This is a genomic window from Mesorhizobium sp. L-8-3 (assembly GCF_016756615.1).
Taxonomy (GTDB): domain Bacteria; phylum Pseudomonadota; class Alphaproteobacteria; order Rhizobiales; family Rhizobiaceae.
Genome location: NZ_AP023262.1, coordinates 7,080,599 through 7,138,269 on the forward strand (window position 1 = coordinate 7,080,599; position 57,671 = coordinate 7,138,269).

A 57,671-nucleotide genomic window follows, 5' to 3' on the forward strand; every position below is an offset into this window, starting at 1 on the left:
GATCCAGCCCAGAGATCGTCCGGCCCCGCCTGTCAAGCGCCTCAGAAAATCTGCGAAGACTATGACCATAGACAACACGGGTGCTTGGGGCCAAGCTGCTGTCACTGGTCACTTGTTCCAAGACATGCGCATCTGCCTTTGAAGGCACCGTCACTGGCCACCGGCCAGTCGCTGAATAGCCCGGCTCATGATACGCACGCAGGACGTTCAACGCCGGCCTTATATCCCTTATGTCAGTGTCTTTCGGAAAGAAGGTATTGAGGTGATCGACCAGGGATTGGTGATTTTTTAGATCAGTCGCTTGGCCACGAGCACCGAGATCATTCGCCAATCGGCGAAGCGCATTCGAGTATATTCGGAGCGTCGGCGCCCTATGGTGTTGCTGAGCCTCAGCATGGGCGATCGCCTTATCAATCACGTCCCGGTGTTCGTCGGACAAGTGGGGATAGCGGTTAGCCGGGGCACCAACAGTCGCTGAATAGCCCGGCTCATGATAGGCACGCAGGACGTTCAACGCCCTCTTCATATCATCGTTTTTCGGAAAGAAAGCATCGAGGTGATCGACCAGGGATTGGTGATTTTTTAGATCAGTCGCTTGGCCACGAGCGCCGAGATCATTTGCCAATCGGCGAAGTGCATACCTGTATTTTAGGACCGTGCTCTCGCTATATTTTTGCTGAGCCGCGGCGTGGGCGATCGCCTTATCGATAAGGTCGCGGTGTTCGTCGGACAAATGGCGATAGCCGGTGGCACGGGCGCCACTCGCGACAGGTTCGGCTCGGCGCGGCTCGGCCACGTGCTGCTCAAAGCCCGCTTGCCGCGCTTGGCCAGCATCCGGCAAGGGGCCAGGGCGGTCCAAGAAAGGGAGCATCGCGTCTGGGACGCGTTGAGTCCCATGGGAGAAGCCTTTGGGGACGGCGAATGAGACGTTTATGGAGTTCTCGATGGCAGCGGGGGGTGCCTCGGGCCTTGCGGAGGGCGCGGCCCCCGCATGCAGCCTTCCGATGTGTTCGGACCCTGTCCCTTGAACCGGTACCCCTTCCAATGGCAATTCACCCAACTGCTGCGTGGGGGGCTGCATCGGCACGCGGCCGCCTGAATTGCCGATTTCGCTCAGCGGCTGCTGAATGGCGGCGGCTTGCGGCGTATTCAGGGCCCTCTGCCTCTCCGCTGGCCGCAACAGCGCTGTGTCATGTTCATTGTTGATGATCACCCGCTCGGGTGGCAGGTGGTTGCCTTGGTCAAACGCATCCGGCCAGGGCCGGATCTGCTGTTGGCTGGCAGCCAAGACTGGCGGGGCGGCGGCCTCAACTCCGGCGTGCCCAGAGCTTGCGAAAGCGTCCGACACGCTTCTGTTAGGATCCTCCGGTCCAGCGGGCATCCCTGGGTTGCCGAACAAAGACGAGGCGGCTTGATCACCCTGCCGCTGCTGAAGCACTTCGCGGAACCCCTGTTCCAGTCGCAGAAGCTCCTCTGGATTGGTTGGCGGCTTGTCAGCTCGATTATCGAACAGCGGCCGCAAGGCCTCGGGAACCTCCGCATTGTGAACCCGCTGCAGCGCGAAGCGGAGTTTCTTGTTGCCTGGAAACAACGCCTCGGCGAGTTCGGTCCGCGAATTGTGATCCAGCCCAGAGATCGTCTGGCCCCGACTCTCGAGCTCCTCAGAAAATCTGCGAAGAAGACGACCATAGACGACACGGGTGCTTAAGGCCAACCCGCTGTCACTGCTTAATTTTTCCAGGATACGCGCATCTGCCTTTGACGGCACCGCCGCTGGCCACCAGCCAGTCGCTGCATTGCCCGGATCATGATACGCACGTAGGACGTTCAACGCCGTTTTAATGTTCTGGTCATTCGGAAAGAAAGTATCGAGGTGATCGACCAGGGATTGGTGATTTTTTAGATCAGTCGCTTGGCCACGAGCGCCGAGATCATTCGCCAATCGGCGAAGCGCATTCGAGTATATTCGCAGCGTGTCCGCGCTCTGGTTTTGCTGAGCCGCAGCGCGGTCGATCGCCTTGTCAATAACGTCCCGGTGTTCGGCGGACAGATGGGGATAGCTGGCAGCAGGGCCGCCAGCAGTCGCTGAATAGCCCGGCTCATGATACGCACGCAGGGCCTTCAAAGCGCTCTTCATATCAACGTCTTTCGGAAAGAAAGCACCGACGTGATCGACCAGGGATTTGTGATTTCTTAGATCGATTGCTTGGCCACGAGCGCTGAGATCATTCGCCAACCGGCTAAGTGCAAACGTGTATTTTCGGGCCGTGGTCTCGCTATATTTTTCCTGGGAGTGGGCGATCGCTCTATCAATAAGGTCCCGGTGTTCGTCGGACAGATGGTGATAGCGGGAAGCACGGGCGCCACTCGCAACCGGGTCGGCTCGGCGCGGCTCGGCCACGTGCTGCTCAAAGCCCGCTTGCCGCGCTTGGCCAGCATCCGGCAAGGGGCCAGGGCGGTCCAAGAAAGGGAGCATCGCGTCTGGGACGCGTTGAGTCCCATGGGAAAAGTCTTTGGGGACGGCGAACGAAACGTTTATGGAGTCCTCGATCGCAGCCGGGGGCGCCTCGGACCTTGCTGAGGGCGCGGCCACCGCATGCAGCCTTCCGATGTGTTCGGACCCTGTCCCTTGAACCGGTACCCCTTGCAATGGCAATTCACCCAACTGCTGCGTGGGGGGCTGTATCGGCACGCGGCCGCCTGAATTGCCGATTTCGCTCAGCTGCTGCTGAATGGCGACGGCTTGCGGCCTATCCACGGCCCTCTGCCTCTTCGCTGGCCGCAACGGCGCCGTCGAATGTTCATTGTTGACGATGCCCCCCTGGGGTGGCAGGTGGTTGCCCTGGTCAAGCGCATCCGGCGAGGGCCGGATCTGCTGTTGGCTGGCAGCCAAGACTGGCGGGGCGGCGGCCTCAACTCCGGCGTGCCCAGAGCCGGCCGCTGCGAAAGCGTCCGTCACGATGCTGTTGTGGTCACCCGGTCCAGCGGGCATCCCTGGGTCGCTGAAAAAAGACGAGACGGCTTGATCATCCTGCCGTCGCTGAAGCACTTCGCGGAACCCCTGTTCCAGTCGCAGAAGCTCCTCTGGATTGGCTGGCGGCTCGTCAGCTCGATCATCGAACAGCGGCCGGAGCGCCTCGGCCACTTGATCATCCTGCCGTCGCTGAAGCACTTCGCGGAACCCCTGTTCCAGTCGCAGAAGCTCCTCTGGATTGGTTGGCGACTCGTCAGCTTGATCGAACAGCCTCCGGGCCTCGGCAAGGTGCTGCTCAAAGCCCACTTGCCGGGCCTGGACCGCTTGCCCCTCTTCCAAGCCGGCGTCCTGCACCTGCGGCAAAGCTGTTACACGGGATGTAATTTTTCGCTGGTCCACACTAGCCTCGCATCAAACTGTATCGTCAAAGTCCTGCGCCAATCCGCGCAGCGGCTCATCGAGTCGAGATTCTGCGGAGAATCCCTCCTCTGCTTCCGTCAAGGGTGCCGGCTCCGGGAGGGCGCCTGTCTGCCTTGCGACTCTTCCGTGTCATATGTGGCATGTCGAGTCGATCCGGAGGATTTGGAGATGCAAATTCCCATAGCCGTTCACCTGTAGTGGAGTTTCTGATCGCCAAGGGACGGGATACGCGAGACGGGCGCTTAACCTTCAGTGTCATCTGGATGACCCATGCTAGGCGGGTTGGCTTACGACAAGCTGACGGGCACCGTAACGTTAACCGGGCATCGATCAAAATGTGGGATCTGGCGGCATGACCAGATTTTCCCGTGATTATCGTCGCCACCGATTTCCGGCGCAGGTGATTGCCCGTGCCGTTTGGCTCTATTTCCGGTTTCCGCTCAGCCTGCGGATGGTCGAGGATATGCCGGCAGCTCGTGGCGTCATCGTCTCTCGCCAGAGACCGTGCGACTTTGGGCTGAAAAATTTGGCAGACACTTTGCCAAATGATATCCGGAAGTGATCGGCCGGCAAGCTCGGCGACACATGGCATCTCGATGAAGTTGCCATCACCATCGGTGGAAAGAAACACTGGCTTTGGCGCGCCGTTGATCAGGACGGGTTTGTTCTCGACGTGTCGGTGCAAAGCCGTCGCAATGTCAAGGCGGCAAAGCGCTTGATGCGAAAGCTTCTGAAGGCCAAGGCCGTTCGCCGCGTGTGATGATCACCGACAAGCTTCGATCCTACGGTGCGGCGAAGCGGGAGATCATGCCAAGCGTCGAGCATCGCTCGCACAGGGCCCGAACAATCGGGCGGAGAACTCTCATCAACCCGGCCCGCGGCGGGAGAGGATCATGAAGCGCTTCAAGTCAGCGCGACATCTTCAGCCTTTCGTTTCCGTACACGACCCGATCGCCAACCTGTTTAACGTTCCCCGCCACGATTGTCGCTTTTACTTCCCGATTTCAAACGTCGAAATGTCATGTGTTGTTTAGGTTTAGACGCTACGAAGGGCACGATTCTTCGCTAACGATTTCACTGCTGCTCAATTTTGCCAAACCTATTGCACAACCGAAAACCGGCTACCGCCGCGTCATACTCCGATGAAGCATGGTTGGCCGCACGCAACTGCGTAACGGCAGCCGGTTCCTGTACGAGTACGACCTCAACTTCCCTTGGGAGCACGAGGTCCGGCTAGAGCAGCGCCGGCCTGTCAAACCCGGAGCTCACTATCCGGCGTGTACGGGCGGCGACGGCAACTGTCCGCCTGAGGATTGTGGTGGACCGGAAGCCTGGATGTGGCAGAGGGACGAGGCGCTCGGGCCTGACCTCCATGAGGATCTCGCCACAGCATTGCAATTCATCACGGAAATCGGCGACACCCGGTCCCTTGCGGTCCTCGATGATCCGGACCGCGCTTGGGAATTACAGGAATTGCTGTTTCGGATCAAAGGCCGAGCTACACTTGTATGGGGCGATGATTGTCAAGCCAGCTCCTACTTCATTTCGACCATCTCCTAGTTCGGCCGATTGGCGACCATCTCCTCGTCCCGACCTATTTCGCTCTGGCTGCCGCGCGCAGTGACGGTCAAGGCTGGGGCCGCAGGCCCGATCGCGCAGCTACCGGGATTGACCACCGGCTACGGCCCCAGCCACCAGGCGACGGAAGACATCGCGATTTTCCGCGGCATGCCGAACCTGACGATCATCGATCCATGCGACGCGCTCGACATCGAACAGGCCACGGAGGCGATCGCGGACTACAAGGGGCCGGTCTACATGCGGCTGTTGCGGGGCAAGGTCCCCGTCGTGCTCGACGAATATGATTACACATTCCAGATCGGCAAGGCGCGGCTGCTGCGCGACGGTGCGGATGTGCTGTTCATTTCCAGCGGGCTGATGACCATGCGCGTGCTGGAGGCCGCGAAGGCGCTTGAAGCGAACCGCATCGACTGCGCGGTGCTGCACGTGCCGACCATCAAGCCGCTCGATACGGACGCAATCCTTGCCGCCGCGCGCCGGGCTGGACGGATGGTGGTCGTTGCGGAGAACCACACGATGATCGGCGGGTTGGGCGAAGGTGTCGCTGGCCTGCTGATGCGCGAGGGCGTGACCCCTGTCTTCCGCCAGATCGCACTGCCCGACGAATTTCTCGACGCCGGCGCGCTACCGACACTTCACGACCGCTACGGGATCTCAACATCAGAGATCGTGCACCGCGTACGCAAGTGGGTGAAATAGATACGAGGTCCTGACGCGTAACCAGGCTTGGGGTCTGACCCTATGGTGCCAATGTGCCCCTGAAACGCGGTTTCTAGCGTGAAGGCGATCCGCGGCATGGTCAGCGCCGGGAATGCTCCCTGACGCGTCGCTCCTGCGACGCTTTCTCCGGCAAGCGATCGCGCGTCAGCCAGGCGAGCATGGCTCGTGAAGCAACGCTCCCCTCGCGCATCCCGGTCTTGTGCTCCCTTCGCATGTTCTTGGCGAGCTCGACCAATCGCAAGACAGCACGCTATGGACGGGGCCGCCCCCGCTGTAGTTCGGCGATGACAGATCGACCAAAACGTCGAGCGCGCAGGGCAGCCGAGGCAGCACTGAAGTTCCACACTGCCATTTATGCGACTGGAAACGCACAAACCGCGAACAAATGCCCGGAAATCGGTCATCGGCATTTGCGTAGTAAGGGGCTGTAACAAGGAAAAATAATTGTTTAGAATCTTGCGCTGAAGCCTAACGGAAAGTGGACCGCCGGAGCAGGTGTTCACATTCGGCCGACGCGTCGCCACGATCCGCTTGTTGTCGCGGCAGATGTATTGAAAGCTAATAGCCAACGTTAGCAAACCTGAATGCTGCTCTGTGACGCAAAATGGCACCGTTTCCGCTCGTCACCATTCGCGGCGGCGCACCGCCGGGACGAACTTGTCGTAAGTATCGAGTTCCGGTTCCGCTTCCTCGTAGGATACGGGGCGTCCGTCTTCGAGGAGAAGCAGGGACAGCGAGAAGTCGTAGTACTCGGCGAACACCGTCATCTCGCGCACGGGCTCGCGCAGCCAGACGCCGTGGGGATGTTCGATACTGCCCCGACCGTCGACCAGCAATTCAGGGCGGGATGGAAGCGCCGCCGTCGGAATCTCTATAGGACCGGCCGATGTCTTGAAATACGCGCCGCTGCGCCACGCCGCATCGCTCGACCGCGCCCACAGGATATAGCCATCGCGCGAAACAACAAGAATGGCGCGCTTGCGGGTATAGCCGAGCCAGCGCAGCACCGCCGCGATAAGCGAGACGTTGTATCGTTCCGCGCAGGCCCGGAGCAGCTCGATATCGACCTTCGCGCCTTCGGGAATTTGGCGTCGGAAATCGTCGAGGGGCATGAGGAAATTGGCGGCGAAGACGTTGGCCTGATGCTCGACCTGCCCGTATTCCGAATCCCACCGCACGATCTGCTGCTGGCCGCACTGGAAGCCTTGCGGATACGCGAGACGGTGCAGCAGGTAGTGACCAAATTCATGCGCGAGGGTGAAATTGATCCGGCCTTTGGACGCGATACCGTTGTTGTAGATGATGCCCCAGCCCTTGCGGCCGTCCTTGGCCTTATACAGCGCGCCGTCGAAAGTGGGCAGCCGGTCGCCCTGAACGCTGACGATCGGGTCCTCGGGAAATCGCTGCTTCGAATATTCCCGGGCGATCATCGGAATATCGATCGGGAACCGGTCGGCCCCAAATGCGGCATTCAGGACATGAGTGATTTCGAAGGCCCAACGTTCGGGCGAGAACGGTGCTGTCATTCATCGTCGCCGATCAGGTCGAGCATCCGCCGAATCTTGTCCTTGGTGCCCGGGTCCATTCTGCGATATTTCCGGAAGAACGCGGTGTCCGTCGCGTCCTCGACCAGAACCGAATCAGTGATGAGATAATCGGGGGTGACGTCGAGGGCGATAGCGATCTTGGCGATCTTGTCGGCCGAAGGACGAGGGGGGTCCTTGTTCTCCAATTCCCAGATGTAGCTCTTGCTGGACTCGGCCATCTCGGCCAGCTTGTCGAGGGTGTAGCCTTTTCGTTTGCGCAGGCTGCGGATTTTGTCGCCAAGCGGCGTAGCCAATATCGAACTCCTTTTGTTCCGAGTTCAGAGTAGCACTACACCAGGTGCTTGACAACGCTCATTTCCTGAGTCCATCATGTTCGGAGTAGGCGTACTCGTTCTGACCTTAGTCCAGAAGGAAACCAAATTATGGTAGGAAAGCGCGGACCTGACACACATCATGTAGTACCCCATCACGGCGGCGGCTGGGATGTCAAGCGGGGCGGCGCTGACCGCGCCTCGGGGCATTTCGACACTAAACAGGCGGCGATTGACCACGGGCGACAGGTCAGCCGCAACCAGGAAACGGAGCTGCGCATCCACAACGCGACGGGCGTATCGCCCAGAGCGACAGCCATGGCCGGGACCCGAACCCGCCCAAGGGCTGACCACCTGGCCGTGCCCGCGGGCGCGGCCCCGTCTCAACAGGCGCCCGAGGCGGCGCCGGAAAGCGAACTGCGATGAAGCACACGCCGACGATGGACCTTGCCGACCTCCCGAAAGGCATTCAGCGCAGTCGCCCCCTGCCGGACCCGGCGCTCGGCGCGCTGTGGGAATCCATCATCCTCGACGAGGATATCAAACGCCGCCTGTTGTCCCAGGCCGTGCTGAACTTCACGATGCGCGGAAAGGTGGACCGCAGCGTGATCCCGCTGCACGGCGTCATCCTGCTTGTTGGCCCGCCGGGCACCGGGAAGACATCGCTCGCCCGCGGTCTTGCGCACCGCACTGCGGAGTCTTTCGCGGGTGGCAAATTCCGCCTGCTGGAGGTGGAGCCGCACACCCTGACCAGCTCGGCGATGGGAAAGACCCAGCGCGCGGTGTCTGACCTCTTCTCTCAGGCTATCGCGGAAGCGGCGGCGACGGGCCCCACCATAGTCCTGCTCGACGAAGTCGAGACGCTCGCCGCGGACCGCTCCAAGATGAGTTTGGAAGCCAATCCGATCGATATCCACCGCGCCACCGACGCGGTCCTGGTGCAGCTCGACATCCTCGCCGAAACGCATCCCAATCTGCTGTTCGTCGCGACCAGCAACTTCCCGCAAGCGGTCGACAGTGCCTTTACCTCGCGCTGCGACCTGGTCGTCCACGTACCGCTGCCCGACCGCGAGGCTTGCGGCCGTATCCTCAAGGATTGCCTGACCGGCCTTTCGCGGACCTACCCGGCGATCGGCAAACTCGCTGCCGCGCCGCAGTTCGCGCAGTGCGCCGCCGCGTGCGTCGGTCTGGACGGGCGCTCGATCCGCAAGATGGTCGCCAACGCCATCGCGACGAGCCCGCAGACGGCGATGAACCCCGGCGAGGTCACGATCGACGACATCCTCGCGGCGGCCAAGGCCGCCAAGGCGAGCCGCGCGGCGGGAGGCAAGGACTGATGAGCACCGTCGCCAGCCGTACCTTCCAGAGCACCCCGGGCCGTGACGCCCTCGCGACCTGGAACGCCATCGTCGATCTCCTGACCAAGGGTACCGCGGGCGCCGCGCGCACCGAACTCCTCGCGGTCGGCGGCGTCGCCGCCAGCATCATCGCCGACCAGGCGCCGCGGGACGCCGCAATCACCGTCACCTGCGATGGCCCCCGGACGCGCATTTATTGCCTCTATGACGACGACGCCATCGACGGCGGTGGCGCCAACGAAAACGCCCTTGGCTACGATCCCCTGAAGGGAGACTGGCGCGTATCACTGCCGTGCGAAATCGATGACCTCGCATGGGTCCAGGCAGCGCTGAAGAAGCACAGCACCCGCATCACCGCCCGCGACCGCGAGAAAGCCGTCAAAGACACGGGCGGCGCGGAGGCCGCGGCAGCGCAGACCCTCACCCTCGATCCGAAAGGGTTCCTCGGCTCATGACCAGCGTCGCCGTCAACACCTATACGCATTCCGCGACCTACGTGGCGGACAACATCCTGAAGAGCTTCAAGGACATCGTCCGGCTCAGCGGGCTCGACCCCGGCAAGTTCGCCGCCGACTGGGAAACAAACATGCGCGCGCTGAAAACGTGGCTCGGCACCGGCGACCTGCAGTCCGTCGTCCTCGAGGTGTTCAATCCCCGGACCGGGGCGCTCATCGTCCGCTGGGATATCGACGTCGTCTACAACTGGTCCTCGGGGGACGGCAGCTTCTGGACCGACACCGACCAGCTCAAATACCACATCCGCAAAGCCGGCCTCGCGCCGTCGGACGCCAGCTACGACATCTTGCTGCACACCAAGCCGGGCCGTCCCGATGTTAGCGGGTGGGGCAAGGGTGCCTACCGGTCGACGGACGGATTCGTAAGGCACAGCCTGGGCACGACGATTGAGCACAGCGGCCTTGGCGGCAACGCGGCTTACTGGCGGAGGGCGGGCTGATGCTGACGGTCGACGAGGCTTTCCGGAAATTCAAGAGCCGCCTTGAGCTGAACGACAGGGAGCAGGCGAACGCCTCCGCGCGGCAGAACGAGGTGCGCGACTATCTCGACACGAAATTCAAGATCGAGACCAGTTTCCTCACCGGCTCCTACAAGCGCCACACCAAGACGAAGCCGCTCAAGGACATCGACATATTCTTTGTGCTGAAAGACGCCGAGCGCCATTACCGCGACAAGGCGCCTTCCGTCGTCATCCAGGATTTCTGTGACGCGCTCGTCGCTAAGTACGGCAAGGACGCCGTGCGCAAGCAGAGCCGCTCGGTCAACCTCGATTTCGGCGTGTTCGTCGACGCCGAAGACAATACCGATTACCGCATCCTCAGCGTCGACGTGGTGCCCGCCTTTGCCAAGGGCCAGGACTACGAGATTCCCGACACCGACAGCGGCACGTGGATCAAGACCAACCCGAAGATTCACGCCGAGAAGGCGACGGCCGCCCACCAGGCATTCTCGAATGAGTGGAAGGGCCTCGTCCGCATGGTGAAGTACTGGAACAACAACCCCAAGCACGGCGCCGACAAGCCGGTAAAGCCCTCCTTCCTGATCGAGGTGATGGCGCTCGAATGCCTGCATGGCGGCTGGCAGGGCCGGTTCGACAGAGAGATGCAGGCGCTGTTCGCCACGCTCGCCGACCGCATCTTCGACACCTGGCAGGACCCAGCGGGATTGGGACCGGCTATTAGCAACGGCATGGACAACGCGCGTAAACAGCGCGCCCGGGAGCTACTGACGGCGGCGAGCCGGGACGCCTCCCTCGCCATCAATCACGAGCGCCAGGGCCGCCACGGCGGCGCCCTTGCCGCGTGGCGCGCCCTCTTCGGCAAAAAGTTTCCGCTGTCATGACGGAGAGGACCGATGGCTGAAGGCATAACGGCGCGCTGGCACGGGGACAATTACCAGTCGCGCGTCTTCTGGGAGAACGCCTTCAATCTTCTCGACGACCATTCGTGCGTCGTCGAAGTCACGTTCGAGGCAAACGGCCCTAAATCGTTCGACGATGTCGTGGTGCGCTACGATCCGCCGGTGGCGCGCTCGGGGCCCGACCGGGTGAATGCCGAGTACCACCAAATCAAGTGGCACGTAGAAACCGGCGGACGGTTCGGCTACGAGGACTTTGTCAGGCCCGACTTCATAGGGGCGAAATCCTTCTCGTTGCTCCAGCGCCTCAAGGAAGCGCGCGCCAAAGTGCCGCCGGGCCAGACAGCGCATTTCTCCTTCCTGACCACCTACCGCGTCAAAGACGGCGACCCGCTTGCGGACCTTATTTCCGGCAACGACCGCACGCTGATGGTGGAAAAGTTGTTTGACGGCACAGGCTATCGCAGCCGAATGGGGAAGGTGCGCCGGCTGTGGCGCGATCATCTTGACCTGGCGGACGATAACGAACTGAAAGCCGTAATGCGGGGCTTCCGGATTATCGAGGGTCACCGCACGCTCGACGAGCTGCGTTCGGAGATCAACCTGAAGGCGCAGGTCGTGGGAGTGATGGCTTTCAGCGCCAGCGACTCCGACTTCCGTTATGACGAGCTCGCACGGCAGATGAAGGTCAGGCAGCTCAATGCCCTGACCCGCGAGACGCTCTTGCAGCTCTGCCGCGACGAAGGGCTGCTGGTCCCACGACCTGCGAAATCAGATGCGTTCCTGCCGGTGGCCATCCGCAGCTTTCTCGGGCCTGCGGCGGATATCGCCGGCGCCGCGCCTGAGAACACATTGGTTCTCACCGACGATTTCCGGAAGCGCTATCTCCAGGACAGGCGCGACTGGCAGCACGACATCAGGCCCCGCGTTGAAGAGTTCCTGCGCGCGGCGGTGAAGAAGTCCGGGCAATTGCGCCTGATCCTCGACGCCCACGCGTCGATCGCCTTCCTCGCGGGCGCTGTTCTGGACGTCAAATCAGGCGTGGAAACCGAACTGGTGCAGAAGGGGCGGGTCGGGACGCGCGTCTGGCGCGCCGATGACGGGACCGCCTCGAAGGGCGCCCGGTTCGACGTGGCGCGGCATCGTCTTGGCGAGGGCAAAGAGATCGCCGTGGCCGTCAGCATCGCGCAGCCGGCCGAGGCACAGGCCCGGCAGTATGTGTCGGCGCAGTTGCCGGGCGCAGGGCAGCTCATCACGTTCTCGATGCCGGCGGGGACGGGGCACCAGACCGTCACCGGCGGAGAGCACGCCGCCGCACTGGCGGAACAAATCTCCAATGTGTTGCGGCAAGACAAGCAAGACGACCCCGATGCGCTGGTCCATATATTCGCCGCGGTGCCGAACAGCCTGCTGTTCTATCTCGGGCAGCATCACCAGAGCGTCGCGCCCTGCGTAGTCTATGAGTTCGACTTCGATCGCCGCGGGTCCAAGACCTATCAGCCATCATTCACCGTCGATTAGCGCCTGACAGGTGTGGGCAGCACTCGTGGTCGAGAGCTTGTATCGCCGTCACGTGCCGAATGGCTCCCACACATCGAGATGGTGGTGGACGATTGTCTCTTAAACAATGCCCTAAGCTTGACCGTCCGGAACTCCGATCAACGTGCGACCCCATCATCGACTGAGACTACTAATCACCGGCCTCACCAACCTGCCAGGCATCAGCCTGGCCAGGTTGTTCCAATAGACGGTTCCCGCGGAACCGTCTGCTTCCCCGCGTGGAGGCCAAGCTCATGGATCCTACGTTTGTTTCAGCCCGACTGGAAGTGCTGCACGGCGACACAATCAGGCTGTGGCCGAGCTTCGGCAGAACGATCACAGTGAGTGGTCCAACCATGCTACGGCGAACAATAGATCCTCATGCCGATGTTCGCCCGATTGGCCGACGTTTGGAGCGAAGCCAAGTAGTAGGTCATCTGCCGAGACCGAGGACTTGGCTCAGGTTTATTGAGCTCGTCGACCAGCGCCTGGCGTTCAAGGATGTTGCCTGCCCAGATCCAGATCTCCTTCTTGTAGCGAGCTGACCTGGCAGCGTCGCGTGCCCTCATCCAGAGCTTCGATCCCGGTTTGTTGTCCCGCACGATGCGTCTGGTGATTTTTCCGCCCGCGATCGTGACGGGCTTTTTCCATTCGGCGGTCCGGTCCGGCAAGGACTCTATCCGCGTAAGGAAGGCGATGCTCGCCTGCGCTTGTCGGCCGACCGCCTGGAGCGAGTTCAGACTCATTGTGGTGTCGTCTACTTTCGCATGAACGAGCACCACTCGCGGATCGATATCGTCGATGCAAATGAAATCGCAAGTTTCTGTGCCACCGTCATCACAAACGACGACGGAAAACTGATCGAGCAAGGCCGCCATCGTCGGGTCCAACGCGCGTATCGCGTCTTGATGTTGGGTATCTGGCTTACCGTGAGCGGCAAAACCGAGCTGCGCGTAGACGCCTCCAAAAATGCTCTCTGACACCCATTCCTTGACGCTCGATTTCGCTCCACCCTTTTCAGTTTTGACACCCGCCAGCCACGGAGATCCGACCACGAACTCGAGCGGTCCTCCGGGCAAGTCCTTCGCTATTTCGTCAATCGACCGTCGAGGGTGATAAAAATGTTTCTGCGCGTAGATGAGAGATGGATCGGTAGGAATGACCCTGAAGGCCTGATCGCGTGTCAGCATGCCGGACAGCAGCTGCGGCTTCTCCTTTTGAGTAGAATCCTTCCCTATCAGGTAGGAGTCTAGACCGGGGCACTCGACGACGTAACGGCCGCGCCGCCGCAACGTCCCGGTGATCTCATATTTGAGCTTGCCCACAAAGTGATCGTCATCGAGTTGTATGGAGAACGACCCATCCGCTTCGACATCGAGACATCGGTCGGCGGAGATCAAACCCGCAGCGCGTTCCGGTTTCCAATTCGGTGGGGCGTCGGCGCCGCTTTCACCGATCAACTCGGCAAAGTCGAAAAGGACGTTCAAAGGGACCGCTTTGCCAGGGGACGGAGCCGGAACCGCTTGTGCAAATCGCTCAAACGCTTTGCTGGGTTTGTCTGCCGAATCCAATTGCGCGGATACGGACGCTATCCAACTGGCATATTCCGAGACCGGCACATATTTGCCGCCGCCATCGGACACTGCGGAGCGTTGAAGGGAGAGGTAGCGCAGAGCCGCGTTTGGGGCGCCGTCGCGACGAATAGAGGCGCGCACGGATGTGGTCGCCTGCATGCCCTGTGCGAGATCGTAGAAGCCCTCGCTGAAGTCTCGCATTCGCACGGTTGCAGCCCGGACACCCATGTCCGAAATGTCGAGACTAAGGGCCGAGGCAACGGTCACTCGAGACGTCTCGCCGGGCTTGGCCATCGGCACCAAGAGCTGCATTTTTTCCGGGGGCTCCGGTTCGAGGCCAAGCTGCTCCGGGTCTATGACGAGCCCTTCGGTGTCCATAAGGTATAATCGGTCACCGGTCGTGGACAGTGCCATTACGCCGAGGTTCCAGGTGGGCATTGCGCGCTGGGTGAGCAGCGGTGAGTTGCCCCAAAGCACGTAAGCGATCAGGCGGACGTTCGAGGGATCATCGGTGCCGTTGGGTCCAAGTATGGTGGCGTCATGACGATCTTCGAGCCCCATCGCTAGCCTTGAAGCTTCTGCGATTTCGTCGAGGGATTTTCTCCCAACGTTTCGCATCACATATGCGCGGCACGGCAGTTGGATATCGGCGAACCCGACCTGTTCGTCATCGATATCAAACCGGTCGCGGAAATCGCCCGAGATGTACTGGACAGCCGGCGAGGCAGATCGCAGCGTTTCAAAGAACTGCGTTTCCCTCCGGAGCGCATCGCTGGGATTGGCATCGAACCTTTTCTCATATGACAGGTAGCGCTCGAACCGCTCGGCAAGATCGGCACTGAATGTATCTCTTCCCATGATGAGAGCAGTCTCATCGCGCCTGCGGTCGCCATAGCGGAGAACGCGCCCAATCTGCTGTACGACGGCGCGACTGGTTGAGAACGGTTCGCTTATCGCCACCCCTCCGAATCGACTGTCATCGACCCCCTCAAGCAGCTTCCATTGATGCAGCCAAAATCGAACATCGGCAGTTTCGCCAGCTGCGAGGGCCTCTGTCACATTATGGAAACGCAGTGCTGAGGCGTTCCGCTTCTCCTTGTGATGGATGAGTACGCTTTTCTCGCCGAGTGCTAGGAGTTCGGTCCGCAGTGTGACTAGACTCTCGTGTGTGTCGCCACGCACAATGATACGGGCTCGGTCAGGTTTTTTTGGATTCGTCTCCTTGCCAACCGCCTCGGCGAAACGGATGAGCTGCTGCGAAAAGCTCTCGCCAGACGCTGCTCCAGGACTATCCGACAGGAACCTAACGCCGCGAATGAGCCGCCGCTGTTTCGCTTCATCGAACGAAAGGTTGAATGCGAAACGACCATCGATGTCGAAATAGCGGAAATCGTTCCGGTAGGGCGTGGCACTAAATAGGATCGTTGGAAGGCCAAGGCTCCGAATGCATTGGGACCAAATGAACGCCGGCTCATAATGGCTTTCGTCAACGATCACGAGATCGAAGCTGTTCAGCAGCGCGACGAGTTTCTTTCGGTCCGGTTCCTTGAGATCGTCGCTCTCCTCCGTGTCGGGCGGAACTGCGTCGGGGCCGACAGGCCTGCGACCGCTCAGGCGATGCGCGGGTCGGTCAGGCCGTAGAATCTGCTCCAGAGCGGCAAAAGTCCCGACTACGACGATTCGATCATCGGCGAGCGCTGCAAGGGTGGCAGCATCACTCGGTAGCAAGCGCCTGACGGGACCGTTTGACGCTCGCGATCCGATTGCGGGATCCCCGGCTGCGCGCTGCCGCACCTCGTTACCAGAATAGATCAGTCCAAACCGGCTCCAAAGACGCGTGTGGAGATCAATCAGCATCTGATCGACCAATGCCCTACGTGGCGTGATGACCAGCGTCCGCTTGATGTCGTCAAGAGCGCAAGCCAGCGTTGCGATTACGCCGGTCTTGCCTGTTCCAGTCGGCATCTTCACGAGAGCAGCGCCCTTGCTGTCTTTTATCGTGCGGCGAGCGGCTAAGTAGGCGAGCGAAAGGCCGACCGCACGACGCTGTGGCGCCCATAAGCCTTGGTCCGGCAAGTATGAGCCCTGGCTTACCGCAGCCGTCCAAAATGAGTGCGCGTCGAGCTGCGCGGACAAGTGCTGGAAATGCTTTTCGCCCGCTTCCGTTATTGCATTCTTGTCGAGGGAAATGCGACCGCCTTGCCGATTGATGGATGAATGGTGTCTTCCATCGTCAGTTTCGAGTAAGTCTTGCAGCTGCAATTCGCCCCCCAAAAACCAGCTATTCGAGAAACCGTATCACCACTAAAGGCCCAGGTGGAAGAGTTGTTAGCGCTGCTGATTTGAAGTGATCTCAGATTCAACTAACGATGGGATTCCGACCGGATAGAGCGGGGCAAAGAATGGGAATAAGTTTCGTCGGCACAATTATTGGACAGTGAACGGAAATCCTCATGCCACAGCCGCCGCGCAAGCGAATAGCAATGTTTCTCGATGGGACTTGGAACACAGTCGCGGACAATACGAATGTGTGGCGACTCAATGCGCTCTGTGCAAGGACGAGCGCCGATGGGTTGGAACAGGTTCTTTACTACGATCAAGGTGTTGGCACGCGGCTGGGTGAGCGGTTCCGGGGTGGAATCCTCGGCTACGGTCTCGACCGTAACATCATGTCGGCGTATCGATGGTTGGTCGAAACCTATTCCCCCGGAGACGAGATTTTTGTCTTTGGCTTCAGCCGCGGCGCCTTCACAGCACGGTCGTTGGTGGGCTTGGTTGCCCGATGTGGTTTGCTTCAGCCTGGCGCTCCACTTTCCCTTGAAGAGGTCTTTGAACGCTATCGACGGGCTTTGACCCTGCGTCCGCTGTATAGACTCGAATTTGAACAGCGCGAGCTGCGGCGGCGCGAAAAGCGTGGCGGCACCGCAATGGACGATCCGCCGATCTACCCGCTGTCGCGCGAGGAAGCCTCCCTCTTGGCCTATTGCAAGCGCGTGCCGATCAAGATGGTTGGGGTGTTTGATACGGTCGGAGCGCTGGGCGTGCCCTTCGGAACCTCGCACTGGTTTCACAACACCCATCTCTCGACGATCTACAAAAACAGCTATCAGGCACTCGGCATCGACGAGCATCGCGCTGCGTTCGCGCCGACGCTGTGGACCCACTTCACGCCGGATCCGCCCGATGCATCTGCTCGACGGTCGAAACGCAGTGCTAATATCACCGAGCAGCGCTGGTTCGTTGGTGCTCATGCCAATGTTGGCGGCGGCTATCCCGCCAACAAACTATCGCAGTTGCCGCTCGCCTGGATGGTCGAGAAAGCGGAAAGTCACGGTCTCACTTTCCGCTATCCTGTGATCGTCGACGGGGATTCTCACCGGGATCAGATCGTCGATTCGTATAGCCAGTTCATGTACGGTCTTTATTCGAAAGTGACGGACCGCCATCAGCGCATTATCGGCGCACCCCGGCGCACTGTGACGAAGGGGTACTCTGACAACGTCAACGAAAGCATAGACCCTTCCGTATTTGCCCGCTGGCGAGAGGACCGCCACTACCGGCCGCCGGGGCTCGTTGACTGGGCCGAACTTCGTAAGCTTGATCCAGCTCAGCTGACCGCAGTTACCCCCGCATGAGGTGCGGTTGGTTAGGCCGGAGTGGCTTCGGAGACCCCCGCTTTATCCAATAGAAAATTGACAAGCTGTTCGTCGAACCCTGCGTCGCGGCGCAGCTGCTGAATGGCGGTCGCACGCTCCAACAATGCTTGCCGGTTGCCGACGCTTTGGTTCGCCTTCCATGCTTCGAGCGCGGTGAAGTATGGCTCCAGAAGCGATCGGACCTCGACGAAGGCCGCCATCATCGCAGCAGTCATCGCGTGGTAAGGCGCTTCGCCATCGACAAACGTGTGGAGATTGGTTTCCGCATCCGTCAGCTGCGCTGCCATGACCGGATCGTGTGGATAGACTCGCCTATTCCGATCCGCACGAAGCACCGCCTCCATCGCTCCTTTCGTCCGCAGCGCCCATTCGCGGCGCACCCCCACCAGAGCGTCCCGCGCCAAGCCGCAAACATCGATTGTGGACCGTCCTCGACCGGCAGCCCTTTCTTCTGCCGTGAGTGCAGGCTGGAGAAATCCGTCGGCGAAGAACTGCAGGTGCAGATGGGGCTGATCCTCACAGGGGTTGAGCAGCATCGGACGCTCCAGGGCAACTGCGGCCGGCGTGGTGGCGTATGAGGTTCCAGGCAGGATCGGGAAGCGATTGGCCTTGCCCGACTTGCTCCTTACAATCTTTCCGTCCCTCGACCGATGATGCTGCTTTCGCTCGCGATTGCAGTCGATGCACGACGGTAGAAGGTTGCCCCAGCTGGCTGCAAGCCAATAGTAGCCAGGCTTTTTAAGAACGCCGTGCTCGTCGATGTACCCGCCCTTCGGACGATAGTGTTCCACTTCCATCTGCGCGAGATGCGGGTAGTTGCTCTCGCAGTATGCGCATCGTGTCCCGAACAGAGCCCGCAACGCATCTCTGACAGGCTCCTCCTTGTAAACGGAGAACGCCGGCGGCTTGGTCGGCTTTGGTGGCAGGGATTTTTCTGTGGTGCTATCCCGCCGAAGAACCAGAGCGCATGTTCGAGTTCGGTCAACCCGTTTGAACCGATCTTGTTCAGTGCCGCGCACGCCGCCACGGCTTGGTCTCGAACGACCGGGATCACGCTGCACCCTCCACCCTAACCAGTGCCTCGCTCCATATCGACGAAAGCTCGGCATCGAGCGACTGTTCGCGTTCGGCGAGCTCAATCTGGTCGGGCACCTCAATGCGGCGCGCGAGAAATCGGTCGATGGCCTCCAGCATGCGGCGCTCACGTTCGTTCACGCCAAGCTTCTGCTTTTGATTGATATCGTTGCGCAGTGTTTCCATTCGTTGGCGGTCATCGGGGCTCGGGTGGTCCTCCCGAAGAAGCGCGTAATACTCGTCGAAAAGTGATTGGAGCGAGGGATCGAGGGTGCTTTGCAGACCAAAGTGCTCGGACATCAGGATCTGGTCCACCCGCATTCCGTCGATCGCCGGCAAGTCGGCGCGCATATGGATTCCACCGCGTGGCCCGCGTTGCAGAACGGCAACTTCACCATGGTGCAGCCCCCGCAGACATAGGGGCTCGTGCGTGGTCGCTATGACCTGCATCCCAGGCAGGATGCTCCGTACGCTCTCGACAAATCGGAGCTTCCAGGAGGGATGGAGATGATTCCCCACCTCATCGATCAGGACCAGGCCTTGCGCCAGGTCCGGAGTCTTCCAAGCCGGCAAGACGACTGAGAGGATGTCGGCGATGAGCGCGATCACCGTCTGATAGCCGTCGCAGAGCCTGGGGAGCGGGATAAGGGCCCCCCTTTCGATTATCCCGACTTCTCCATCCTGGCGGACAAGCTCGCGTTCGACGTCGACTGTCAGCGCCTTCTTGATCGCACCAGCGGCGTAGTCGAAAGCTTCAGCCGGTGCCGTGAGAAGCCATTGCTGGGCATCAACCAGCGGGATGAAGGGATCGAATAGGTTCTCTACGCGAGCATAGTTCGTGCCTTGAACCTCGGAATTCGGTTTGCGCGGCAGCAAGCGCGTCGATCCGTAGGCGAGCAGCATGAGCTGCGCCTCTCTCCCCGTCGCGGTGATCGTTCCGTCGGCTTGAATGCGTAGGGTTCGCGGCTCGGTGGCACCTGTCAGTCTGATACTGACTTCCCCAAAGTCTGCCCCGTTCCTCACCATCCTGGGAACATCTAGGTGCAAGGCATCGACGAGTTTCCCTCGATAGCGCTCTCCGACGAGTGCAAGAGCGATAGAGTGCAGGACCGTGCTTTTGCCGGTCGCGTTTTCGCCCAAGAGCATTAGCCAAGGCGCGCGTTCACTCCCGTCGATCACGTTGAGGTCGAGGTTAGCGATAGCGCGCAAATTCTTGATCCGGACAGACTCGATCAGACGGTCTCGCGTGCTGACATAGGCCGCGACGGTTTGCTCGGTCTCGGCTTCAAGCGAATAGCTCTCTTGATCAGCCTGGAATTTGTTGAGCGCGGTTTGCGCGGCGCGTTCCTCACCTGAGGTGAACGCCTTGACCGAGGCCGCGAGGGGATCGTTTGCGAAGGCCAGAGCAACCATCCCGTTCGGCTTCGCCGCTATCGCCTGACTGACGAGTTGCCGGCACATGCTCGCATAAGGGGCCTCGGGCGACATCATTTCCTTCAGGCGATTGACGATCTCGGTGTTGATCTGAGGCCCATCAGGACTCCCCTCTGAAAGCGACAGCACTTCGAGCTGACTGAGGACAGCGCGAGCGGTCTGCTGCCGGGCTTTGACCAACTCGGCACGGTTCAGTGAGAGAATTTCAATCGTCGTTAGCCCACGCGGGTCGTTGCACGAAACTGTGCCGTTCGACGAGAAGAGGAGGATATTCTCAACATCGTCGACGCATGGGTCCAGCAGGAGTGGGCATTCTTTGAGAAGCTCAGATGCCGAGGCGAGCACGGGGGCCCGGTCCTTTTCGTCCTCGAGCGGGAATCTCCCGCCCTTGGCTCGACTGCACATCGAGCAGGAAAGGTAGAGGTTGGTCCACTCGTTCGTCAGCCACCAATAGTGCAGCGGGAGGTACGTGCTGCCTGCGTCGAGCACCCCGCCCTTTGGCCGGAAATTGTCGACATCGCCATAGCCGATCGCCGCAATCTGCGACTCGCAATACGCGCACTTCCCGTTGAACAGTTTTGCGAGAGCATCCCTTACGGTCTTGTGGCGGTACAGTTTGAATTCGAAGCGCGAGTGTTGCCGCTTCTTGTCGAACTCGCTGTAAAACGCGCTTGCCTTTTGAAATTCTTCGTCCGCCGCGCCGCCTCTTCCGCGCCGCAGTACTTCAGGGAAAGGAACGCTGTCTCGATCAACTTTGATCACGGTCTTCATCCCCTAAGGCTCGCCTGCAAGGCAGTGAACACTGCCGAAAGCGCGATGTCCAATACTACAGGCGATTCTGAAGCCAGGATCGATACCGGAACCCACCTTTCGTCTTGCTTGCCCTCGCGGTGCAACGGAACCGGTCCAAGTGAGTTGGCGGATCCTGCCAATCTAAGCGGCACTCAAAAAGAGAGAGAGAGAGGGGAAACCAAAGATATCCTCTTGAAGTTTTCTCCGCCCCCGCAAATCCCGCCTTAGCGCGCAATTGGCAATTAATCCAAGATAACCGCTGTCGCCGTTCTTCGTCGACTACCACACGCTTGACCTCATCAAGGTCCATCGCTGCGGCAGGCGACAGGCGTGCCACCTTGGCCCAATGATAGAATTCGCGTCTATTGCCGTGTAAGCGCGCCCTCGTCGCGCGGCGTCGCGCTTCGTAGTGGGCGTTTTTTTCTTCAGCCACGAGCAGCCGCCGCGCGTCGTCTTGCCAACGTCGACGTAAATTCTTGCGGTATGCCAGCCACCGTCGAATGACCTCAAACATCGTGCTGATGAGACCTCATACACAACGTCAGGGATGGCAGCCCGAAGGGTGAAGACCTCAGGGCTTCAGCTTTGCCAACAGCCCGGCCCGACGGGCGACGCAACATCCCATCCTCTCGCTTCACCCGACACATCTCACTCGGAATGCGCCTGGTCCGAGCGCGCCCGCTCCACAGCTCGCCTGTTTCGCTCACTTTCCTTGATCCACTCCGGCGACTTGGTCAGGTTGTCGAGATCCGCGATCGCAGGTTCAATGAGAGTCTGCGGCACACCATCGTCGTTGAATGTGCGTTGCATATAACTCCCCACACGCGGAGAGCCGTAGAGCAAGCGGGACGATCTTCGCAGATAGTCGATTGCGCCTGTGTGCTTGGTCATAAAGCTAACCAGCATGGAGTGCAGCTTTTTCTGATTGGAATTCAGACGACGGCGATCAAGAAATGTTCTGGGCATCACTAGAAGGTGGTCATCTCCATTTGCGAACGGCGTCGCAAGCGCAAAGTCCCTGACAATCTCCTTATCCAGGACCTTGATCACAGGTTTGAACCTGTGGGATTCCTGCAGTTTCTGAAATTCGGCGCAGATCAGGCCGCCTGAGTAAGGCACGGCAAAGAACGTTATGTTCGTGCGCTCATCGAACCCGCGACGCCGCTGCCCCAGCTCCACGAGGGCGGGCCAGAGAGTAGATGCCGCGTTGTGCAACGCGGTGAATGAAAAGTGCGGTGACCTGTCTCGCGTCATCACCCGCCGATGAAAGTGTCCCGTGGCGCCGACCACATCGTTCGTCTGCAGGAGCCATACACCCCAACGCCAAAACACAAAGGTGTTGGTCGCACCGTTCAAGAAGGCCTCACCGCCGACTTCCATTTTCGCTGCGCTCATATGGTACGCGCTGACACCGATCGCGGCTTCGCCAACCTCCTCACTTTGGTGCACGACCATCTCGAAAATAGCTTCAGGCATGCGCCGCTGAAGTTCGTCATGGACCTCATGCGCGCGTTGGACGACGTGCTGCCAAGAGACGATATCCTGTCCGTACCCCTCATACGCCAGCAATAGGATGTTCTGCGGCAGCCCGGCGATACTCGCCCGCGAAGCGAGGAACTCGTTCAGCCGCATGCTGAATTCAGGATGGTTCCCTTCAAACATAGTCAACGCACGGGCTCCGAACGATTTTAAGCTGCACGCTAATACACATGTCAGCCGCTTTGTCATCTCAGCGAAAATCCCGGGCCTTCACTTTGATCTCGTCGATGTGTCCGCAAGGATCGACGAGATCCGGGGACGCCCCTCTCAAGTCGGCGGTAAAATCAGTTGGAAACAGCGGGAAAAGGTTGGAGACAAGTTGGCCAGGCGTTGACGGAAGGTCATCAGGTCAGCGTGTCCGTGCCCTGAGAGCGTCGGTCAAACGTAAAACTTGAACTGCTGTTTCCCCTCTCCCTTGGCCGAGCCCATTGTGAGAACATCGCCCACCATGCGCGCGAAGCGAACGGTGACCGGCAGTCCGTCGTTGAAGTTGCAAGAATTGTAGTTGATCTTTGTGAGGCCCATTATGTCGGCCAAGACTGTCCGAATGTTGGGCTTTGCTCGCTTGCTGCGGATGAGGGTTATGTGCAACGGATTCGGAGTTTCAGGCCCAATATAAGTGTCGAGCTGAGGGACATACCCAGTCGTCCAAAGATAGGCCGTCTGCTCGTCGAGCAGCAGCGCCGTTCCACGCAACACCGGATAGTCACCGTCCCTGAAAAGTTTCGTCTCGCCGGAGGTGGTTCTAATCCTTACCCCGACGACGTTCGTCTCCTTCGGGGCGGCGTCGACGAATGCATTCCATTCCTCGTCGTTGAAAAACGTCTGGCCATGGATGAAGAGCTCTTTCGGAGGCTCGCCGTGCATTGAGCGGTATGTGTTGAGCACGACCTCCAGGAGATTCGTCGCTGCCTCCGCCTTGAGATGATACTCGTACTCCCCGGTCTTCCACGGACCGTTCGCTCCTCGGAAGACGATACCGTCTCCTTCGTTCAGAAACATCTGCGCCGCGCAGCAAGCGTGTCCGTTGGGATCGTTCGGCAAATTCTTGTAGACCATGCCGATGTAACAGACGCCCGGCCGAACGCCGGCCAGCCGCCACGGAGGCCGCGGTTGCGTCTTGTAATAGAGGCCGGTCGCCAGGTTCCATGCGACCGTCGCCGCATCCTGTGTCCGCCGAATTGGGTAGTTGGCGCTGTTCAGGAAGGCTCCGGGCGCGAGTGTCGTCTCCCTGACCAGCTGCGTCGGGGCGATGTTCAGAAACTCCGCCTTGATCCTGCGATGGAAGTCGGGGACATCATCGAAAATCTCCTCAACGGTTTGGTCGATGACGCCAGCCGAAGCCAATAGTGGCAGATTCGATCTCGCCTTTTGCCTCTTCGCGAAATCGCCTTTCTCCATTGCGAGGCCAGTTCGCTTGGAGCCGGGTCGGCAGCGCTCGTAGACAATTTCGGGCAGAACCAGCACCCACACGTCTATGGACTGCTCTTCGTTCCGCAGATGCTTCTTCACTCGATCTATGTAAAGCCGCGCAACCTTCTCAACCGCCTCGTTGAGGTTCCATACTCGGCTTACCCGATCTATGTCATGCAACGGAATTGAGAGAAATGAGCATTTGTCCGGATCGTACGAGATCCCGAATGCTGCCTCGAGCCCAGGAAAGTTGGCGAGGTGCAGCCTGTCCTTCTTTTCGCCTTTCCCTGGAGGGGGAACCTGAACAACATCATTCAGCTTGTGGCTCCAGGTCCGAAAATGGACGATGCCTTCATTGGTCCCGACGACGCCGACACTGATTTCACGCGTCTTTTTTGCTCGGGCGTGGGGGCCATAGAGGAACAGGCCATCCTTTGGATGCGGGCTGCGTTGCGAGAACGCGAACTCGAGGTCGGGCTCATCGAAATGCTCGATCAGAAGTGATTTTTCCGGGAACTTCATCCTTCGAGTTCCTCCTCGCTCTCAGGTCGCCCCAACGTGCTTAGGTCTGTCTCTTCATCATCTGGATCCAGCACGTCTGGCAGAGCCGTGCTGACCGGCGACGAGAACAGAATCGGCGACGCTTCGAGCAAGATCGACTGCGCCGCGGAAAGCTCGAGGCGTATGTAGGCCGAATCGGGTGAAAGCAGCTCGAGGAACGCCAGCATCCGCCCATACCACTGCTTGTTGCGCCATCCGCTGCAGATGGATCGGCGCAAGCGGTGCAGCTTCTTCTTGTCATCGATCGCGACCCCTGCCGGCGTTCCGTTGTCGACCGAAAACAGCACGCGGGATTTCAACTTGAAGTGCCAGAAAGGCCAGAAGGATGGCAGAGCCGTAACGCCATACTCCCATATATGCTTCTTGGCCGAATTCCGGAGCGCCGAAGATCGTCGCTCGCCCTGCCTGCCCCACGGTATCCGTTGCCCTGTCGCGGCCAGCGCGGCGGAGGCGTGAAAGCCCGTTCCGTTGGAATACTCATACTCGACAAGCCCGCGAGCTCTGCAGAACGAATACCAGGCGCGCTTGAACATCGTGACTATGAGATTTGAAGCAACCTGCCGCTCCACCTCGAGTTTGGAAGAACCCTTTTCGATGAACTCTAGAAGCGGAATCTCGTGTTTCAGCCGAAACCTCCCGACGGATTGGAAAGCCGCGTCAATTTCCGCCTGATCGGCAAATGAGAGTATTCCTGAGCCGAGGGGTGCCGACGGGTAGGCGAAGCCGGCGATCGCTTTTTCCAGAAATCTTTGATCGGTCGCCCCGGAACTCTCGAAAAAGCGGATGACATCGGGAGCCTCAACGATGCGAAGCCAGTTCGACCTCAGACGTTCCGGCTCCCTGACCAAAGGGACCGCGCCGCGCCTGCGAAATGTCTCCCAATTCGGATCGATGATGGCGTCGTCGAGCTTGCGAGGGACCTTCTGCCTTTGCAGTGCCGCGAGGAGCGACGTCAGTCCGTCGCCCCAGCCGCGGACGAAGTCGACCGCAACGGCGTCTCCGATGCCCTTGACCTTCCGCGCGGGTCCGAGTCGAAGCGGGATTATGAAACGGCCATCCTTGAGCTCGCGCGCCATCTCTAACGCGATATCGATATCCTCCTGAACATGTGGGTCGGCGAGTGTGATCTCGCGGCTGATGAGAAGCACTTTCGCAGCTCGATACTGCAGGGCGAGGTTGATTTCTCGGCGCCACCGATCTCCGGGTTGAAGCGTCAGGATATCCGCGAACACCCGGTATCCCTCCGCCTCGAGCTTCGGGGCAAGCCAGAGTGTGAATTCGTCGTCTACGGGTGAGGATTTTATCAAGAAGATGACATCCCGTTCCGCCTTCGGCGAAGCTGGCTGCGTTTCCTCGCCGACGGAGGCGGCGGGTGGAAGCAGCCTAGCGAGCGCGGGAGGAACTGATCCGACTTGCGTGATCGCCTTGGCAACGGCGCCAGTAATGACGCTCTCCAAAACGCCGGTGCTGTGCGCCCAGAGCCCTTGATGCGCGACTTCGATGTCCTGGTATGTGCGCAGCAACGCGTTCAAGTCGTCAGCGCCGAGGATGTCGCCCGGCGTCTTTAGCGCGGGACCAATCGCCAGCGCGAGCGCACTCTTGTTTCCTGGCGTGAGCGCCACCGACGTGACGAGAATGTAGCGCTTCGGATCGAGCAATTCGATGCTGGCGCGCTCGGCCGACATCTTGGACTTCAGCTTCGAGAAACCCGATCGGGCATAGTGCTTTGCCTGCAGCACAATTGTCCCATCCGCCGAAACATACCGTCCGTCCATCGCATCGTCGGGACCCGCGGGAAAGGTTTCCAAGCGCAGCCCTATTTCCCGACCGACGAGATCACTTGCCAGTCTTTCAAAATCGGTGGGTGACAAGCTTGAGAAGTCATAGTTCATACACGCAGCTTGGGAGCTTTGCGCATCGGCAGTCAAGCAAGCCGGCACTCGTAACGGCGGCATTTGGGCCTTAACAACAACAAGTTTGTTGCTAGGCTGATATTGGAGGCCGTAACTCTGCGGCAATTGGTTTTTCACACCGATTGAGCAAGGGTGCTTCTAAGCGCGCAACGGTCGGGGTAGAGGGCTACTTCGGTCGCGCCGTGATCAAGGATCAGGAATGAGCAATATCTCCAACGAACAATCGCTCGAGATCGTACGAGCCCGCGAGGCGGTCGTTCCAACGCGGCGACCGGTGGCGGCGGGGCTGGAGGAAATTCTCTTTGAAGTCCTCCCCGTGCTTGATCACGGGTTTGTCAGGGTGGTCGATTATATGGGAGACGACAGCGCCATCGTGCAGGCTGCCCGCGTTTCGTACGGTCGAGGCACGAAGCAGGTGTCCGAGGACAACAATCTCATCAACTATCTTCTGCGTCATTGGCATACGACGCCGTTCGAAATGGCCGAGATCAAGCTGCACGTGAAGATGCCGATCTTCGTTGCCCGGCAGTGGATCAGGCATCGCATGGCAAACGTGAATGAGTATTCGGCGCGGTACTCCATCCTAGACCGCGAGTTTTATGTTCCGGCTACCGAGCAGCTTGCCGCGCAATCGGTTCAAAACCGGCAAGGACGGGGTGAAGTGGTCGGTGCCGAAGAAGCCAAACATGTGCTTCGTATTCTGACCGAGGATGCGGAACGGAACTACGATCATTACCTCGACTTGCTCAACCACGACGAAGACGGCAAACGCCTGGATGAGGGTCGTCAAGGGTTGGCGCGGGAGCTAGCGCGCATGAACCTTACCTTGAATTTTTACACGCAGTGGTATTGGAAGACCGATCTCCATAACCTCATGAATTTTCTGCGGCTGCGCGCCGATCCCCATGCGCAATATGAAATCCGCGCCTATGCGGAGGTGATATTGGACGTGATGCGAAAGTGGGTTCCGCTGACTTATGAAGCGTTCCGGGAACACCGGTTGGAGGCCGCCACGTTTTCGGGTCAGGCGATGCGCGCTTTGCTCAGGATGCTCGCCGGGGAGACGGTCACGCATTCGGACACGTCGATGACGAAACGCGAATGGGATGAGTTTCGGACTAAACTCGGTCTGACTTAATGGGCGGAAACCTGGACCAGGATGTTCTTAGCCGCCGCGCGGCCTATGGCGAGTGTGAGCATGCACTCGAGGGCTTTGCGCGCCGGGCAAGCGTTCTCACGGTTCCGAACAAGTGGCCCTTTGAAGCTCGGCCAGGTGGCGCGGCAGCTGGCGCTCAACTCGCAGTCAGCTGGGCTCGATCCAACAATCCAGCGACCCTTCAGCTAGCCTCCGACGAAGCGCCTGAGGACGCCGCGAGGTCGTTGCTTCACCGGACATACGGTCTTGTAGCGACCGTCTTCGCGGATCGCATCATCGGCCGCGATGGGCGTCGGGACGTAACGGCTGGCATGCTGAAACTCGCTGTCGCGCGCCTGCGCGAACTCTACAGCGGCGACCTCGACCGGATGATTCATGGCGGGGTGATCGCATTGCTGTCGGTGGATCATATCGAGCTGGATGGTCCGAACCCCCTCCTCTACCAGCCAGTGTCGGGTGCAGTGCGCGGCGACCTTCAAGGCGTAGTGAATCGCGCGTTGGGAAGACTGGTCAATCGCCAGCGCCTGCGCCTCGAGGAGGTCGAGACCGATGTCATCGCCGGTCTGCTCAAGGAGCTGTTTTCGAACACGCATGTTCATGCCCGGACAGATCTCAACGGCGCCTTCTATCGGCGCTCTGCAAGAGGCATTCTCTTCGCCTTAAGGCCAGTCGACACTCCCCATGATAGTCACGCTGGGGGGCTCAAGGTTTTGCGCGAATACTACGCCAGTATAGCCGATGCGTCGGCACGGCCACGCGTCGAGTTTCTGGAGATATCTGTTTTCGACAGCGGTCCAGGCTTGGCGGCCAGAGCGCTCGGCAAGCCGGTAGAACAGGCGATGCCCATCAATCAGGAGTATGATCTCGTTCGTGGATGCTTCCTGAAAAACTTCACGACGCAGAGCGACCCAAGTCATGGCCTCGGGTTGCCACGTGTAGTGCAGGCTCTGAAGGCGTGCGGGGGCTTCATGAGGTTGCGGACGGGCCGACTGTCGCTTTGCAAGTGGTTCCCGCCTCGAACGCAGAACGTGCAGTTCTCGCCTGATGATACTCGGTTCATCGATGCCGGCGGAGACGACGAAATCAAGAGCTACGCGCCCGTCACGGGAGCTTCGTTTTCGATCCTTATACCAATGGGATTGGGAAGCTGATGAGCTCGTTTTTCCACTACCGTTGGCAGAAAAACGGCGTCGGCAACGCCTTGGTTCTCGTCACAACACTCCCGTTTTTCAGCATCCAGGATCTGATACGGATCGTCGATGAAGACAGGCTCGGTGGACGTCCCTATCCCGACAGCCTGATTATTGTCGTGCCAAGCGATGCCGCCGCCACGGCACGAACGAGCGTGAAGAGATCAATCGAAGCCGGTACTGCGCTGCGCTTGGCCAATGCACTCGTACCAGTCGTCATTGTGTCATTCGACGCCCAAGGTAGAATGAAAACAGGTGCAAGCTCGACGCTGCAAGGTTCAATAATACTTGCAAAGGAGGACTTTCGCTCGCTTCGAGCTGCCGGAATTCGCCACTTGGCAGAGACGCGTGAAGCTGTGCTCGTTGCGCCTTCTGGACATCATTTCATCCACCCGCGCAGAAGGCACTCGGCCGCTTTCTTTCGGGCTGCAAACATGCTCATCCAGGGTGAGGAGATCGGCTTTTTATCGTTGGTACTCCTTCCCCATCTCCACGATAGCATCAAGAAGGTCTGGGTCGACTCCTCATCGATTTCGGTTCTGGTGTTTGCAGCGTATTCTCTCAAGAGCCGACTTCGCCGCGACTTTATCACCCCGCGTGTGACGAGTTTCTCGTCATACGAAGGACTTGAAAAACTGAGCATCCAAGATCCGGACAGCGAGCTGGTCGTGATATCGGCCACCGCAACGGGCTCGTTGCCAAAGCAGGTGTTCGAGCAGACGAAGCTTCCGCCCCAGCGCGTGGTGACGCTATTTTCTACCGCTCATCAAGTGCCGGGCACCGTTGTTTTCGACGCGCGCGGTGAGATCCAAGGCCTTGATCCTTTGTCGATGGAGGTTTTCGAGCAGGAGCGGTGCCCTTGGTGCAGGAATGGCTCGCGAACGATCACCTTCGTCGGCGACCAGTTTCTTGCCGACGCTGCGACGGTCACGCCATACATGCTGGTTCATACCGATGCGCCGGCTCGGTTGCGCGATGTGATGAGGAAGTATCGGGGCAAGCGTGCCTTTGCCCTGCGGCGCAACCCCGATGGCGACCTTCATCGGCTGTTCGTCGACCTTGATCACACGCTCCTTAGTGACGGCGGGAAAAGCGCGATTGAGATTGTCGTCCGACGACACGCTCCAGCCTCGACGAGCCATGTTTTGGCGCTTCGCGGGAGGGAAAGTATCGCGCTCGCAGAGCGCGTTGCAGACGAGATCGAAGGTCTTGGCCTGCGCCGCCCGCATGTCATGCACGGTACTGACCTCGACAAAGGAAAAGAGGATCGTAGAGGCGTGGTCGTCGTTGCAGCAAGCGTTGGATCCGGTCAGTCCTTTCAGGACGCAAGCCGCGACCTCCGCGATAGGTTCAAGAGCCTCCCAAGGACGTTCTTGGCGGGACTGCGAAAGTACAGCGCGGCCGAGCACCAAGTGACCTTGTTGCGCGACCTCGAGCACAACAATCAGTCGCCCAAACACACAATGTGTTTTGTCGACGACATGATGTTGCCTCACCCAAACCAGTTCACCGCTTGGAGCCGAGAACTGCGATTCTGGAACAACGCGCTCCTGCCGCTAAGGATGATAGATCCCGAGGATGCCGCCATTGCGGCCATCGAGAGTCGCATAGCCACTATATCGGCAGATATCGGTGGAGATGACCTTTTCCTAAGAACAAGTTCCGACGATGCGCTCAAGCTCCGGCAGGGTTTCGCATTCTGGGCCGGGGACTACGAGAAAGAGGATACCACGCAGGGCGATGTCTTTTCGACGATCGCGGCGGTTCTTGAGAACTGCCGGAAGGTACCGAAGCCGAAGCAGACGTCGGCGCCGCTGTCTCAATCGCCGTTCCATCTCAACGTGCTGTCGAGCGAAAATTTCACTCGCTATAACGACGGGATCATCCAGGCGGCTCTGTTGCGTGCTTCGTTCCCTCACGAGCTCAATTTTGCTGATGTGCAAACCGAAAAGCACAGCACGAAGATGGCCAACCTGATCGTCAAGATGCTCGCCCAGCACGGGGAAAGCCAGGGTGAGGCGTGTCTCGAATTCCTTCTGGCACTGGCGACAAAGCGGCTGGCGCTCGCCGAGCGGGATATCGGACGAATTGCCGCTGCTCCACGCGAGGGACTCCCCAGTCTCTTTTCTATTGTACTTGCCTACGCGGTTGGCGAGGCAACAGAGGTTCCCGACGATCCTTTGGGGCCGCCGGCTTAGGGGCACTGTGAAGCACGTCGACGTCAGGTGAAAATCACATCCACGAAACCTTTGGATTCTCGAATGCGTTCGAAATCGGTTCTGAGAGGTTGGGCCAGGCCGAGCCATTCGCGCTCATATGCGTCGAAGTCCGCCGGATCCTTGGGTTTAAACCCCTTCAGGTCGGACGCATAAATCCTCGCACCTTCGACGCGGCGTGCGATTTCGGTCATGAGAAGGCCGCGCGGGATCGTCCGGTACTTGCCGCGCTCCGTGGAAACGACGGCTTTCGCGGTCGCTTGCTCACCCGGTTGGGGTAGCGGGAGGATCGTATCAAGGATGGACACCGCCTCCGATGCCTTTCCTGTTCCCATATCCCACGGTGTGCTGTTTTCACTTCCGTGATGACCGATCTTCAGGAAATCGACGGGCTTGTTCAGGAGCTTATCCGGACGCCGCCACATAACGTTCCACGAGCCGTTCATCTTGCCTTCCTTGAAGGCGCCGTGCCATTCGGCATCGCCGACGAACAGCAAGCGCTTCTTCTTCCATTCAATCAGGAGGACGACGCTGGAGTTGTTCTTGAGCGTTCCGTCCAATTCCGCGAATGCGAGGGCCTGCGACTGCATCCGCGCCCGAAGCGCCCGGAATGATGCCGGGCCGACGTTCCTGGGCATGGGCAGCTTGTCGGCCTTTTCCGATTTTGCAGTGGAGATGGGCTCCCCTTCCGCGTCGAAGGCAGCCGGGCCAAGCATTCCCTTCAATGCACGCTGCGCTGGCGCCCCGAGGTAAAAGCGATCGAAGTCCGCCTCCGGGGCCATAACGTGTATCTTGGCATTATGCAGTGCGAGGCCGTATGTCTCGTTCGTGTCTCCCGCGCTGACGTAGGTTGGGTCTCGCCCCTTCAGCAGCGTCTTTCGCAGGGTGTTCATCGCACCCTTATTGTCGATCTGAAAAACCGACAGCAGCTCGTCCATGCGCGGACTGAGCTTCAGTCCTGAGGCCGCGACACGGCGCATGGCTTTCTCAGCCACACCCCGTATTTTGCGGGTCTTTCCAGCCTGCGGGTGCTTCGGATTCATCGCGCAGTTCATCCAGACTGCGCCCACCTGGATGTTCTCGAACAGTGCCGGATCGAAGCCCGCAATATGATCTTTGTGTTCGTGCGTCACAACGACGAGGTCGAGCCGCTTCTTGCCACCGTCGATCGTCGGTAACTCACTTTCCAGCTGCTTGATGGCGGCCGCAAGTAGCTTTCCTTCACTCCAAGTTCCGCAATCGATCAGCAGATGGAAGGCGTCTTCAACTTTTGCACTCTTGCCCGGTATCCGAACATAGATGCAATCGCCCAAGCCAACATCGTAGACCCGGATCAGGAGCTCGTTTGCCATCTCAGCGCTCCAAACTCGGTTTCATGGTCATCGTGAATATGAAAGTGGGGTGATAGCTCGAATCGGACCGATCCATCGACTTCTCGCGCGATCAGAGGCGGTGTCAGCCCGCCGACCAAGCCTTCCGGACCGGCCAGTTCCTCGCCGACCATGCCTTCGCCGACACGGCGCGTCAGAACATTTAGGTATTCCAACCGCCGCCGCTCGCCGGCCTCCATTTCGTCGAGTGCGGCGACTTCCGTCCCAAAAAGGTCCTTGCGTCTTTTCCGCTTTCGTATCGCTGCCGCCGCCGTTGCCGACGGTTCGCTTCCCGGCTTCCGCGTCCAATACAGGAGACTTCCATTTACATCGAAAACAAGAGTCCCGCCACACAGGAGACTCGTCGTCTTCCCGTTGAATCGGCCGAACTCCCGCCCTTTGAGAACGAGTTCCTCGCGCCAGAGATACTGAAGAATGATCTGCTTGGGTTGGAACACGCCCATGCCCACCATCTTCTGGGCCGTGAAGACCTCGTCCACAATGATGTCGACATGGTCTGGGATGAAGAGCTTGTCGCGATTGTCGTCGAGATATCGATATGCCTCGGCGCGCGAACTGCCGACGCGTTCGGCGTCGTGCGCGATCGTTCCCGGCATCCGCTCATAGAGAGGCCCACGTGCGAGGAGCGCGGCGGCTTCCGTCTCAGTCAGGATTTCTCGGCGGACGAAGACGCTGGCGATCATGTCCCGATACTCGTTTTGATCAATCGGGTCAGCAATTGCGAGATTGCGCAGAACTGCGCGTGCGTAGTCGTTGAACGTCACCTCGACGGGAGGCAGGAAGTCCAAAGCCTGGATGGCGATGACCTGCATGCGAGCGACGGCGAAACTTAGCGATTGGGCTGGGCTGTGCGTCTTGCCGTCGGTGCGTTCTCGTTTGAGATATTGCTCGGTCAACGCGACGAAGATGTCGAACATCGCCGCCGTCATGACTTCCGACAGAGCATGCGGTTCGACCACGTCCTTGTATTCGCCGAGCGTGTGTTCGTTGGCGGCGCTGCGAAGATACGGCTGTCCAGACACCGCCTCACCGAACTCTGCCGCTACGGCGGCAAGCAGATCGCTGCCCGACTTGGACCTGAGATCGCCCTGCGTCTTGGTAGCCAGCTCCCTTCGGAATGAATTGTTGCGAAGGGTCATCAAGATCGCGGTGAGGTCGCCCAGAAACTCGTGGAAGGCACCGGTCTGGGGCGAAACAGCCTCTAGGTAGTATGGCCGTATGCCATCCAGCAGAGCGTGACCAAATTCGTGGTTGACGATGTCGCTCGACAGGCAGGTATGAATGCGCTGACCGGCCTCGTCGTCGAAGTAATAGAACTGGAGGGACTTGCTCTCACGGTCATAATAAGCGTTCGCACCGTAACCAGCGTTCGGTGTGACGAGCAGGCGATTGCCCTCAAATGCCCAGGAGATCCGTCGCCCAAGCCCACTCGGACTCTCGAAGAAGTCGAGCGTGTTCTGAAGGATGGCCCAGGTGCTCACCTGACGAAAGTGCGTCGTTTCCCTGACGGACTTGTCTACCCTACGGCCGTCCGGCGTGAAGAAGGCCTTTTGGCGCGGGTTCCAGACCGCCGGGTCCTCAAGCTTGTTGGCGGTGCTGTCGTAGTCGACGATCGCAAACCGGGCACTGGTCGGTCCGTCGCCGATGCGCGGCTCCCAGGGCACATAGAACTCGCTGTCGATTTCCAAACCCGGGTTTTGCTTTGCTACCAGCGGATCCTTGAAGTACGTGTCAAAGCGCGCCTTCAGTCCGAGCGTCCTTTGCGTGCCGCCATCCAGAAATCGACGCGCTGAGTAGACGTCGCGCGCCTCAGCCGGTGACAGAACGCCCTTCTCGGAACCGCGACCGCTTGGCATAGCCCTTCTAGCCACTCCTACACCCGTTTCATCACTAGACCAGTACGCGAGCTTGCCCGCGCCTCTCGCTAATTGGGCTGATCCGCCGTGCACTGGCCCGTCGCGAAAGCCAGGTTGAGCAAGTTGCCCAGCCGCAGGCCAGCGCGGCCAAGCTGCCCGTCGAGTACAGGCAGGTTCGATCGCCTGTAAGCGTCGTCGAGCACGATGTTCGAAGGAACGGCTTTGAGTGCCGCCACTGAAAGCAGATGGCTTTCGTTGGCCCAGTCGATTGTCGTGCCGGCGGTGACTGCCGATACGACTGCGGTCTCCAGCCAACCCGACTCAAGCCGCTCCACAGAGCTCCCCCAAGACCGGGTGGTCTTGTCGATGAGGCGTGCGTCCCACGCGGAGTGCAGGTTGGAATTGTAGGGCAGATTGCCGTTGACGGCCTCCTGAGTAACGAGCGTCGCGACAATCCCGTTGCCTCCTCCCTGGCCATCGATGGTGTGGAGAGGCTGATGCAGGTCGCCAACGAAATGCAAGAGAAATTTGAGAGCACGCTGGCGCGACTCCAGCGGTTGCGTCGAGCACGCAACGGCCGCGAGCTGCCGCTCTATCGCGGCGATGAGACAATCGCCGAGGGCTGGATCAAGAACACAATCCCGGGAAGCCTCGTACGCGATGGCTGTGCCGGGAATGCTGACGAAGTGCCATCGGATGGTGGTTTTGTCCCGGACGCGCTCATCATCCGCCCAGCTGGCGATCGACGCGAGCGACGCTCCAGGCCCGAGCAATTCCGCCACACCTTTCGAGGTTTCTGCATTCAGGCGTCTTTGGGCGATCTCGGTAACGACGGAGTGCCCCGTTGCACCCCAGGCATTGGCAGCGCCCGCAGCGGAAAAGACGACGGAAACCGCCACTCCGATACGACGCAGCAAAACGGCCTCCCCTCAACAATCGACCATGCGGCCAATACTTCATTGGAAAGTCCCAACAATCAAGATGAGATAAGATAAGTCGCTTGGTATTTCTTGATCTGCTGGTTTGACACTCGCTCCCGACGTTCAACCCAGGTAGGGGGTAAACGCCTGCCCGGGTATCAGGTGTGAAGCCGCGCCTAGAGGCCTTTGCACTCCTTCGCCTGGGCTTCAATAGCGGCCCTATCGAAGTTGTTGACCTTCTCCCAGAACTCGACGGTTCCAACACCGATCTGTTTGGTGTCGACTTTCGCCTTGATCACGCCCGCCTCCAGTAGCAAGTCCTAGTAAGCCGCAAGCGCAAGCACCGATCATTTGATCCGATCGATCCGAGCCGACTAGCGGCCCATCGTCATGAGCATTTCGTCCATTCGCTCGAAGAGCAAATTCTCAGGGGGATCACCGGCATCGGCCCCTGTGAGCATTCGACAAAGATCCTCGAGATCGATGACGAGAATGAGTTTCCCATATTCACGCAGGAGCGCCTCCGCAGACTTACGTGCGCTTGCGTTGGCACCCGATCGTGCCACGACGATGGCGACGGTCCTGAGACCCTTGTCGAAAAGGTACTTTTCGGTGATCTCGACTTCGCGCTGACCGATCGGATCGCGATAGTTTTTTGCATCGAAGACAACGTACCGGGAAGAAAAATCCGTAGCGATCATCGACCAGAATGAACCGCGATCCGATTTGATCCGGCCGATCAGATCCATGCGGTTCAATTGATCGTCGGTACGCTGTTGGGCTTTGAGATTGGAGAGCTCAGCTGCAAACAGGAACCGGATTGCCTGCTCACAATATTTCTCGAATTCGGTCCAACCTTCCTTGCCAGGCGGCACTTGCCGAAGGCGCGCGGCAATCTTCGTGCCCGTCAGCGATTCTGTTTCGGGCGTTGTGCGGGTACCGGAATCGCCATCGAGCACTGTCTCAGACACGAGCTCTTCAAGTTCGTTTGCAAGCTCGTCATCGTACGCGGCCAACGATCTCAATTTTGCCAGTCCCCAGATTTCAACGTCAGGCGCCGCCGGCGACTTGAGTTCAGCGAGGATCTCCTCCGGGAGGTCTAGCGAAACGATGACTATTCCACCGTCGAGGCCATTGGTCTTGATGACTTCGTGGGTATGCGCGATCGCATCCCTAACGCGGCGCCGCCAATCCGTTTGCCAGCGGAACATTTTGAATTCTACCGCCAATGTTGTGTTGGCGGCGTTCGGCGTAAACGTCAGGTCTGGAAGCGAGCGATACATCGCCCATTCGTCTTCGTCTGCAGGCTCTTCGTCCGGCCTCGTTCCAGCGGCCCGCCCGACCTTCTCTTGCGCGAGGATTCTAATTAACAGCGCTTCCCAATCTCGTGCGAGGTTGTGGGTCTCGATCTGCAGCTCTTTCATCTTCCCCATTCGTTTGCCCTCACCCTATTCGCTGCCGGCATCGTCATCCGTGAAAACTGGTGAAATGTCACCGGCCAGCAGCTTCGCCTTGGATAACAGCCCTGCATCTTCGAGCGCTTCGAAATCCGGCAGGTCGCGCAGCGTGTCGAGCCCGAACTCAAGCAGGAATTCTTTTGTCGTCACATAGGTGTAGGGCGCGCCCGGTGTTGGGCTGCGCGGACCGGAAGCGATCAGGCCGGCACCGCGCAGATGACCAATAAAATCGCGACTGATCTCCTTGCCGAAGAAAGACGACAGTTCGGCGCGGGTGATCGGCTGGAAGTAGCCGATGCACATCAGCACCAGCACTTCAGATTGCGTGAGGTCTGCCGCGCGTTCGTTACCGCCGACTGCACAGCGGATGGCATCGGCATAGGCCGGGCGGGTGAGATGCTTCCAGCCTCCGGCGACCGAGACCAGATCATAGGGTCGACCGCGCAGCTCCTCGCGGATGTCGTCGATCAGCAGATCGATGCTGCAGTTTTTTCCGACGATCCGCGCGAGCGTCTCGCGGCCGACCGGTTCGTTGGCGGCGAAGATGGTCGCTTCGACACGGTTCATCCATTCGCGCCAGCGCGCCTCCGGCGGCAGGTGATCCAGTTCGCGGTCAAACAGCTGGTCAGCTGATCGACGGTCATCTGGCCGATCCTTTCCGCGTCTGCGCACCGCTTCCACCATGGTCGTCACAGCCCGTAGATGCGAAAGGTTGGGCGGCCCGACAGCTCGCGCACGGCACCGAGTTCGACCAGCCGGTCGAATAGCCGGCGCAGGCCGCGGTCGCTCATGCCGGCGATTTTTTCGGATGCGACGATCGCGTCGTCGGACAGGAGTCTTTCGACGACCATGTCTGCCGCCTTGGCCCTGAGTTTGGGCGCAACTGCAAGCAGCCGGTCCGCGCGGCGCTCGAGCTCGGCGGAAAGATCAATGGCGCGCAGCGCAGCGCGCGCCTGCGCGGCCAGCAGGCTTTTGGCCCAATCGGATTCCGTTTCGACACCTGCGGCCAGAGCGGCAGCCACTGGTCGACGCGCCCGGCCCATACCCACAGCTAAGGCCGCCTCGCCGCCCAGCAAAGGGATTGCATGCGTCCAGCCTAGCCGCTGCGCGAGCCAGACATCGGCAAGCCAGGCTCCGAGAACGCGCCGGAACCCGTGACGCTCCGCGGCCGCGAAGGCCCCGACCAGCGTTTCGACCGTCCCGGTGTTGGCGGCAAGCTGTCGCAGATCGTCCGTCAGATCGCTGACCGCCTCGTCGTCGCGCGCGAAACCGAAGTCATCCAGCACCGCGACAAGGCTTTTCTCCGTCAGCTGCTCCTCCGCGGGCCGAGATGCCAGCCGACGCCAGGTGAGGATAAAACGGCCGCCGGGTCCGACATCGTCGCCAGGCCGCGTAAGCAGCACAGCATCGCGCAGTGCGCTTTCATCCTCGACGCGGCCGGCCTGCTTTGCCGTTGCCGCAGCGGCCGAAAGCGCCAGCCGCTGCCGCCAAGCGCCGGCCCACCGCTCCTGCCGGCGGACCACAGCATCGAGCGCGGCGATGGCGGCGCCGGCGGCGAACGCGACGTCGTCAACATCTTTTCCCGCAAGGCCTTGCGCATCAGGGACGGACCGGCGCAGCCAAGTCGGGACGGGGACCGGTGGAGTAACGGCTGCCGCGCCAAGAAGCGTGCCGGGGTGGCGCGAGAGAGATTTGGGGCGCAGAATCATCGAAAGCACGATGAATCACGGCGGCGCTTTTAGCAACAAAAATGGACAAAAAGCGCTGCACCTGTCGTGCCGACAAAACGAACGATAATCTTGCATTATCAGTTGCTTAACTCTACTCTTCCACTCGCAACAAGTTAGCTGGATAACATCACTCTTCGGGCACACCCGGACGACGGTTCGGTGCAGCCACTCACGTCAATCCGGACAGTCCCGTCTTCTCGTCGCGACTATCCCGGTACCCGGAGTTGGTCACGGCGACCTGCTTCCGAGCCACCTTTCGAATAGGCCGAGCTCGGATCACCAGCTCTAAAGCTCCACGTGATTGCCTATTCGATAAACCCTCCGTCAAGATTGCAGCGGCTAGAAGCCGCCGCAGCCAAACGGTCACAGCGCCCGCCCAATCGAACCTGAAATCATACCGGCAGGCGGACTTGCACGGGGGCTGTCAGTGGAGCAGGCGCGTGAAAGAGCACATGAAATAGGTGTATCGCCAATATTTTCGTATTGCTCTAATCGATTATAGTTGTGAAGCGCAATTTCAGCCCGTTTACTTGCCGCTCAAGTCACGCATAAAAGAAGGTAGCACCGATTCGGTAGCTTATCCCCTGTCTTTTGCGTACTCGCGGCCCGTGGCGCCGAGTGGACGATTGAAGATCGCCGGTCTCACTAGCAGGTGGGCACAAGCGCCTGGGGCCGGTTGGCAAGCCACAGGAGTAGGACAAATGTCGAAGGATTCGGGTAAGGGCGATCACGGCGGCAAGATCGAGATCACGGTGGTGGTGAACGGCCAGCCCACGCAGGTCGAAGCCAATCCCAACCAGCCGCTTCACGTCGTTCGTGCCAAAGCCCTTGAGAACACGCAGAACGTCGCCCAGCCGGCCGAGAATTGGGAATTCAAGGATGAGGCCGGCAACCTGCTCGACGTTGACAAAAAAGTTGGCGATTTCGGTTTCGCGAACATTGTGACCCTGTTCCTCAGCCTGAAGGCGGGTGTAGCAGGTGCCTGAAATCCAGACTGTGGACCCTGCGGTCTCGCGAGCGAAATTCGATCGGCAGATCGGCTGGTTCCAAACACAAGCGGGCGCTTACCGGGCTCAGGGTTGTTTCCTGATCGAGGCGAGATTCCCTACTGCCTTCTTCATCTTCGCACCGCCCAAGATAAGGCCACAGATAATCGGTGCAGCTGTCGAGATCGACTTCTCCAATTACGACCTCCGACCTCCGTCGGTAGTCTTCGTCGACCCCTTTACCCGCCGGCCGGTTGCCCGCAAGGATTTACTGCTAAGTATGCTCAGACGACCGCATCTACCCGGAACCCCACCGGATATGATTTCGGTCCTCATGCAGCAGAAAGCTCTGTCGCTAGCGGACTTCCTCCAGGCCAACAGTGCGGAACATACGCCATTCCTGTGCATGGCAGGCGTCCGGGAATACCACGACAATCCAGCCCATTCAGGTGACTCATGGCTTCTCCACCGGGGTTCTGGCGAAGGCTGTTTGGCCTTTATCCTGGACAAGATCATCAAGTACGGGACCGGCCCCGTGGAGCAGATACAGTATCAGTTCCAAATCTCAGTGGGAGCGATGGTAGTACCCCCATCCGCCATCCCGGAATGAGCGTTTTGATGGATGTAACGACCGTGACGCTCCCGCGCCACTGCATCTCGACTGTGCATGCGCATCTGCGCTCGGTTGGTCGCGAAGGCAATGAGGGGATGGCGCTCTGGGTCGGCGTTCAGCAAGACCAGCATTTTGCCGTAACAGAGACCGTGCTCCCGGCGCAGCGTCACATTCGGACGGGCGATGGTGTTTGCGTGATGGTTCCGGCCGAGGAACTGCACCGGCTTAATGTCTGGCTCTACAATAGCGGCCTGAAACTCTTGGCCCAGATCCATAGCCATCCGGGCCGAGCCTACCATTCGACGACCGACGATGCTTATGCGGTTGCTACCACGGTTGGGTGTCTGTCGCTGGTAGTGCCGAATTTCGCCCGCGAGCCTTTCGATTTTGCTCGAGTCGCCGCCTATCGGCTCGACGGAAAAGCCAACTGGAATGCGCTCCCTTCCGCGGCACTGTCGCGAATGATCACAATAACGAGTTGAACAATGGCACTCGCTAACTTCATCGACCGCGCCGCCACGGCGGCATCTCAGGTCCTAGCCGATTTTCATCTGGAGGACTTTAAAGCAGCTCTTGAAAAGCAGGTCGTGGCCGTCGCCTTTGACGATCAAGCCGCTTCCTGCGCCGAAGGCCAGGCGACACTAGATCTTGCGGTGAGGTTGCTCGCCAGGCTCTATCCAGTTCTGGCGATACTCCCGCTGGGCAGCGCGGCAAGCTTTCAAGCCCAAGCGCTGGAGCGCTTGGCAAAGTCGATAAATCCAAAAGTTGGCATCCGGCGTTCCGGCAAGTCTGCCACCATCTGCGTAGTTGCAGGGGTGACGCGCCCACCACTCCGGTGCCCGACCTTTTTCATGGGATCGGACGGTTGGGCGGCAAAGCTGTCGCGTACGGACCCGGTGGGCTCCGGCTCGAGTTTGCTGCCCTATGGAGCTGGCGCCGCCAGTTGCTTCGGCGCCGCCAACGTCTTTCGAACCATCTTCGCCGCCCAGCTGACCCGCGCCGAGTTAGACGAAACCATCGACCTCTCGTTATACAGCTACGACAAGACCAAAGCCGGCGAGGCAGGCCCGATCGACATACCTGTCGACCTTGGCGAAACGCACCTCGTTGGGCTCGGTGCGATAGGCCATGGCTCGCTTTGGGCGCTAGCGAGACAACCCGGTCTCACGGGTCGTCTGCATGTAATCGATCACGAAGCAATCGAACTCTCAAACCTGCAGCGCTACGTATTGGCCGGCCAGGCGGAGATTGGCATGTCCAAGGCGGTTCTTGCAGCCACCGCCCTTAGATCGACGGCCATTGGGGTCGAGGCGCACCCGCTGACGTGGGCAGAATATGTTGCGCGCCACGGCGACTGGGTCTTCGACCGAGTGGGTGTGGCGCTTGACACCGCCGCCGACCGTCTGGCGGTCCAAGGTGCTCTGCCCCGATGGATCGCGAATGCCTGGACGCAGGAGCACGACCTCGGCATCTCGCGGCACGGGTTCGATGACGGCCAAGCTTGCCTTTGTTGCATGTACCTGCCGTCCGGGAAATCCAAGGACGAGCACCAGCTGATTGCCGAGGAACTCGGAATACCGGAAGCACACGAGCAGGTGAAAACGCTCCTGCAGACCAATGCCGGAGTTCCCAACGACTTTGTAGTTCGGGTGGCTACAGCGATGGCTGTGCCGTTTGAACCGCTAGCCCCGTTTGTTGGCCAGCCCCTGCGTTCCTTTTATCAGCAGGCTATCTGCGGCGGTCTGGTGTTCCAGCTCAGTGATGGAAGTCGCCGCGTTCGAACCGTGGTTCCGATGGCCTTCCAGTCAGCGCTTGCCGGGATTATGCTTGCCGCCGAGCTCGTCAAACACAGCGCGGGTTTTCCCGTGGGCCCGACGACGAGCACTCGGGTGAATCTTCTGCGCCCACTTGGCTCCCGCTTGCACGATCCGAAGGCCAAGGATTCCAGCGGCCGCTGCATCTGTAGCGATGACGATTTCATTGCCGCTTACAGGCGCAAATACGCAAATACGGCAAGCGCGTTGAACAGCTAGGCGATGTCTCCGCCCCCTAAGCAGACGCGGATATCTAGATCCCAGGGCCGGCGGCTTGTGCTCGTGACGAGGGCGAACTACACGCTGGGCCCGCTCCTCTGCCGACCTATCGTCCATGATATCCCCTCCCCGCTCACGATCCCGGACACCTTCTTGCCGATGTGCCGCTCGAGCACCGGCCGCCATGGTACCAGCGTGAATTCGCGACTTTTCAACGACGGCATATTTTCCGCTGGCGAGCTCGACGGACCGGCGTAGCGTACCCTCTACTCGTTCTCCAGACCGGGCTTCGACACAAGGCAGTCCAAGTTCCTCCGACAGCTGCCCGGCAACACGGTTCAGCTCGCGCTGGCAACATCGCAAGCATGTTGGCGCGGTAGACGGACCGATTCTGCTCTTCATGCGCGAGGCCTTGCGCGATCAGCCACTGCCGCCGGCGGACTTGCGCTTCCCGTACCTCACCGCCAAAGCCGGAGTTGCGCAAGGCCTCCGGTCGGTCGGCAACGAGCGGCTGGTCAATCCAGGTGGCGCCGTCAAAGCTGACCTGTCGCTCCAGCGAATCCGCAGCGTGATGCGCCTCTTTGCGGATCGACGAACACCCCGCCATCATGACTCGGGTAGCGTGCCGCCCCTTCAACCTGCGTCGCGTGCCGAGAGAAATCCCCCGCGTAACCAAGCAACGAGTTCGATGGTGTTAGCAAAAATCTTCTTGCATCCTGCAATAATCATGGGATTGTCGCCGGAGGGTAGCAATGTGCGATCATCGGTCTTGAGACCAAGGCACACCTTGTTGAGCGCCCGACCGTAGCCAATTTCAAATGCCACGCCTTCATCAATCGTGCGACCGTCCAGTACAGCAACGATATAATTGCACCTCCTAATCGCATTGATGTCCGCCTCAAACACCAATTGCCTCGCAGCCTCCAATGGCATCCCTCCATCGACTAGATCGCGCATGAGCTTTCCGTCGCGTTGAGGAAGAAAAACGTGCGCCATAGGCTCAAGAAGGCTTGTCAGCCGCTCATTGAAGCTGCGCTCAATGTCATTGAACAGTGGCGCTGCCAGATAGATACGCATGGACGTTCGAGCATCATTCATAGCGGGCGATAATCGTGTTGAGCTCGGTCGGTTCATATTCCTCGAATAGAACGTGCCGAGCCACCTTGCGAGCAACGTCACCTGGACTGTTCTCATCGGTTGAGAGGACAAACGACGGATTGTAGATCATTTTGAGGGTCATAGTCTGTGCATCAAAATAGGGTTGCTTGCCCGCCTCCTCCGGAGGGCGACCTCGCGCCATATTTCGCTTCACTAGCGTCTTGGAGTCCGCCTCGATAAAAATGATCTCTCCTTTCTGAAGAGGCTGATCGCGAGTTACTAGATCGCGCAATGCATGAGACTTTACCTTGTTCTCGTCATCGCCTTTAGAGAAGGCATAAAGATCCAAAGGGGCACGATCCATAAAATGAAGCCCCGCCGTCGCCGCATGCATACGGCGATTCTTCTCCTTCAGTTCCGAATATATGAATTGATCTACGATTTTCTGCTGATCTTCAGTGATCTTACTTGACGCCATATACATTTCACGAGGAGGTGGCCGTGTCCATTCTTCGTGTGTTTGAAAGCATCGCAAGTGCTCGAGCAATGTCGATTTCCCGGAGGCGACAGGCCCCACTATATAATAGTGATACCGAGAGCGCCGATCCTTTCCAAGCGTTTCCACGGTTTCGCTGAACCCTCTTTCATCAAGATTAAGAATATCGAGAAAATCTCTGATCTCAGCAGACGTGAGAAATATCGTTACCAAGTTATAGAGCTCGAGATTGGCCTCGAATATGTCCTGTCTTCGCGCCTCTGATAGGACCCCTTCTTCCTTAATCCAGTATATCATATAGTGATGGTTAGCTGGGCTCTTATCCCGGTTGAGGCGTAGGTAATTTTTGAGTGAGCTATCGGCAAGCGAATGACCAATCAACAGCATTGTGTTTTGAACAAAGCGAAGGAACAGATACTCGGAACTGACACCGGGGGAACGTGCACGAGCATCCGCGAAAGAATCTTCCGTGAATATCAGTTGGGGGCTGCGCTTCTTAAGGCTGACACGGGGCAATATTCCATTGACGTGATAAACTGTCGTCAGATTCCCTCGATCGGTAAGAGGCGGTTGCCAAGTGACGCTTAGGGCGTTACCGGACTCGCTGCCAAAAGCGCTTTGCTTTACCTGCTCCCCTATCGCATCAGCCAGAAGATCGTCGAAGTTGAAATTTATTACCAGTGATACTTTGCGAGACAGATCACGCAGCTGTGCGAGATAGGGATGCGTTTGTATGACCTCGGCGATTGTTTGCGGGACCTTCTCATAGATCGCCTTGTGAATAGCGTCGCCCCATTCATATTCGACCGTTGCGGACCTAAGCTCTGCCGGCTCCGTGACAGGACATGCCCCCCTGAAGCGATGATAGATGATCTGTCCGAGATATTCAGGTTGGAGTCCCGCCGCAACGTGTGCTGCTAAATCATCAGGGAGGCCGCCCTGAATCTCCGCAAGCCTTTTCAATAGATCCTGCCACCCGGGCACCTTGGCGTCGATTGAAATTCCGGCTCCCGTCACCAGGTTCAGCCGTTGCAGTCTCAGCCTTTGGTAGAGGTGGCACAAAAATCGCGGGAGACGCGGCTGTCGCGCGATGGCGGCATGAAGGTCACTAACCATTATTCAGACCTCGAAATATCGAGGCGACTGAGCCCGCTGCTGCTGGATCATATTTTCCCCCGACCCCACGGATGTTCCATAATCCAGATTGGCGGATATGTGCTACAGGAGATTTGAGGCCAAGCCAGTCAGGACCGGGATAATCAATTATCCGCATCGATTCGCTAAAAAGCGCAATCAACTGCATCTCAACCTTAGCGCGCAAGCTTTCCTTGCTAGGTTTGTCATCAACTTCAAGCAGAACCACCTCTAAATCCTGAAGATATCGTGAGACCGCAAGCTCATGCGCAATCTCCAAACTCTTCACCTCGGGGCGAGCGTCCTGACCCTCACCCCAAGTCGCAAGGCTGCCATGGCCGGGGCCGGCCTCCAGCATCGCTCTACCAATGTGCAGACGGAAGATGGAGCCACGATGGTTGCCGATCTGACTGGAAGGTCCCAGGTGATTGCGCAATCGACCCCGCAGGGAAGCCTGCGAGCCAGCGCTAACTGCGTGGGTACCGATCCGCACCACTCGGAAACCAGCGCCTCGGAAGTTCCGTTCGGCGCCGTCCAGGAATATGTAGACCCCGCGTTTTGGCACGGATCTCGACGAAAGTTCCCTGAACGAGAACACACGGTCCGCTATGCGCTCTTCACCAATCCAATTATAGAGCCGATCCAGGTCCTGTATCCTTGCCGCCATTCGTTTTGCTTCCGCTAGCCAAATGGCGTGGTCAGAGTATTCAAGGCCCAACCAGGGCGCGACGATATCCAACGGAGAGACCCTGGCCCTGTTCAGCTCCAGCAACGGCATACTGTATTCGTTAGCAGCAAGCAGCGTCACCTGCCTGCTTTCGGCACGAGCAGCAAGCGCATCAAGCACCTGCTCAGCCCAATCGCGTTGATTGGCTTCAGGCAGATCGGGGAGATTGAGATCATACGGAGCGATAACCATCTCGCCCGCGACGATCCCGTGTTTGCCCGACAAAATTGCGTACGGCGCGCCGAGCGATCGAACAAGATTGATGCAACTTTTGAATCGGTCCGAAGTATAGAGCTGATCTGCGGGGGCGGCTTCTTGGCGCTTCTTTCGGCCGCAGCCAATGACAATGAGTGGAACGACGCCGTTGCGACCGAGCACAGCTTCTCGGAGAAGCATTGTCGGAGGCTCGAACAGTTCGCCCTGCATCACGCCAATCCTCTGGCTGCAGGATCATCCGCGGCTTTCATGCTGTGGAATGGCTTGGCAAGAGCGAGTCGACAAAGGACCAGACCAGCCGTTAACGCCACCGGGGTCCGATCGACAATGATTCGACGAATCCTTGCGGCGTCTACATCATGGCTATCACGCAGTGATCGACCGACCTTAAGCTGAACAAGCCTGTGATAAACAGCAGTGCCAGCGCCATATGGCTTTTTGGTAAGGCTCGCGTACTGCCAAGGAGCACTGGGCTGCGTCCGTGTGCGTGTAAGATCGGGGGCAATTCCCATGCACCTAACTACAGCCGATCTGTTTGTCGCCACCGAACTTGCCGAGGCTGCCGCGCCGCGTGGCTTCTTAGCCGATAGGCCTACTCGTGCGAAAACCGGGCTGACGTGAACATCGAGGATAGGCAGCTCAGCCGGCAACGTGGCGATGCCCCCCAGACAGTCCAGCACCTCGTCAAGCTTACGACTCTTGGAGATGGAATTGGGTTTCCTGCCGAGGAGAGATGCGGATTCTCGGACGCTCAAACCCGTCTTGCCAAATCCGTCAATAGAGTCATCATAGGACATGATCGAGCACAGCTTCTCACACGACTCGGTGATTTTGCTGCATTGAATCATGTTCCCCCCTGGACGCTCAAGGCGCTGCTTGACCGGCTCGTGTGACCCCAAAGATCATGTAATTGAGAGCGATGGGGGAAGCGCCGCTGAGCTTGGGAGCGACAGTTCCGCTCTGCCTGCTAAAGACGAAATCGCTCCAATTCCAGCCGACCTCATTTGTCTGCACAACGACATATGAGCCTAACCGCAATTTGGCGGAAGTGGCCGCTTTTGAGAAATCCAAGCCCAGACCGAATGAAAAGACAGGCCGGTTGTTGCCTTGCTTCTCGATCGCACGAACAACGCCCTTGGCGAGCTGAACGAAGGGCACGAGCACGGGCTGCGCGGTGGTCAGAAGCGATAGCCCTTCCTTGAAAGCAGAGTTATCCAGCGCTTCCACCAGCATGTCGGTTCCGCCGCTGCGAACGTTGATGGTGCGCCCTTCGAAGCTCAGGCCGTCGTTGCCAACGTTCACTCCGACGAAGATGGGCAAGCTTAGCAACGGGGCTGCGCTGCCGTCAGTGGCGATGGTCTTCAAGGCAAAGCGCATCTCCTCCGACTTGCTCCCAGCTTGGTTCTTCCCCGTAAATTCGCACAGTATCTCGTGGCGGCCGGACCCCGGATAGTTGTGAACGTAGAACCGATCGAGGGTGATTTTCAAACTCGCGCCTTGGAGCCTTTCATCGGGCGCCATCGACGTTGCGTGAACGATGTCCAGTCTATCTCCCGCCGAAGATCCATTCTCGGGAATGAACCCGATCGCCGCGCCAGTGTTAGCCCATTGGTCGTTGGTGAAGAAGGGAACGCTGATCGCCTGACTTCGAGCCCCCAGCTGATGGAAACGGGAAGCCGCTTCGTGATCGCCGATTTCCTCCAGATAGGCGGCGATCTCCAAAGGATGCTTGGCTCCGATGCAATCTGATTTGTCGAATTCCATTCGGTCCCCTTTCAAGCACGTACGCGCGGCCTTGGCCGGATGGCCTCGCGAACGGAGGCGTAAATATCCTCCCGCACGGTGGCGCCGACTTCCAACGTCACCGCGAGTGCATAGGGAACCGCAGCCTGCTGGAAATTCCGGTGGTTGGCGCGCGCCTGGACTCCTATGAACAGCCCGCTGGAGTCCATGAAGGCAGTGCTGTTGCTCCCCTCAAGGATGAAGTGCGCCACGGTTCCGCGCCTTATATCATCCGGATGGGGCTGCATGATCGTCTTCACACCTCGCCAGAACTTACGCTTTCCGTCCTGATCGACGACGTCCAGCATCACACCCCGATAGGCGATGGAGGTTGGATGGATCGGGGGTAGCCATGCGAGCGTCATAGTGATCCTACGGATCTCCCTTGAGCGGATCATGCCGGTTGGGATTGGAATGCGATACTCGTGAAGCTGCTCGTGGCTGATCTCATCATCGGCAAGCAGGGTGACACGGTTGACCGCACCTGATATCACCCGCTCGACCGTCGGCTTGCCGTATCCTAGGAATTTCGTGACCGTTGCCCTGCGCCGCCGCCATTGTTTCGTGCCCGGCGGTGGATAAGAGGCGTCCAGCAAGGTACCGGCATCGCCCCACTGGGAGCCGTGCACCAGCAATGCTTTCGTGGCGAGAGCCGCCCGTTTGAAATCCCGCAGGCTGACCCCGTCTTCGGCCAGCACCTCCTCAAGAGCGTCGACAATCTGGATACCCGAACGCGTTACGAGAGCTGCTGCGTTGCTCGTACCGGTCGAGCGACGGGTACGCGTAACAGATCCTGCCGAAGGGTCGGGTGCTGCCGTCTCCAGGCCAATGTGTCCGATCTCGTCCGGCCAGACGAGGTGCCCATCGGCGTGATCGGCCGCCCTTGCGACCTGCCGACCTCCAATGTCCACAATATCCGGCTTGAGTGAACGGTTGATCCCGGGGCCGATCGCCGATCCGAGATTTGGACGGCGCGAACGGGTCGATAGTGTCCGAAGGGCAGGCGCCCGCCCCGTCCGCATGCACGGCACCCACGCTTAGGACATTCATGGCCTCGGCAGGGCTGAGCAGACCGCGAATGCCCTTGCTTGCCTCGACCGCACGAATGAGCGCGATCTGTCGTTCCAGGGGCGAAGCTGCGTTGAACGATGCCTGATCCGGATATCCGGAGGGAAACCGTGCTGTTATATTTCCGGCGCTGACGACGAACAGGATGCCGTATTTGTGCGATAGCCAGTCAAGCAGTCGCGCCCAGGGAGTTGGCCGACGCACGAAAGGCCCTTCTGCGTCACAGATCGAGTGATTGATGATCAGGACATCGGGCCCCGCCGGCCCAGCCTGCTGGTGCTCGTCCTTCAGGGCAAAGACCGCCCGATAGATGATGCCGATAGGAAGAAGGTCCTGGTGCGTACGCTCGTCATTGAGATGCTGGGGTGCGGCCAGGACGGGAACCGCCTTGAGGCTTCTCGTCAGTGGCGCCTCTCCATTTGCTAGATCGCCGTGGATGATCAGGGAAGCAATCGCAGTACCATGATATCGCCGAGCGACGGGAACCCAGGCGCTCGACACGTCAACCTCGATGACATCCACCCGCCCATCCAGAAGGCGGTGGTTCTGCATTGGGTATCCATCCAGGATCGCGGCCACCGCGGGACGCAGTCCGTCATTTGTGCCCTCACGCAGGCTAGTCACCGCAGAATCCGGCTCGGAGAGGGGCCTGGTGGCGTATAGCGACTGGGGACGGATCGACATGATCGGGTCGGCATTGGCCAAGCGCCCGGTGCGGGAACTAATCGCGCTAGCCTGTTGGGCCGGGACCTCAATCAGTGCCACTTGGTACCGGATGGGCTCGATCGTCACGAAATCGACAATCCGGCCACCCACCGCTGAAAGAATGCCCTCGAGCGCCTGCTTCGCATTCTTGCGGAGTTCCTCGTTCTCGTGGAACCACAGATCGAGTTCAAGCCGCACCGGCGCCTGCGGATCCTTCGCGAGACGGCGGTGGATGAAGAACTGGGTGGCCGGTTCAACCCTGTCAGAAGCATTCCACACCCGGATTTTGGAAAGGTAGCCGAATATTTTCCACCAATCCTTTTCGTCTTCGCGAGGCGATAGCTTCGACTCGAACCGCCGCCACATGGCAAGCAGCTGGCGCATGCCGTTTTCGGTCGGCATGGTGAGGTAGAGGCGAGACATAGCGGAGTCGGCATCTCCCGCGTCGTCCTGGTCCGCATCGTCATCGGTGACAGGGTCGGGGTCTGAGCCGACATAGTCCTCGGTCAGCCACTCGAATCTAAGCTGCTCGGCGGCCGCAACGAACCGCTCGACCGGACCGATGGTTTCGAACACCAAGGCACGTTCGGGAGAAGCGAACGCTGCATTCGTGGTTGCCCCAGCTTCTAGTGATTCCTTTAGGAGGGCGATGCCCGGAGCCAGCCTCCTGGATTGTTCCTCAGAGGAGCGAGCCCTCGGGAAGCGAGCCTTTCGGCTCCCCTTTAAGCGCTTGAGCACGTTTTCGCTTCGGCGAATGCGTATGATCGGCCGGTCTACTATCTTCAGCCCCCCCCCGAATTGACCGTTTCCGCCGGAGCTTGGCCAGACCTTCAAGCAGCGCTTGGTCGGCGGCAAGTTTTCCGCGAGACAAAACGACCTTCCTTCTCACGTCTAAAGTGAAGGCTTCGATATCCGAGAAATTCAGACCGTTCAATGTGCGTACGAATTTTTCCTCAATAAAGGCAATAGAGTCACCGTAGTCTTTCCGGAGCCGATGAAACCACTGGGATATTTCCTGCGGACGTGGAAGTGGCACGTCCACTCGAAGCTCGAAGCGCCTCCACACGGCACGGTCCAAGAGCTCGGGGTGATTGGTGGCGCACACAATCACGCAGTTCGTGGGTATCGCATCCATTTGCAACAGAAGCGAACTCACGACGCGCTTGATTTCTCCGGTCTCCTGGGTATCGCCCCGTTCCTTGCCAACCGTGTCGAATTCGTCGAAAAACACCACGCAGGACTGCCCGGCGACAAAATCAGTGAGCCGGCGAAGGCGGGATGCGGTCTCGCCGAGATAGCTGGCGATAAGTCCGTCATACCGGACGACATAAAATGGCAGCCGCAGCTCGTGCGAGAGTATTTCAGCGAGACTTGTCTTGCCCGTCCCGGGCGGCCCGACCAACAGCACCTTATGCCGCGGCTCGAGACCGTGGGACCGCAACAATCCGATTTCCGAATACTCGTCAATGAATTCCTGGATTTCCCCCGACGTCTCCGGTGCCAGGACGAGATCCTTGAGCCTACGGCTCGGCTTGAGCTCGACCAGTGCGTCACTCAATTCTGGCGGGATGGCGTATTCACGCATTCTCGGCGCACTGGACCTCTTCCTACGATCTGCGTCGATCGCGTCGACTAGTCGCTCAGCGATTCCGTTCTGTTGTTGGGCCCGCGCCTCGGCGACAAGCGCCTGAAGCGGCAGCGAGGCACGGTCGCTGGAAAAGCCAAGATCGTCATCCTTCCGTGCGATGCCGGTTCGCGCCATTGTTCCGTTACCTTCCGCGCTCGACTCGTCCCCAATGCGGCGCTGTTTCCCATTAATGATAAGCCAATTGGCAACCAGCGCCAGAGGCAGGGTGCAAAAAGCTGCCACTCTCCTGACGATCCTATTGTCATTCGAAGCCCGTTAACGTTCGGTTTTGAGGCTGCCACGACGGTTCAAAGGTGACACGGTTTCGATGAGACGTGCAGTACCTCCTTTCACGCCGCGCCGCCACTACGAAACGCTCTGTCCGCTCCTCTGCCGTCCGAGGGTCCATGAGATGGCCTCCCCGCGCACCACACCGGAAACCTCCTTGCCGAGATGTCGGTCAAGCACTGGTCGCCATGGCACCAGCGTGAATTCTCGCGACTTCTCGATGACAGCGTACTTGCCGCTAGCAAGGTCGACGGATCGGCGCAGCGTGCCTTCTATTCGATCTCCAGGCTGCGCTTCGGCATACGCGAGACCGAGCTGATCCGACAGCTGGCCGGCGACACGGTTCAGCTCGCGCTGGCGCAGGATCGAAATCATGTTGGCGCGGTAGACGGTCCGGTTCTGCTCTTCATGCGCGAGGCCTTGCGCGATCAGCCACTGCCGCCGGCGGACTTGCGCTTCCCGTACCTCACCGCCAAAGCCGGAGGTGCGCAAGGCCTCCGGTCGGTCGGCAACCAGCTGCTGGTCAATCCAGGTGGCGCCGTCAGAACGGACCTGTCGCTCCAGCGGCATTGACGAGAGCTCGTCGACAACAACAGGCTCGGCCCTGGCCCGCTGGCGCTCATAGTCAGCGACACGGTTGAGGTGATCTGGCGCGATGATCCAGGCTCCGTCCGGCTCGCGCTCCACGCCGGCGGTCGCGCGGCGGATCGCCTCCAGCCGCCGCACATGGGTTTCGGCAAAGCGTTCGGTGGCGGACGGATCATGCTTGAGGTGAATGTCGATGGAATAGCGGCCCTCATGAGTAGCGGCGATCTCGGCGATCGCCCGGTCAACCGGCGTGGGCTCGATGTTCCTCGGCGTGACACGCACGATGCAGCCGTCGGGCGTCGGCCCAGCGGCCTCGCCCTTGCCGATATCGACATAATGGCTTTTCCCGTCCACACCGTCGACGACGAGGTAATGCCGGTCGCTGATCTCGTCGGCCAGCCCACGCACGACGACGCGACCGACAATAGGTGCGGCCAGCGGTTCCGGTCGATCATGCACAATGTAATCGGCAGCACTGCGGGCGAGCCCCTTGCCGGTCAGCTCGCGGTGCATGGTCTTGATGATGTCGCCGCGCTCGCCAACGCGGCGCAGCGTCGCCTCAAGCTCGTCGTCCAGACGCCACCTGCCAGAGCCGATCTCATCGGCTAACCCCATCCGATCGAGCTTGCGCAGGCGTCCCTGATGCAGCGTCTGGCGAAAGGCGTCCCGGCCGTCCGGCGTGACATGTCCGTCGTCGTCGCGCATGCGTAGCAGCTGCCGGTCTATGCTGGTGAAGCGCTCCTGTTCCATTTCCTGGCGCAGGCGCTGCTCGATCTCGCGGTCGGTGCGAGGACCGAGATCGAGGCTGACCAGTTCGGCCCCGCGCTCGCGCAAACCGGACGAGATGTAGTCGCGGGCGATGACGAGATTCTCGCCGCGATCGTCCTTGCCGCGAACGATGACATGGGTGTGGGGATGGCCAGTGTTGAAATGGTCGACGCCAACCCAATCGAGCTTGGTGCCGAGATCCTCTTCCATCTGCGCCATCAAGCGTCGGGTCAGTGGCTTGAGGTCGTCATACTCAATGCCGTCTTCGGCGGCGACGATGAAACGGAACTGATGCCGGTCGCCATCGGCACGATCGAGGAAGGCCTTGCCATCGACCCGATCTTTGTCGGCACCATAGAGTTGGCCAGGCTCGCCTTCGCGGGTGACGCCGTCGCGCTGGAGGTAGCGCAGGTGCGCGTGCGCTCCGTCGGAACCCTTGCCGGCCAGTTTGACGACCCGTGCCTTGACGACGACACGTCGCAGCCGAAAGGCGGCGTAGCGGTCGCGTGACTTGAGCAGCGCGGCTGCGGCCCCACCCCGCCCAGCCCGGCTTCCCGTGAAGCGGCCACCGCGCGGGGACCTGCCGCCGGCTCGGTTGATTGCAGCTCGGACCTGGCCGGCGAAGCGTTTTTCTGCCTTCGAGCCGCGCGACCCGATCTTGCCAAGCTTTGGCCTGAACTCGTCGTCTGTCATGCAAGCCTCCCGAAATACTGCAACAAAATCGGCGGCTTGCGCGCCCCAGCCTCTTGGTGCCGCTGGCAGCCTCCTGGGAAAGCGATGTGCAGACAAAGACTTAACCGCCTATCGGAGGCGGTGCCTTTATCTTGCCTTACGCGCCCCTCGCCCCTCGCCTTAAGCGTCCCTGGCCCCTCCCGGATGCCCTCAACAGCGCTAGCCATTGTGCTTCTTTGGCCGCGCGAGATCCCTGCCGAGCGGCACGAAAAGGCCGCCATTCGTTTCACCGGCGCGAACACCGTCGCGAAGGAAGAACAAAGAGCGTCCGGAGGGAGCGTTCCGCCCCTTTGAAGTTGTGGATTGGCCTTTGAATTCGTTCATGTCGGCCGCCGAAATCCCCGTCGCCTCAAGCTGTTTCAGATAGGCAACGGTCTCTTTCGGCAGCGGCCTTCGAAGCTTCAAATGGCCTTCATAGCGCTCGGGTCCAGCGTTGTAGGCGGCAAACAGGCCGGGGAATCCGAAACGCTTATACATGGCGCTGAGATAGGCGGTTCCGGCCAAGATGTTGTCGCGCGGATCGTGCGGGTCGGCTCCCAGACCGTGCTCGACGCGCATCTCCTGATAGGTGCCGGGCATCACCTGCATAAGACCCATGGCGCCGGCGCGGGAGGTGATGGGACGGCCATCGAGGACGGTCTTGCCGCGGCTTTCGGCATCGATGACGGCGCAAATCCAGGCCTGGGGAATGTGGAAGCGTGCGCTTGCTTCCGATACGAAGTGCTGCCATCGTTGCAGCTGCGGACTTTGGGAGATGACGGCTGGCTCAGCGCCGGTCGAGGCGGAACGGGCGCATGGCGCGACGGCGATCATGCCGAGCATCAGGAGGGTCACTCGGTCCATAGCGGCACCAGCCTCCCGATGATGTTGTCGGCCGGCACCGGCCCGAAATAGCGACTGTCGAAGGAGTGATTTTTTTCGTTGCCGAGCAGGAAAACCTCGTCATGGGCGAGCGCTCGGCAGCCGTTCCACCAAGGCAGCGGACGGCCTTGCGTGTCGATTTTGAGCCGACGGGCGACGATCTCGCCGCCTATGATGATGGCATTACTAAAGGCGCAGACATGCTCGTCCGGCAGCGCGGCGAGACGCTTCACCAGCGGTATATTGCGAGGCAGATAGCCGCGTTGGTCGGCGAGATAGGCAACGAAGCCAGGCGGGCGGGCGAGCACAAGATCGCCGCGCGCAGGCGTGCCAGACCCAACGCGATAGAGACCGACCGGCGCGCTAGCCGAGGCGTTCCAGACCAGCAAGGGAGACGGCTTTGGGAGCGCCGTGAAGCCTGTCAGGCTCAGGCCAATCGCGGCGATGGCGATTGCGTTGCGCGCCCGAACGCGCCGCAAACGGCTGCCGATCAGATGGATGGAAGGCCGCTGGCTCATGAGCGGGCTCCCTCGTCGGCTGAGCCGGACCCGCCCTTGTCATCGTCGGAGCCGGGTTCTGGCGGGCGGCCTTTCGACCAGTCGTCGAGTTCGTCGATGTGGTAGCGGACATAGCGGCCGTGCTTGCGGTATTTCGGGCCGCCGCCGGTCAGCCGCATCTTTTCCAGGGTGCGCTGGGACAGGCCGATATAGAAGGCAGCCTGCGCGGTGTTCAGAAACGGACTGCCCTTCTTGGCGCGGGCCGCGCGGTCGTTTTCGTCGTCCATGATGGTCCTCGTTTCGCTTCGGACAAGCGACCGCGAGGATCGGCGAGCGAGGTCGTCCTGGGGACGGGCGAAGAGTCGGGTGGGAGTTTTCGCCGCCCCTTCGGGCGAGCGTCGGCGGGAACCCCCGCGCCGAGTTGCGGCGCGAGGGCTTGAGCCGGCCGGTCAGTCGGCCGGGTTCCAGATGACGGCGTAGGTGTCTTGATCGTCTTGGCCGGCGGCGCGGCCGAGATTGGCGTAGAGCTTGCGGGGACCGAACTCCGGTGCGGCGATGGACAAGCTCACATAGTCGTTGCCGGAAGTCTCCCCGGTTCGGATCCAGCCGGCGCCGACCTCCACGCCCTGCGTCAGCACCCGGAAGTCGGGATGGTTGTCGGCGGACTTGCTCCGATTGGGCACGATGTCGATGTCGGCGCGGACGCTGAGCGTCCTGAGCTGGCCTTTGTAGCTGCCGTTTTCCTGCTTGTTGACGTAACCGATCGCGGTCATTTTCCTGTCTCCTTCTGCTGTCGCCGGGGACCATTCCCCTGCGATGGCGGACCGTGATGGGCGCGTCCGGACCGCCCGAACCCGGCAGGGCCGCAGCGGCAGCGAAGGACCCGAGCGGGCAGCTTTTTTGAAGCGAAGCGGCGCGAGGAAGCCGCGTCATGCGGCGGGGAAAAAAGCTGGTGGCGAGGGTTTCGGGCGGGCTGGAACCGCCCATAGGTCAATGAGCCAGCCGCAGGGGAATGTCCTCAAGACGTGTGGGGACAGGTCGCGTGATCGGGTGAGCACAACAAGCGATCGGAACGCGTGCGGCGGGTTCCGCACGCTCAACACCGTGCCGGATCGATAAATGTGCCCGTGCACCGGGAGCCCCAGCAGGCATCTCGGCGTGGTAATCGAGCACTGACAAGGGCGAGCTTTGGCGGCCGGATGTTGTTGCCGGAAGCGGGGTCCAAGGGGCGGAACGTGCAGCCAACGCGCCCCGGAGAGGCGCCAACCCGCGGCTATCGACGAGCCGCCTCGGCATGGCGGACTCATTCGAGGGTAACAGCGACCGGGCCTCGGCCCATTGATCGGCGGTCGGAAGCCGCCGCGTTTCGTGTGTTTTCGGTTGGGAACTTGGTCGAATCCGCGCCAGCTGGTTCCATTGGAGCGAAACCGATCGTCTCGGCGTGATCGAGGAATTCGACCAAATTGATACCGATGGCCTTCGCGAGGTCCGCCTGGCTGAGACCAGACGCTTTTCTTTTATCGACGCGGACATACCCGGGTGATCGGCCAGCCGCCATCCGCCAAGGTTAGGTCGTTCCTAGCGGCGCGGCGGGCACGGCTGAGCCCGCGTCCGAAGTCGACGAGGAAAGGGTATTGCTCCCCCGATTTCCGAAGAAGGCCACTGGTCGCAATTGCCCCTGTGGGCCGTGGCGATCTTTTGGTCGCGCTTGCGACATTCTTGTCAGCCTTCGGGACACAACAATGTTTTCGGATAGGCGCGCACGAGGGAGCAAATCAAGGAATCTCAATCTCGCAAACGCCGTGACGCCCAGCCGGACTCGATCCTCAGGGCGTGGAGACCGGCGCGCCGTGCTGAAGAGCTCGGAGGTGTCAAAGGCCTTCCTCGACAGGGGGAGCAGCAACAGCGCGATCGTAGGCGCGACGGCCGCATCTTCGCAGATCGCAGCCTGCGCACGCAATTACACGCCAGAGACAAAGCCTTACGCGGTCGATGCCGGCGTGCGGCAATGCATCGGCTCGGCCCGTCCGGAACGGCTTTCGCCTTCCCTTGCCGGCGCGGAAGTTCTGACTACTCCGACAGTACAGCACCTTTGCTCGGTCCGGGTGACCAAGCGATTGTGCGGCGCGCTCGGTCTCGGTCAATGCACGGCGCCCCTGCTCAAGCCGACAGGGCTTCGGCAAAAGATAGTCCGATTCGGTGCCCCCAAGTGAAATGGCATAGCGCTTGCTGTTATCCGTTAGAGCCCACCAAAGCACGTAGAAAGCTATGAACAGAACCATGGCAAAAACGCGAAGTTCCATACAAGCGCCCAAGGAGACCGTGCACGTTTGCGCCGAACGTCCCCTCCAGACGTCCCTCCTCCGGTATCTGATTTGCTATGGCTGGTTCGAGACTGACGGAGCCGTGGCGCTCGCCCAATTGTCGCTTACCCGCCTCCGCCAGGAGGGTCGCCGACGCGATCAAAGTGCATCAGGCGACGGTAAGCCGGGTGACGTCGAACACATACATGCAGACCCCGCGCGAAGTGTTCGAACTGAAGTATTTTTTCACCGTCGCGAGCGCGTCCTCCCAAGGTGGCGACGCGCGGTCCCCCCCGAAGCTGTCCGCCATCGGATCAAGGCGACAATCGCCGACGAATCGCAAGATGACGCGCTTTCCGACGACGACATCGTCGTCCGGCCCAAGGAAAGGGCCATCGATTTGCGCGCCGCACCGTCACAAAATATCGCGAAGCGATGAACATCCCCTCGTCCGTGCAATGCCGCAGGGAATGGCGCTTCTGGCGTTAATCCGGGTCAACGCAGCAACCCGAGTTTGCAGCACATCCAAACTGGAGACCCTGTTGATGACCGAATCCGCTACGGGCTTCATGGACGGAGTTCTGCATGACCCAAAACAGCCAGATCAACGGTCTGGTCCCGCATGGGGTGCAGTCATTTCGCTTGCCTTAGGCACCTTTGGGCTTGTGACGGCAGAGTTTCTGCCTGCCAGCGTGCTGACACCGCTCGCGCATGATCTCTCTATCACCGAGGGTGCAGTCGGACAGGCGCTGACAACGACCGCCATCGTGGGGGCGATCTCGGCGCCGACGATGGCCGTCATCACAAGGCCCCTGGACCGCAGGATCGTCATATGGGCGATGACGCTGCTGCTGATCCTGTCGAACGTTCTATCGGCCGTCGCGGGGTCGCTGCCGGTTCTCCTGGCCGCCCGCGTCGTGCTCGGCATAGCACTCGGAGGGTTCTGGTCGATTTC

General features: G+C 59.8%; 44 protein-coding genes and 4 pseudogenes (2 of these 48 running past the window's edge). 19 read left to right on the plus strand and 29 right to left on the minus strand.

What is annotated here, in order from left to right; genetic code table 11:
• Positions 1–3,337: the 5' portion of a Ulp1 family isopeptidase gene (locus JN302_RS32810; protein ID WP_446720773.1), read on the minus strand. The gene continues 1,874 nt to the left of window position 1, outside the view; the window shows 3,337 of its 5,211 coding nt (coding positions 1–3,337); it begins with the start codon at positions 3,335–3,337; its stop codon lies beyond the left edge, outside the window.
• Between the two features lie 409 nt (positions 3,338–3,746).
• On the opposite strand from JN302_RS32810, the pseudogene JN302_RS32815 reads away from it, so the two are divergent.
• The 3 genes and pseudogenes from JN302_RS32815 to JN302_RS32825 form a co-directional block, all read left to right on the plus strand.
• Positions 3,747–4,371: pseudogene (locus JN302_RS32815) on the plus strand (IS6 family transposase); the annotation flags it as partial.
• A gap of 172 nt (positions 4,372–4,543) precedes the next feature.
• Positions 4,544–4,954, plus strand: a complete 411-nt coding sequence (locus JN302_RS32820; RefSeq protein ID WP_202323984.1) for an IS1096 element passenger TnpR family protein — start codon at positions 4,544–4,546, stop codon at positions 4,952–4,954.
• Between the two features lie 90 nt (positions 4,955–5,044).
• Positions 5,045–5,674, plus strand: a pseudogene (locus JN302_RS32825) (transketolase family protein); the annotation flags it as partial.
• A gap of 644 nt (positions 5,675–6,318) precedes the next feature.
• Here JN302_RS32825 and JN302_RS32830 read toward each other — a convergent pair.
• Positions 6,319–7,221, minus strand: a complete 903-nt coding sequence (locus JN302_RS32830) for an ImmA/IrrE family metallo-endopeptidase (RefSeq protein ID WP_202330406.1) — start codon at positions 7,219–7,221, stop codon at positions 6,319–6,321.
• Positions 7,218–7,535 carry a helix-turn-helix domain-containing protein gene (locus JN302_RS32835; protein WP_202330407.1) on the minus strand — a complete coding sequence of 106 codons (318 nt, stop codon included), beginning with the start codon at positions 7,533–7,535 and terminating at the stop codon, positions 7,218–7,220. Before JN302_RS32835 ends, JN302_RS32830 begins: the two co-directional genes overlap by 4 nt.
• A 129-nt stretch (positions 7,536–7,664) precedes the next feature.
• Here JN302_RS32835 and JN302_RS32840 point away from each other — a divergent pair, with 129 nt between their 5' ends.
• From JN302_RS32840 to JN302_RS32865, 6 genes are read left to right on the plus strand one after another with little or no spacing between them, the layout of a single operon-like run.
• The gene (locus JN302_RS32840) at positions 7,665–7,979 is read left to right on the plus strand and encodes a DUF2188 domain-containing protein (protein WP_244846075.1); all 315 of its coding nucleotides are present in this window, start codon (positions 7,665–7,667) and stop codon (positions 7,977–7,979) included.
• A complete protein-coding gene (locus JN302_RS32845) occupies positions 7,976–8,890 on the plus strand; it encodes an AAA family ATPase (RefSeq protein WP_202330408.1) in 915 nt (304 codons plus the stop codon). The genes JN302_RS32840 and JN302_RS32845 overlap by 4 nt, the downstream gene beginning before the upstream one ends.
• The gene (locus JN302_RS32850) at positions 8,890–9,366 is read left to right on the plus strand and encodes a hypothetical protein (protein WP_202330409.1); all 477 of its coding nucleotides are present in this window, start codon (positions 8,890–8,892) and stop codon (positions 9,364–9,366) included. Before JN302_RS32845 ends, JN302_RS32850 begins: the two co-directional genes overlap by 1 nt.
• Positions 9,363–9,866, plus strand: a complete 504-nt coding sequence (locus JN302_RS32855) for an HORMA domain containing protein (protein WP_202330410.1) — start codon at positions 9,363–9,365, stop codon at positions 9,864–9,866. Before JN302_RS32850 ends, JN302_RS32855 begins: the two co-directional genes overlap by 4 nt.
• Positions 9,866–10,768, plus strand: a complete 903-nt coding sequence (locus JN302_RS32860) for a CBASS oligonucleotide cyclase (RefSeq protein WP_202330411.1) — start codon at positions 9,866–9,868, stop codon at positions 10,766–10,768. The genes JN302_RS32855 and JN302_RS32860 overlap by 1 nt, the downstream gene beginning before the upstream one ends.
• Positions 10,769–10,780: 12 nt before the next feature.
• Complete coding sequence (locus JN302_RS32865; protein ID WP_202330412.1) at positions 10,781–12,304, plus strand: SAVED domain-containing protein; 1,524 nt, start codon at positions 10,781–10,783, stop codon at positions 12,302–12,304.
• Between the two features lie 377 nt (positions 12,305–12,681).
• On the opposite strand, the gene JN302_RS32870 is transcribed toward JN302_RS32865, so the two are convergent.
• Positions 12,682–16,158: a DEAD/DEAH box helicase gene (locus tag JN302_RS32870; RefSeq protein WP_202330413.1), complete on the minus strand. Its 3,477-nt coding sequence runs from the start codon at positions 16,156–16,158 to the stop codon at positions 12,682–12,684.
• Positions 16,159–16,349: 191 nt separating this feature from the next.
• On the opposite strand from JN302_RS32870, the gene JN302_RS32875 reads away from it, so the two are divergent.
• Entirely contained in the window at positions 16,350–17,531 is a 1,182-nt protein-coding gene (locus tag JN302_RS32875) for a DUF2235 domain-containing protein (RefSeq protein WP_202330414.1), read from the plus strand.
• Between the two features lie 11 nt (positions 17,532–17,542).
• Here JN302_RS32875 and JN302_RS32880 read toward each other — a convergent pair whose 3' ends face one another.
• The 5 genes from JN302_RS32880 to JN302_RS32900 all read right to left on the minus strand — a co-directional run bounded on the left by JN302_RS32880 (position 17,543) and on the right by JN302_RS32900 (position 26,257).
• Entirely contained in the window at positions 17,543–18,349 is an 807-nt protein-coding gene (locus JN302_RS32880) for a hypothetical protein (RefSeq protein ID WP_202330415.1), read from the minus strand.
• A 253-nt stretch (positions 18,350–18,602) separates the two neighbouring features.
• Positions 18,603–20,831, minus strand: a complete 2,229-nt coding sequence (locus JN302_RS32885) for an AAA family ATPase (RefSeq protein ID WP_202330416.1) — start codon at positions 20,829–20,831, stop codon at positions 18,603–18,605.
• A 669-nt stretch (positions 20,832–21,500) separates the two neighbouring features.
• The gene (locus tag JN302_RS32890; protein WP_202330417.1) at positions 21,501–22,520 is read right to left on the minus strand and encodes a hypothetical protein; all 1,020 of its coding nucleotides are present in this window, start codon (positions 22,518–22,520) and stop codon (positions 21,501–21,503) included.
• A 249-nt stretch (positions 22,521–22,769) separates the two neighbouring features.
• Entirely contained in the window at positions 22,770–24,326 is a 1,557-nt protein-coding gene (locus JN302_RS32895) for an argonaute/piwi family protein (protein ID WP_202330418.1), read from the minus strand.
• Positions 24,323–26,257 (minus strand): toll/interleukin-1 receptor domain-containing protein, encoded by a 1,935-nt coding sequence (locus JN302_RS32900; protein WP_202330419.1) that lies wholly within the window; start codon positions 26,255–26,257, stop codon positions 24,323–24,325. The genes JN302_RS32895 and JN302_RS32900 overlap by 4 nt, the downstream gene beginning before the upstream one ends.
• Positions 26,258–26,477: 220 nt before the next feature.
• Here JN302_RS32900 and thyX point away from each other — a divergent pair, with 220 nt between their 5' ends.
• The 3 genes from thyX (at position 26,478) to JN302_RS32915 (ending at position 30,822) form a co-directional block, all read left to right on the plus strand.
• Positions 26,478–27,416 carry an FAD-dependent thymidylate synthase gene (gene thyX, locus JN302_RS32905; RefSeq protein WP_202330420.1) on the plus strand — a complete coding sequence of 313 codons (939 nt, stop codon included), beginning with the start codon at positions 26,478–26,480 and terminating at the stop codon, positions 27,414–27,416.
• A 329-nt stretch (positions 27,417–27,745) separates the two neighbouring features.
• Positions 27,746–28,585: a hypothetical protein gene (locus JN302_RS32910; RefSeq protein WP_244846076.1), complete on the plus strand. Its 840-nt coding sequence runs from the start codon at positions 27,746–27,748 to the stop codon at positions 28,583–28,585.
• Positions 28,585–30,822, plus strand: a complete 2,238-nt coding sequence (locus JN302_RS32915; RefSeq protein WP_202330422.1) for a hypothetical protein — start codon at positions 28,585–28,587, stop codon at positions 30,820–30,822. Before JN302_RS32910 ends, JN302_RS32915 begins: the two co-directional genes overlap by 1 nt.
• 23 nt (positions 30,823–30,845) lie before the next feature.
• On the opposite strand, the gene JN302_RS32920 is transcribed toward JN302_RS32915, so the two are convergent.
• From JN302_RS32920 to JN302_RS32945, 7 genes are all read right to left on the minus strand, one after another.
• Entirely contained in the window at positions 30,846–32,192 is a 1,347-nt protein-coding gene (locus JN302_RS32920) for a ComEC/Rec2 family competence protein (RefSeq protein WP_202330423.1), read from the minus strand.
• Positions 32,174–34,087 carry a serine protease gene (locus JN302_RS32925; protein WP_202330424.1) on the minus strand — a complete coding sequence of 638 codons (1,914 nt, stop codon included), beginning with the start codon at positions 34,085–34,087 and terminating at the stop codon, positions 32,174–32,176. Before JN302_RS32925 ends, JN302_RS32920 begins: the two co-directional genes overlap by 19 nt.
• Before the next feature lie 68 nt (positions 34,088–34,155).
• Positions 34,156–35,004 carry a S1/P1 nuclease gene (locus JN302_RS32930; RefSeq protein ID WP_202330425.1) on the minus strand — a complete coding sequence of 283 codons (849 nt, stop codon included), beginning with the start codon at positions 35,002–35,004 and terminating at the stop codon, positions 34,156–34,158.
• A gap of 179 nt (positions 35,005–35,183) precedes the next feature.
• Positions 35,184–35,306: a hypothetical protein gene (locus JN302_RS39695; RefSeq protein WP_274609241.1), complete on the minus strand. Its 123-nt coding sequence runs from the start codon at positions 35,304–35,306 to the stop codon at positions 35,184–35,186.
• Positions 35,307–35,381: 75 nt separating this feature from the next.
• A complete protein-coding gene (locus JN302_RS32935) occupies positions 35,382–36,431 on the minus strand; it encodes a restriction endonuclease (protein ID WP_202330426.1) in 1,050 nt (349 codons plus the stop codon).
• 24 nt (positions 36,432–36,455) lie between these two features.
• A complete protein-coding gene (gene scpB, locus JN302_RS32940; protein WP_202330427.1) occupies positions 36,456–37,148 on the minus strand; it encodes an SMC-Scp complex subunit ScpB in 693 nt (230 codons plus the stop codon).
• Positions 37,149–37,153: 5 nt separating this feature from the next.
• Positions 37,154–38,173, minus strand: coding sequence for a DUF1403 family protein (locus JN302_RS32945; protein WP_202334531.1), 1,020 nt, complete (start codon positions 38,171–38,173; stop codon positions 37,154–37,156).
• Between the two features lie 722 nt (positions 38,174–38,895).
• Between JN302_RS32945 and JN302_RS32950 the strand changes: the two genes are divergently transcribed.
• Genes JN302_RS32950 through JN302_RS32965 form a run of 4 tightly spaced genes read left to right on the plus strand, consistent with a single transcriptional unit; the run spans position 38,896 to position 41,826 of the window.
• Positions 38,896–39,180, plus strand: a complete 285-nt coding sequence (locus JN302_RS32950; RefSeq protein ID WP_044549170.1) for a DUF2604 domain-containing protein — start codon at positions 38,896–38,898, stop codon at positions 39,178–39,180.
• Entirely contained in the window at positions 39,173–39,790 is a 618-nt protein-coding gene (locus tag JN302_RS32955; RefSeq protein WP_010913845.1) for a putative metal-binding protein, read from the plus strand. Before JN302_RS32950 ends, JN302_RS32955 begins: the two co-directional genes overlap by 8 nt.
• An 8-nt stretch (positions 39,791–39,798) precedes the next feature.
• Positions 39,799–40,275, plus strand: coding sequence for a Mov34/MPN/PAD-1 family protein (locus JN302_RS32960; protein WP_244420607.1), 477 nt, complete (start codon positions 39,799–39,801; stop codon positions 40,273–40,275).
• Between the two features lie 3 nt (positions 40,276–40,278).
• Entirely contained in the window at positions 40,279–41,826 is a 1,548-nt protein-coding gene (locus JN302_RS32965) for an E2 ligase fold family C protein (protein WP_202330428.1), read from the plus strand.
• A gap of 77 nt (positions 41,827–41,903) precedes the next feature.
• Here the strand turns inward: JN302_RS32965 and JN302_RS40065 are convergent.
• The 13 genes and pseudogenes from JN302_RS40065 to JN302_RS33030 all read right to left on the minus strand — a co-directional run bounded on the left by JN302_RS40065 (position 41,904) and on the right by JN302_RS33030 (position 55,186).
• Positions 41,904–42,436: pseudogene (locus JN302_RS40065) on the minus strand (DUF3363 domain-containing protein).
• Positions 42,437–42,459: 23 nt separating this feature from the next.
• The gene (locus JN302_RS32975; protein WP_202324009.1) at positions 42,460–42,903 is read right to left on the minus strand and encodes a nucleoside 2-deoxyribosyltransferase; all 444 of its coding nucleotides are present in this window, start codon (positions 42,901–42,903) and stop codon (positions 42,460–42,462) included.
• Between the two features lie 13 nt (positions 42,904–42,916).
• Positions 42,917–44,536, minus strand: coding sequence for an SIR2 family protein (locus tag JN302_RS32980; protein WP_202330429.1), 1,620 nt, complete (start codon positions 44,534–44,536; stop codon positions 42,917–42,919).
• Positions 44,529–45,707: a DUF6884 domain-containing protein gene (locus JN302_RS32985; protein WP_202324014.1), complete on the minus strand. Its 1,179-nt coding sequence runs from the start codon at positions 45,705–45,707 to the stop codon at positions 44,529–44,531. The genes JN302_RS32980 and JN302_RS32985 overlap by 8 nt, the downstream gene beginning before the upstream one ends.
• A gap of 654 nt (positions 45,708–46,361) precedes the next feature.
• On the minus strand, positions 46,362–47,261 hold the full coding sequence (locus tag JN302_RS32990) for a hypothetical protein (RefSeq protein WP_202330430.1): 900 nt from the start codon (positions 47,259–47,261) through the stop codon (positions 46,362–46,364).
• An 11-nt stretch (positions 47,262–47,272) separates the two neighbouring features.
• Positions 47,273–47,977 carry a hypothetical protein gene (locus JN302_RS32995; RefSeq protein WP_202330431.1) on the minus strand — a complete coding sequence of 235 codons (705 nt, stop codon included), beginning with the start codon at positions 47,975–47,977 and terminating at the stop codon, positions 47,273–47,275.
• Between the two features lie 4 nt (positions 47,978–47,981).
• Positions 47,982–49,628: a S8 family serine peptidase gene (locus JN302_RS33000; RefSeq protein ID WP_342215997.1), complete on the minus strand. Its 1,647-nt coding sequence runs from the start codon at positions 49,626–49,628 to the stop codon at positions 47,982–47,984.
• A gap of 103 nt (positions 49,629–49,731) precedes the next feature.
• On the minus strand, positions 49,732–50,922 hold the full coding sequence (locus tag JN302_RS33005; protein ID WP_202330433.1) for an AAA family ATPase: 1,191 nt from the start codon (positions 50,920–50,922) through the stop codon (positions 49,732–49,734).
• A gap of 123 nt (positions 50,923–51,045) precedes the next feature.
• On the minus strand, positions 51,046–53,016 hold the full coding sequence (gene rlxS / locus JN302_RS33010; protein ID WP_202324022.1) for a relaxase/mobilization nuclease RlxS: 1,971 nt from the start codon (positions 53,014–53,016) through the stop codon (positions 51,046–51,048).
• A gap of 198 nt (positions 53,017–53,214) precedes the next feature.
• Entirely contained in the window at positions 53,215–53,898 is a 684-nt protein-coding gene (locus tag JN302_RS33015) for a lytic transglycosylase domain-containing protein (protein ID WP_202330434.1), read from the minus strand.
• Positions 53,886–54,434, minus strand: coding sequence for a S26 family signal peptidase (locus JN302_RS33020; protein ID WP_202330435.1), 549 nt, complete (start codon positions 54,432–54,434; stop codon positions 53,886–53,888). The genes JN302_RS33015 and JN302_RS33020 overlap by 13 nt, the downstream gene beginning before the upstream one ends.
• Complete coding sequence (locus JN302_RS33025) at positions 54,431–54,700, minus strand: helix-turn-helix transcriptional regulator (protein WP_006328932.1); 270 nt, start codon at positions 54,698–54,700, stop codon at positions 54,431–54,433. The genes JN302_RS33020 and JN302_RS33025 overlap by 4 nt, the downstream gene beginning before the upstream one ends.
• 162 nt (positions 54,701–54,862) lie before the next feature.
• Entirely contained in the window at positions 54,863–55,186 is a 324-nt protein-coding gene (locus JN302_RS33030) for a DUF736 domain-containing protein (protein ID WP_006328923.1), read from the minus strand.
• A gap of 1,673 nt (positions 55,187–56,859) precedes the next feature.
• Between JN302_RS33030 and JN302_RS33035 the strand changes: the two are divergent.
• Positions 56,860–57,205 (plus strand): annotated as a pseudogene (locus tag JN302_RS33035) (RNA polymerase factor sigma-54); the annotation flags it as partial.
• Between the two features lie 56 nt (positions 57,206–57,261).
• Positions 57,262–57,671, plus strand: partial view of an MFS transporter gene (locus JN302_RS33040; protein WP_202334532.1) — the start only. The gene runs 817 nt beyond the window's last position; only the first 410 of its 1,227 coding nucleotides appear in the window; its start codon is at positions 57,262–57,264; its stop codon lies beyond the right edge, outside the window.

Excerpts from the sequence above, each read along its gene's own strand:
- JN302_RS32820 (WP_202323984.1), top strand. The coding sequence starts at position 4,544 with ATGGTTGGCCGCACGCAACTGCGTAACGGCAGCCGGTTCCTGTACGAG.
- JN302_RS32830 (WP_202330406.1), bottom strand. The coding sequence starts at position 7,221 with ATGACAGCACCGTTCTCGCCCGAACGTTGGGCCTTCGAAATCACTCAT.
- JN302_RS32840 (WP_244846075.1), top strand. The coding sequence starts at position 7,665 with ATGGTAGGAAAGCGCGGACCTGACACACATCATGTAGTACCCCATCAC.
- JN302_RS32845 (WP_202330408.1), top strand. The coding sequence starts at position 7,976 with ATGAAGCACACGCCGACGATGGACCTTGCCGACCTCCCGAAAGGCATT.
- JN302_RS32850 (WP_202330409.1), top strand. The coding sequence starts at position 8,890 with ATGAGCACCGTCGCCAGCCGTACCTTCCAGAGCACCCCGGGCCGTGAC.
- JN302_RS32855 (WP_202330410.1), top strand. The coding sequence starts at position 9,363 with ATGACCAGCGTCGCCGTCAACACCTATACGCATTCCGCGACCTACGTG.
- JN302_RS32860 (WP_202330411.1), top strand. The coding sequence starts at position 9,866 with ATGCTGACGGTCGACGAGGCTTTCCGGAAATTCAAGAGCCGCCTTGAG.
- JN302_RS32865 (WP_202330412.1), top strand. The coding sequence starts at position 10,781 with ATGGCTGAAGGCATAACGGCGCGCTGGCACGGGGACAATTACCAGTCG.
- JN302_RS32875 (WP_202330414.1), top strand. The coding sequence starts at position 16,350 with ATGCCACAGCCGCCGCGCAAGCGAATAGCAATGTTTCTCGATGGGACT.
- JN302_RS32880 (WP_202330415.1), bottom strand. The coding sequence starts at position 18,349 with ATGGAAGTGGAACACTATCGTCCGAAGGGCGGGTACATCGACGAGCAC.
- JN302_RS32885 (WP_202330416.1), bottom strand. The coding sequence starts at position 20,831 with ATGAAGACCGTGATCAAAGTTGATCGAGACAGCGTTCCTTTCCCTGAA.
- JN302_RS32895 (WP_202330418.1), bottom strand. The coding sequence starts at position 24,326 with ATGAAGTTCCCGGAAAAATCACTTCTGATCGAGCATTTCGATGAGCCC.
- JN302_RS32900 (WP_202330419.1), bottom strand. The coding sequence starts at position 26,257 with ATGAACTATGACTTCTCAAGCTTGTCACCCACCGATTTTGAAAGACTG.
- thyX (WP_202330420.1), top strand. The coding sequence starts at position 26,478 with ATGAGCAATATCTCCAACGAACAATCGCTCGAGATCGTACGAGCCCGC.
- JN302_RS32910 (WP_244846076.1), top strand. The coding sequence starts at position 27,746 with ATGCTGAAACTCGCTGTCGCGCGCCTGCGCGAACTCTACAGCGGCGAC.
- JN302_RS32915 (WP_202330422.1), top strand. The coding sequence starts at position 28,585 with ATGAGCTCGTTTTTCCACTACCGTTGGCAGAAAAACGGCGTCGGCAAC.
- JN302_RS32920 (WP_202330423.1), bottom strand. The coding sequence starts at position 32,192 with ATGGCAAACGAGCTCCTGATCCGGGTCTACGATGTTGGCTTGGGCGAT.
- JN302_RS32925 (WP_202330424.1), bottom strand. The coding sequence starts at position 34,087 with ATGCCAAGCGGTCGCGGTTCCGAGAAGGGCGTTCTGTCACCGGCTGAG.
- JN302_RS32935 (WP_202330426.1), bottom strand. The coding sequence starts at position 36,431 with ATGAAAGAGCTGCAGATCGAGACCCACAACCTCGCACGAGATTGGGAA.
- scpB (WP_202330427.1), bottom strand. The coding sequence starts at position 37,148 with ATGGTGGAAGCGGTGCGCAGACGCGGAAAGGATCGGCCAGATGACCGT.
- JN302_RS32945 (WP_202334531.1), bottom strand. The coding sequence starts at position 38,173 with ATGATTCTGCGCCCCAAATCTCTCTCGCGCCACCCCGGCACGCTTCTT.
- JN302_RS32950 (WP_044549170.1), top strand. The coding sequence starts at position 38,896 with ATGTCGAAGGATTCGGGTAAGGGCGATCACGGCGGCAAGATCGAGATC.
- JN302_RS32960 (WP_244420607.1), top strand. The coding sequence starts at position 39,799 with ATGGATGTAACGACCGTGACGCTCCCGCGCCACTGCATCTCGACTGTG.
- JN302_RS32965 (WP_202330428.1), top strand. The coding sequence starts at position 40,279 with ATGGCACTCGCTAACTTCATCGACCGCGCCGCCACGGCGGCATCTCAG.
- JN302_RS32975 (WP_202324009.1), bottom strand. The coding sequence starts at position 42,903 with ATGCGTATCTATCTGGCAGCGCCACTGTTCAATGACATTGAGCGCAGC.
- JN302_RS32980 (WP_202330429.1), bottom strand. The coding sequence starts at position 44,536 with ATGGTTAGTGACCTTCATGCCGCCATCGCGCGACAGCCGCGTCTCCCG.
- JN302_RS32985 (WP_202324014.1), bottom strand. The coding sequence starts at position 45,707 with ATGCAGGGCGAACTGTTCGAGCCTCCGACAATGCTTCTCCGAGAAGCT.
- JN302_RS32990 (WP_202330430.1), bottom strand. The coding sequence starts at position 47,261 with ATGGAATTCGACAAATCAGATTGCATCGGAGCCAAGCATCCTTTGGAG.
- rlxS (WP_202324022.1), bottom strand. The coding sequence starts at position 53,016 with ATGACAGACGACGAGTTCAGGCCAAAGCTTGGCAAGATCGGGTCGCGC.
- JN302_RS33015 (WP_202330434.1), bottom strand. The coding sequence starts at position 53,898 with ATGGACCGAGTGACCCTCCTGATGCTCGGCATGATCGCCGTCGCGCCA.
- JN302_RS33020 (WP_202330435.1), bottom strand. The coding sequence starts at position 54,434 with ATGAGCCAGCGGCCTTCCATCCATCTGATCGGCAGCCGTTTGCGGCGC.
- JN302_RS33025 (WP_006328932.1), bottom strand. The coding sequence starts at position 54,700 with ATGGACGACGAAAACGACCGCGCGGCCCGCGCCAAGAAGGGCAGTCCG.
- JN302_RS33030 (WP_006328923.1), bottom strand. The coding sequence starts at position 55,186 with ATGACCGCGATCGGTTACGTCAACAAGCAGGAAAACGGCAGCTACAAA.